Raw genomic sequence first — 57,671 nt, 5'->3', positions numbered from 1 at the left:
CTTCCACGAAAAACGAGTGGCTGTTGTTCTTCGTCGTAACCTCATTCGCCAGATGAGGCAAGCTTACCGTATACTTATGAATCCCGGGTTTTACAGCACGAATCTTCAGCACAATTCGTTGGTGCTCTTCGTCTTTTTTGATTTGTATTGTTTTACTGTCCAATTCCTGATTTCGTTCTGAAACTGCCAGCCTGAAGGTTTCTCCGGCGGTTTTATATGCATCTAAACTGACTTCAACAGTAAAGACATTGTCCAGGTAGGTGATGTCATTAGCGAGTACATCGCTGATCGCGATGTCGCGCCGGATCACAGGGTTGCCCAGCGCAATCGTATAAACGGGAGCCCGTAATTGAGACAGCTGATACTGGGGATTCCCGCCCCGGTTAAAGATGCCATCTGTGGCCAATACAATTGCGCCTACGTTGCGGTTCATTAGCCTGTCAGAAAGACCTGCAGCCATTGTTGCAGCGTCTGTTGCAGCGCCGGCTGATTTGAAATCGAATCCCGCACCGGTTTTGTCGTTAAAGTGTACGACTTCGACCATGTATTTTTCTGCGAGTCGTGTTGCAAGCGCACGGAAGTCTTTCGCATACTTCGTACTATCAAAACCGGCAGAAGGGTATTGCGTTACAGATCCTGAATTATCCTGTACAAGCACGATAAGGGGTTTTTCAAGGTCATAGCGCAGGGTCCGATAGGGTGGCAAAAACAAAAGCGAACCAATGATTGCAATGGCTGTTGTACGGAAGGCTGCCAGCAGAAGGCGATAGCGTAAGCTTAGGTTTTCCGGACGGCCGTAAAGCAACCAGGCGTAGAGTAGGCCCGCTGCAAGACTTAAAACTACAACAATAAAAGAATGCAGGGAAAACAGGTTGTTCATCGCTATTCCGTAAAGATGCTAAAATTTGCTAACTTGCTGAACAGTGCTCATTATGAAATTCGGCCCCCTCGTCACTATTCTTTTGTTCATTTTTACACAATCAATGACAGGCCAATCATCATTTAAAACCAGGCAGCTGCAATTTAATCGCGTAAGGCTGGCTTATGATCAGGTTTGGCCCGAATTGAGAAGTGGGTTGCAAAAGACCGGGGTGGACGGAGCATTTGAGATGTTTATCCGGGCTTTCAAAGCGGAGGGGAAACTCGAGTTGTGGCTAAGGTCAGCAGGACAGCAGAAGTTTAAATTGTTTCGCACATATAACTTCTGCGCTCATTCCGGTAACCCTGGACCGAAGATAAAAGAAGGTGATCTGCAAACACCCGAAGGGTTTTATTACATCAACGTTTTTAATCCTGAAAGCCTTTTTCATTTGTCGTTAGGCATCAATTACCCAAATGCTACCGATCTGAAGCGAAGTGCAGGACAGTCGCCGGGGGGCGACATCTATATTCATGGAAATTGCGTTACAGTTGGATGTATTCCGCTGACTGATGAAAAGATCCGCGAAGTGTACGTGCTGGCGGTTGAAGCAAAAGCCTGCGGACAAAATGAAATTCCCGTCTATATTTTTCCCTTCCGGATGAATGGCCCGAATTTAGAAGAATACTCAAATAAATGGCCCGCCTGGAAAAACTTCTGGAACAGCCTTGTGCCGGCGTACAGGTATTTCGAAGAACGGAGAATGCTGCTATAAGCGTATCGGCCGCTGGCACCCTATATACCGCCAAGACTTACCTCACCCGAATCTCATTACATGAAACACCCTTTCGACCGATTCGCCCATCTTATTTTGGAGGTGCTCAGTAAAAGTTGTGGCGTCTTTAACATGGAAGCCTGATTGGTGCATAAGGGCGGCGGCTTTTTCCTGGTCGTAGAGTTTGAAACCATATTGAGTAAACGGCAGTTGCGTCATAAAACTGTGATCTGCAAATCCCAGGCAGAGCGCGCCTCCCGGTTTTACGACCCGCCTGATTTCGGCCGCATATTGCAGCGGTTGTTCCCAGAAATACACTGTGTTGACTGAAAAGGCACAGTCGAATATTGAGGGACCGAATGGCAACGATAGGCCATCTGTTAGCAGAAAGGCCAACTTCGAGGCAACAGGATGTTTAGCGTTCAAACGCTGCGCTTCGTTTACCATGGTTTCAGAAATATCGACACCCGTATAACGCAGATCCTGACACGCCTGAAAGAGGTAGTCCAGATGACTGCCGTTGCCAAAACCTATTTCTAATACATGGGCACCGGGTGTGGGAGCAAGGGTATCGACAGTTTTCCGGATCATATTGGTGTTATGCTGTTCCATGCCGATAGCGGTTCTGAGACCATTTTCTCCGTCCGGACATCGTAACTGTCTGGCAAGCTCCCGGTTTGTTGATTCTTCATTGGACAGGACATTCATGTGTCAAGTTTTTCCTGAAGATCGTAAAATACATCGACAGTGAATCTCACTTCCGGATTTTTTGCACACCGCCCTATCGTTTTGAACCGTCGTCCCTGACCAGCAAGATATGATCAGACTCCAGTCCCAGGTAACCCTGATCATAACAGAAGATATACTGATGCCCCTTACGGGTAAGGTAAGTATGTGTGTGATACTGAAAATTGAAGCCTGCTTTCAACAAAACAGCCCTGTTGACAACGATTTTACCCTGCGGATTCAGCTTCTCAAGCACTTCACGATTTTTCTTCAAATGTGCATTGATCTTTCTGACAGCGGGCTGGTAGCCAGGTTTATGGCGATTGTTGTAATTACTACGGCATTGATCATCACAAAATTTTTTATCTGCCCGTCCGGTCAAAGGTTGATTACAGTCCCGACAAGTATTCATGTTAAGAAAATTTATTAAATATAGAGAAATAAATCTAAAGTTTTTGCTCTTTTATATCAGGATAATAGCCTTTGGTATCCGGGTATATCCGTTTATATCCGGATATAAACGGATATATCCGGATAAACTCCGGCTAAGGCTTTCAGGTGTTCGCACTTTTGTTCTGTCGGCAGCAGTTGCCTGCCGGTCGTTAAACATCCGTTCACTAAAAATTTTAAAAACATGGAAACTACAAAAAACAGCCTCCGCATCATGGGTCGTACAGGGTCTGACTTACAGGTTATCGAATTAGCAAACAACAAAAGGCTTGCTAAAGTCAGCCTCGCAGTCAATGATTACTTTGGTCCGACAGGGAACCAGACAAAACAGACAGACTGGTTTAATTTGCTCTTCTGGAATGACCAGGTTGCACTGGCCGAGCAGCTGATCCGGAAAGGCGCAGCCTATCAGGTGGAAGGCAGGGTGCGGGTTAACACCTATGATGGTCGGGACGGTATTAAACGGTCTTCTATAGATGTTCACGTACATGAGATAGAGGAAGTACTAAACGCTGCAAGAGAAGATTAGTGCGGGTTGGTTGTATGGGCGTCGCGGCCCTGGATGGGGCCGCGACATTTTTGCCAGCGTTGGGATAGGAGCCGGGCGCCAGGTCTGCAGCAGGTGTTTGAGCCGCGGAATTTTGCCGGGATTAGGACGAGCACCCTGAGTCGCGTCCATGTTATACATGTGCGTGCTAGGTCACCGTTCTCCCGTCTTTCCGGATTTACAATCCGGAAGCATGAGCAGCGGATTTTTAATCCGCATGTAATCACAGTTTGATTACAGCTGGGTGCTGGTGCGAGGAGCGATTAATATAAATGAGCGCTTCAAGGCGTGGCCAGCACCGGTAGGTCCGGAAAAGCAAAAAAGAAGAGAAGATATTATTTAGGTTGGTTGTATGGGCGTCGCGGCCCTGGATGGGGCCGCGACATTTTTGCCAAGGTTGGGATAAGAGCCGGACGCCAGGTCTTCAGCAGGTTTTAGAGCCGCGGCATTTTGCAGGCATTAGGACGAGCACCTTGAGTCGCGTTCATGATATACATTTGCGAACTACTCATCGGCCTCTCGTCCTTCCGGATTTACAATCCGGAAGCATTGAGCAGCGGATTTTCAATCCGCACGTAATCACAGTGTGATTACAACCGGCAACAGGTTGCTAACAGTCACTAATATAAAAGAGCATAGAAAGGCTTGGCCAGCGCCGTGAGGTGGAGGAAAAGCAGAAGAGAAGGTATTATTTAGGTTGGTTGTATGGGCGTTGCGGCCCTGGATGGGGCCCCGACATATTTGGCAGGGTTGGGATAGGATCCGGACGCCGCGTCTGCAATAGGAGTTTGGGCCGCGGCATTTGGCGAGGTAGGATGAGCACCCTGAGTCGGGTCAATGATATACGTGTGCGTGCTACGTAATCATCCTCTCGTCCTTCCGGATTTACAATCCGGAAGCATTGAGCAGCGGATTTTTAATCCGCAGGTAATCACAGTGTGATTACAACTGGCACCTGGTTGCGAACAGTCACTAATGTAAAAGAGCATAGAAAGGCTTGGCCAGCGCCGTGAGGTGGAGGAAAAGCAGAAGAGAAGATATTATTTAGGTTGGTTGTATGGGCGTCGCGGCCCTGGATGGGGCCGCGACATTTTTGCCAGAGTTGGGATAAGGTTTCGGAGCCAAATCTGCAGCAGGTGTTTGAGCCGCGGCATTTGGCGGGGTAGGATGAGCACCCTGAGTCGGGTCAATGATATACGTGTGCGTGCTACGTAATCATCCTTTCGTCCTTCCGGATTTACAATCCGGAAGCATTGAGCAGCGGATTTTTAATCCGCAGGTAATCACACCGAGATTACATCTGGTGTTTGGTCGCAGGAAGCCGCCAATGTAAAAAGCCTGAAAAGCGCGACCATGGCTTGCCCCATCAACCTAACCAGACAAAGATCAAGGTTGCGTTCGGCACTGTTCTTCTTCGCGCGCAGTGACCCTGATCAGAATTGATAAGTTAAACCTGCATAATAATTGCGTAATGCTGCGGCATTATAATACCGCTTGCCAAACGCATTTAAATCGTTGCCAAGGCTGTATTTCTGATTTAACAGATTATCAGCACCGGCAAATACATTCAGATTCATTTGGCGGATTCGTAACACCGTGCAATTTATCCGTGCCTCGACCAAATGATACCGCGCCGCAAAATCTGTATTGGCGTCATCGAGTGGAATGGCTGCTGTATAATTGTGTTGAACAAAAAAATCAGTCCGCAGCGGAAGAAGGAGATGAAGACTATTCACAACAACCCATTCAGGAACGCCTGTAAGTCTGTTACCGGAATAATCCGCACTCCCGCTTTGATAGCTGCTGAATGCAAAATCGCTATAGGTAACCGCCGTACGCCATTCCAAACCTCTGATCACCTGATGCGCATTGGGATTAACCAGCCAGCCGTTTCCTTGAAATTCTATCCCCTGTTGCCGCGTGCCGCCCGCATTGATGAAATACTCCTGGTCGTTTTCGGTCAGCCGGCGGACGATCGCCCTGTTCAACCGGTAATCAAATGCGGCAATATCAAAACGCCAGCGCTTCGACGGGCTCTGATACCGGAAACCAACCTCGTAGTTGTCGCCGGACTCTGCATCCAGCGCTGTATTGATTTGGTTATCTGATGCGCGCACTTCCGCAATTGTCGGCGTAGAATATCCGCGGGCAGCCGAAGCACGTAGAGCAAGTCCGGGCATGACCAGGTATGACAAGGCCAGCCGGGGCATAAATTTCGGATCAAACCTGCGGTTGTTTTCATTGCTGAGGGCGGGAAAATAGGTCTTATAATCGTAACCATACCGGTTCAGGCTCACACCCAGCTCAGCCTGGAGGCGTTCGCCAAATTCAGCGCGAAGATGTGCAAAGACAAACGACTGGCTTGCCCGAAGTGCGTCATCTGCCATCAATGAAGTCGCCGTTCCTTGCTCATTCTGGTAGTTTATTACGCGCGACCCTGTCACAAGGTGTTCAGCGCCGGCGTGCAGGTTCAATTTGGTCGATCCAAGTTCCTCTGCGTACGCCAGATACGTCCGGAAACCGAACGTTTGTTCTTTGCGCTGCTCATAGTTTGTAATGAATGGATTCCGGAAGTCAGATGCAGAAGCAAAAACTGCAGCTACATGTCTGAGTTTCTTACTCAGGGATGCTTCATTGCTGAGCCCGCCAAAGAAAGTCCGGTTATAGATTGCCGCACGCTGGGCCTCTGCCCCCGGGTTCGGACCGGCTGCCGGCCGCGCCGCTGCAGGATTGGCTAGGTATTGAGCGGCGGTAAGTCCGCCCGGTGTTTGATAACCCAGATCAGAAAAGACGACTAACGCTTTCAGCCGGTCATTTGCTCCGATATTCACCCACGGGGCAAGCTGCACGAACTTGCGGTCCATCGCGCTGTTATCCCGGTAACCCTCGCTCCTCTGCCAGGCCTGCCTGACCTGAACGCCCGACTTCGCCCCGGCCACATTCACATGAACGTTTTCCCGGAAAAGACCGTAGGAGCCTGCGGCAACTGAGGCAGAGAATACCGTGGGACTTTCAGCCTGAAGTGCGGGGTCAATCACGATGACCCCGCCGGAGTTAGCGCCGTATAAATCTGACTGCGGGCCTTTGAGTATTTCTATACGGTCTACTGCACTCATGTCTATGAGGTTCAGATAACTGTTTCCACCTGCATCTGTAAGCGGAAATTCGTCAAGATAAATTTTGGTGTTCCTGATTCCGAAAGGGGAGCGTAGAAGGCTGCCACGAAGCGAAAGGCGGTAACTGCCTGGCGAACGCTCTTCCATACGTACCCCGCTGATGCTGTTCATGGCACTAACGGCAGATGCTGCCGGATAATTACGCAGCTGCGCCGGATTGAGGATACCGGCCGTGGTAGCCGATTTAAGGGCAGGCTGTTTGTTCAGTCCTGAACGGATGCGCACATCTTCAAGTCGCACCGCAGTATCCTGCTGTGCCGAAACCATGGTAGCTACTCCGGTACAGGCGAGAAGAAAAAGGATAAATAATTTCATAGAATCAGAATTGCAAAATAAAAAAAAAGCGGCCGCTTCAGGGCCGCTGTATTTATTTTGCCGCTATGCGCCAGACAACGCCACTAACATCATCCGCTACAAGCAATGCGCCATTCGGTGTTTGCGCAATCCCGACCGGCCTTCCGTAGACTTCGCGTGTACCTTCATTTGCGATAAAACCCGTTAAAAAATCTTCTGCGGGTCCGCTCGGTTTTCCATTTTTGAAAGGAACAAACAACACCTTGTAACCAGAAAACGATGACCTGTTCCATGAACCGTGTTGCCCGATAAAAGCTCCGCCCTGATATTTAGCCGGGAATTTTTTCTTCGTGTAAAAGGCAAGTCCGAGCGATGCGGTATGAGATCCTACCGCCAGATCAGGAACGATCGTGTTTTTAACAAGTTGAGGATTCTGTCCCTTCAGACGCGGATCTTCATTCGGACCGAAGTAGGCAAATGGCCAGCCATAGAACCCGCCACGCTTAACACTCGTAATGTAGTCAGGCACAAGATCATCGCCTAAGCCGTCGCGTTCATTTACTGCCGTCCATAGCGTTCGCGTACCCGGAGCCCAGTCCATGCCAACAGGATTACGGAGACCGCTGCCGTAGATCTGCTCACCTGAACCATCGGGATTGAATTCCAGAATAGCTGCGCGCCGTACCTCATTTTCCATTCCATTTTCTCCTACGTTGCTGCCCGAACCGACAGATACGTAAAGTTTGGTTTTGTCGGCGTTCACAATGAGATTGCGTGTCCAGTGGTTGTTATACCCGCCTGCAGGGAGTTCAAGGACTTTTTTTCCTGCCGCTTTGATTACTGTATCGCCGGTTTTATATGGAAAGGTATAAACGCCATCTGTGTTAGCTACATAAAAGCGGTCGCCAATAATTGCCATGCCATATGGCTGGTCAAGATTGCCAAGGAAGCGCGTGGCCTTTTCGGGTACCCCATCACCATCGGCATCGCGATAAAGAACAATTGTATTTGCGCTTTTACCTGCTACCTCAGCCTGCGACTTACCGGTTGCGTCATTTTTTTCTTTCTCTTTTTTAGAGCGTTCAGAGTTCGAAAGCACAACGAAAACGTCACCGTTCGGACCGACAAGGATGTTTCTTGGGCTCTTTATGCCTGACGCAAATTTTGTTACAGTAAAACCGGAAGGTGCGACCGGCGTTTTGCCTTCAGGCCATCCGATCACTTTTGCAAATTTGTTTTTCGATGCGGTTACATCAGGAGCAGGCAGGTTAAGCGTTTGCCCTGCGCCTGTTTTTACTTGCTGTTGCGCAGAAACGCTTGCAACAGACAGAATTGTTAAGGAGATGAAACTTAGTATCGGGTTTTTCATGCGTAATATTAGTTAACGCACTTATAACGCATCCCCTGCCTTCTTGTTTGTGATCAAATGGCCTGTCAGGGCTTTGTTACTTGTATTTGTTAAGCTTGTATTGATAATTCAGTAAAAAATATTGTCTTAACACCTGATTTTCAGATAGCGTAACAGAGTTGCCGGAAGCATAACGCCAGACAGAAATATTTTGATCCAGGAGATCGTATACGGACAGTTTGATCTGCCCACGATCTTTTTTTAACATCAGCACAGAGACAGCCATGTTTAACATGTGCGCGCTTCGCTGAAAACCCTGACCTACCTGAGGATTATAATTAAAGCTGTAATTGGCATCAAAAATTACTTTTTTCGGCCACCTCAGGCTAAGATCGCCGCCCGCCGTGTGCTGATAAGTATTCACCGCCGCAAAGTTTACCTGCTCATACCTGGTCATTTGCCTTGCAAAATCGTAGCGGGCATTGATAGACAGAAGCGAGGTGTAATTGAAACTCATATTTTGGCCAATGCTGAACCGATAGCCGTTCTGTATACCTTCGTCAGCGTTCAGGAAGACAGCCCGACGATCAATGTTGCCATTCAGGTTGGTATTGATACCGACCTGCCAGTTCTGCGATTTCTTGAATTGCTTGCCGATGTTACCGCCGAAATAGCCGTTAATTCCCCCGCTCTTATTCACATAAGTAGCAGCTGTGGCTCCCGTTGCGTCTATGAGATTGCGTTGAATCACATTGTTAGATTGCATGGTGAGACTACCATAAGCATTCAGGTTTATCTGTTTTGCATAGTTATACTTGTAGATATTTGCGGACAACCTTCGGGAATGCATTGGCTGAAGGTCCGGGTTACCGGAAAATCTGTACAACTGGCTATACTGGATCGTGATTGGCTGCATCTGCGAAATATCCGGCTGACTCAAACTTTCATTGTAGTTCACAGAGAACCAGGGGCCATTTAATGACAGGGAAGGAAATACATTGTAATGATTCCGGTCTACACTCAGGCCCGTATTATAAAACTTATTAATTACCCGCTGGATGTTGCCGTTAGCACCCACACGAAGTGTATAATTTTTAGTGAGGTCAAAGCGCAGTACCGGTGTGAGGTCTTCGGTAAATGTTGTACGGCGCATGTCACTGCTTTGGTTAGCCAGAAAAAGATCATAATTCCCGGTAGTGCGGTTGCGGTCAAATAGTTCTGCCAGGTTTGCCGAGGTGCTTATGTTCACGCCGGCATAAATTTCGGCCGTTACTTTTTTCCACAGTCGCAGGTTGTAACTCATTCCCAGAACGCCGCTGCTGTTTCTCCTTCTTCCTCCATTGCGGCGGTCGAAGATTTCAGACTGGAGGTCGGCAGTATAGGAGACGAGATCGTTGTAATTGAAATTTTCCGAATCATTGGCATTAAAATTCAAAAAGTGATTAATGTTAATCGAACTGCCTTTCCGTTTCAAACGCCGGTAGAAATTGAAGCTATGGCTGAAAGATCCATTATCCTGAGCGTTTTGACCACGGCTGTTGTTGTCGCTCAGCCTGGGTTGCTGCGTATTGAAGCTTTGATTAAATCCCGAGTTATAGCTATTCGTGCTGCCTATATTTATCTTGGGCTGATACCGCAATTGCCGCATTGTGTCAGGGTTCCAGGCGATAAGTCCGCTCAGGTCGTGTTTATTCTCAAAAAGGTCCGACCGGTTACTGTAGCGGTTGCTCAAAAGCGTATTGCTGAGGGTCTGCTCCCGAAAGCCGCTGCCGACAAAGTTTCGTTCGTTATGTTTGTAGAAATACAGAAGATTCATTTTAAGCTTCTTCCCATAATTATTGTTGATATTGGCCCCACCTGCGATTACGTTTTCGAGGCCTCCGCCGCCGCTCGAGCCAAAGGTGCCGTTCCAGACCTGGTCACCGCCTGAACGGTCAAATCCGCCCATGCTGTATAACTCCTGTGTCGAAAAGCCGGTCCGGTTCAGGTTGTTTCCCATTCCGATCAGACTTATCTGTAAGGTGTCTCTGAACGTGCTCAGAATACCTCCGGCTTCATACCGGTCCCGCGTACCGCCTCCCACATACACTTTCCCAAGTGTACTCTTTCTGATCTTGCTTTTCAGCTTCAGATCGATGATCTTATTCACCTCGGTTGCGCTGAGCTTATGTTCAGGGTCATCATCACGATCGTCATAAACCTGAATTTTTGCAATCAGGTCTGCATCCAGATTTTTGGTTGCAACCTTTGGGTCATTGCCAAAGAATTCCTTTCCGTCAATCAAAAGTTTGCTGATAGGTTTTCCATTCACCAGAATGCTGCCATCCACATTAACCTGCACACCGGGCAGTTTGCGAAGTAATTCTTCCACAACCGCATTCGGCCTCGTCTTGAAGGCTTCGGCATCAAATTCTATTGTGTCTTTTTTGACGACTACGGGGCTGCCCCGCCTGATCACCACATCAGCCAGGTTAGTGCCCTGCAGCGATATCACTTTCATATCCAGGGTTTCGCCTCTGTTAAGCAACAGGTTTTTTTTGAACGACTGATACCCGGCAAACGAAATAATAAGCCGCATACTCCGGTCGGCCGGCAGGCCACTTAAGCTGAATTCTCCCTTTTTATTACTCAGGGTATACGAAATGAGACTTGAATCTTTTGCATTGACCAGAGCAACGGTGGCAAGTTCAAGCGGCGCTTTGGAAACGGTATCAGATACGGTTCCCTTAATAGCTGCTTTTTGGGCATAACTAAACAGGCTTGCAAATAGCAGCAACAGAGAGAGCGTTAATTTAGGCATGGCTGAAGGTAGGGCTTCGTTTAAGTTCTTTTTAGTGTAAGAGGATGATTTTAACAGAATTTAACCCCTGTTAACGATTTTGTTGCTAAGTTTTTAGTTCTTTTACAGCAGAGGCAGGATGTGATGTCAGGTGCTAATGATCTCCTCACTTTGATTTTACTTGCTGAGCTTGCTGAGGCGAATCCGGACGACTGAGCACTGTTGTAATCGTGGTCTTCCGTACAATTTCGTTTTCATTGGCAATAGCGGTCATGTGTGGAGGTTGTACAGATTGCGCCAGCTCAATTGAGCTCCCCCTGCCAAGCAAATACCGGACTGCCGGCCATTTCATACCGGGCTTTACGCTTTCCAGGAATGCAATATCACCAAATCGAACAAGACAGCGTTCGCCCGTGCGTATGGTAAGCGCATCAGCGCCAACCCAGTTGATATTCAGCTCGCTGTCCCGGCCAAGGTTGATATCAAGCGAATCTTTCCCCGCAAGATTTTCGACTCTGAACTTGGCATTTATTCCGGTGATGGAACGCAGTTCTTCAACTTCAATAAAAAGACTTGGATCCCAGATATTTGCTCTCCTTAAGTTACTGCTGACACGCTTTTTCTCAATACTAATGAAGAGCGAATCATTGCGAAGTATCCAGCGCAGGTTGTCTTTCAGTCCGTTGAGGATATATACCGAATTTTCTTTCCCTTGCCGGTTTGATACCAGACAGACCGGTTCCCAACTTTGCGCTTTAGACGCTGAATCGACAATCATGCTGTCTTTTCTAACGATAATGGCACCGTTTACCACAAGATGTTTAAATCTGGGTAAGCTGACCCTTGTCAGCTGATTTTTCCAGTAGTTGCTGTAGTCTGCAACGGAAACCGAAAAGTTGCCGGTTTTATATGCACCGGCCATGCGGATATTAAAAATAACGAGCGAGACAATAAACACGATGCTCGTTGCCAACAGGATCTGATTACTTTTTTTCATCTTGTTCGTTTTGAAAGTTTTTAGAAAATGATTCCCAGGCCTCGCGGATATCTTCGAAATCTATACCCATCAGGACAATTTTTCTAAGCATTACCGGAAGCTCTTCGGTGATAAATGCGTCTTTTTTTATTTTTTTTAGTTCCTGCATGGCATTGTCGGTTACAAAATAGCCCATACCGCGTTTGGTAAATATGATGTTGAGTTGCTGAAGATGTTCATAGGCCCGCATAACAGTGTTCGGGTTTACCTCGAGATTTACGGCCAGCTCCCGGACCGAGGGCACCTTGTCCCCGTCGGCCCAGCGGCCAAGTAAGATCTGGTCACTGACATAATCGGCAATCTGGAGGTAAATGGCCTGTTGATTGTTGAAATCCATTGTTGTCGGGTTAAGTAGTCGCTTCTCTGATTTTGTAAAGAATACTCAGATAAAGCGAGATGATACAAAAAATATAGAGCAGTGCCGGAATCCAGAAGATGCCCTTTGGCGCTACTACAGAAGCGCTTACGCCTGTGTAAGGGGCGTCAGGACGCTGAAGGTTAACTGACCAGTTTGTAAACGCGCTGCCACCAACGCCTGGACGGTTATAGGCGAGATGATGATCTCTCAACATTTTGGCCGTCGCGGGAGATAATTGCGGAACTTCTTTGCCCGAAAGAAGATCTATGGCCCGCTGATTTACATAGTTGATGCTAACAAACAAAGCGACCGTAAGCGCTACCGATTTAAAGAAAGCGTACTTTTTGAAAATCAGGGTGAACAACGCATTTAAGAGCATAAGCGGAAGCAACACACAGGGTAATACGACAAGCACGTTAAAGTCGGGTTCCATAAATGAGTTGATGTTGCCAATCCATTCCGTGTCTATGTAGTGGGTCAGGTATAGGGTAGGGAAGACCACCAGGCAGTAGAAAACCGGAAAAAGGACTACTCCAAATAGTATGCTCAAAAACGTTTTTTCCTGGGCGGAAGCCGGAATACTTAGTGTTTTTCTATTCTGCAGGCTGGATGTGTAGACACTAAAGACAGATGTACTGAAAATCCAGCTGGTTATAATGAGACCACCAACAAAAACCGGTGTTTGGTAATTGGGACTTAATCCATCCGGAAGCGCAAACGATGCAAATGAAAACACCACCGCCATAACTACCGGCAGGCCAAGCATGATCCAGAAATAGAACTTCCTGTTTTCGGTCCATTGAAGATTAAGCAGCAGCCAGATGCGTTTAAGCGAGAATTCCATGGTTTGTTTGATTTTGATTCAGGGCAGCCAGTATCGCTTCCTTTTCGGTTAATAATGCGTTGAAGAAAATTTCCATATCCAGTTTTGAGTCCTGTCCATTTGGATTTTTCACTACGGTTGCGTAGCCCTTTAAACCGCCCTCGGCATAAAGCAAGCCTGTTTCCTGTTGCGGGTCTACGGTGTTTTTGAAAAGCAGGCGGTTTGTAATGTGGTCTGCAGATGCACTCAGAATGATTTTTCTGTCTTTCAGCACCAGCAGATGGTCAATCAGGTTGTCAAGATCGCGTACCTGGTGTGTGCTGATCACCATAAGCTGATCGTCTTGCAGGGCCCCGGCAATCACCTTCCTGAACTGACGTTTTGAAGGGATGTCCAGGCCGTTGGTCGGCTCGTCCATCAGAATAATACGTGCGCGTGTCGCGATTGCGAAGGCAATCATTGCCTTTTTTCCCTGGCCATAACTCATCTTATCCAGCGGCTGTGCAGGATCTACATCAAACTGTTTTAGAAGAAGGGTAAAATAAGCTTTGTCGAAGGCGGGGTAAAACGATGCATATACGCCGGTGTAGCTGTTTGCAGAAAGCGATGTTGCCGGCAGCTGCTCGGGCAGGAGATAAACGGTTTGCAGGAATTTTACGCTTCGTTTTGCTGGCTCCATGCCGAGCACCGAAGCACTGCCGCTGTCTGGAAATAGCAGTCCGGCAATATGGTGCAGCAGACTGCTTTTTCCGGCGCCGTTCAGGCCAAGTAAGCCGTAAATGTGCCCCGCTTCAAGCACGAGATCCAGCTTTTCCAGAACCGGTCTTCCTTTACTGTAGGCGAAAGAGATATCAGAGAGTTTGACCATGCTAGTGTATTAGTTAAATAGTACACTGCAATTGTAGGTATATATTTTTGAATTTCAAAAAAAGAATTAAAAAAATATGATATAAAAAAACGCCCCCGTGTAAACGGGGGCGTCTTTTAATTATTTTCTCGTTTTTTACGCGAGTTTTGCCTGCAGATTCTCGTCGATAGCCGCAAGGAACTCTTCAGTATACAGGTAATCACGACCGTGTTCTACTTTGTTTCCGTGAATACAAACCGCGAGGTCTTTCGTCATTTTTCCGCTTTCTACAGTTTCAATACAAACCTGCTCAAGTGTCTGGCAGAATTTGATTAGTTCTTCGTTGCCGTCCAGTTTACCACGGAACTCAAGTCCACGGGTCCACGCGAAGATTGAAGCAATCGGATTGGTTGACGTAGGTTTACCGTTCTGGTGATCACGATAGTGGCGGGTAACCGTTCCGTGTGCAGCTTCAGCTTCCATCACTTTGCCATCCGGCGTGATCAGGGTAGAAGTCATCAGACCCAATGAACCGAAGCCTTGTGCCACGGTATCAGACTGAACATCACCGTCATAATTTTTACAAGCCCAGACAAAATTTCCATTCCATTTCAGTGCTGAAGCAACCATATCATCGATCAGGCGGTGCTCGTAAACCAGGTTATTCTCGTCGAAGGTTGCTTTGAATTCATTCTGATAAATTTCTTCAAAGATGTCTTTGAAGCGGCCGTCGTACTTTTTGAGAATGGTGTTTTTGGTTGAAAGATACAGCGGCCATTTTTTCATAAGCGCCTGGTTGAAACATGCGCGGGCAAAACCCCTGATACTTTCGTCTGTGTTGTACATAGCCAGTGCAACGCCGTCACCTTTGAAGTTATAAACTTCGAAACTTTGCGCTTCGCCGCCGTCTTCAGGTGTAAAGGTTACAGTCAGTTTACCTTTACCTTTGGTCACAAAGTCTGTAGCGCGGTACTGATCGCCGAATGCATGACGGCCAATGCAGATCGGCGCAGTCCAGTTTGGTACCAGGCGCGGTACGTTGCTCGTAACAATCGGCTCACGGAATACGGTTCCGTCCAGAATATTGCGGATGGTGCCATTCGGCGACTTCCACATTTGTTTTAGCTTAAATTCTTCCACACGTGCTTCATCAGGAGTGATGGTTGCACACTTGATACCTACACCATATTGTTTGATCGCTTCTGCCGCATCGATCGTAACCTGGTCATTGGTTTCATCCCTGTACTCGATACCAAGGTCGAAATATTTAATATCGAGCTCAAGATATGGCAGGATCAGTTTGTCTTTTATGAATTTCCAGATGATACGGGTCATTTCGTCCCCGTCCAGTTCTACAACCGGGTTGGCAACTTTGATTTTTTGTACTGACATATATGGAATTTTTAAAATTTTAGTAGTCAATCGCAAAGATATAAAAATTGAAAACATACAGGTGTTCCGGATGCCACGAATCCGTCATAAGCAAACCTTCCGCGTTTTTCGCTGTTACGTTTTAAAAATAACACCATGGAGAACGAGAATAAACAAGGACCTGCAGATGATAAACTGCATTCAATAGAAAGCGATGATCAGCGTAACCATCGTGAACTGAGATACGATGAGGAAAAGGAAAGTTATGAGCTTGATGTTCCGAGCGAGGAAAAGGATTATGACCATCCGCTGCCTTACGAGACGTCGGCTGAAGAAGGCGCAGACTTCAATTCTGACTATGATGAACAAAATCCTTACCTGGGCGATGAATATGGCACGCGCGATCAAATCAAAGAGAATGATCTTGAGGAGCTCGGCATGCACATTGACAATGGCGAAAGCGTAGAACTGTCATCAGAAGACGAGCTTCTGGCCCGTACACCTGAAGACGACCGCGACGACCTCGATGAAGAGGGTTATCCGGTTAACGACGAACCGAAAGCTTAGGTTAGCCGCGCAAGTCCGAGCCGGTCTGCGAGTGCATGCAGATCATTCGCCACCGCTACAACGAGCGGAATGCCATTTGCCCGGCGTTCTGTCTCTGCTTCGCGCTCAGGCTGTCCTGGGATAATCACTTTTTTATCCGGATCGACCGTTGTCGAACTACTGAAACGGTCGATCCAATTATCCATGTGCTGTTTATATTCGTCTACCTGACGGAAGCCATCGACTCGCATGGCGCCAAGAAAATGGCCTATGCCCGCACCGACCGGATCTGCCGGAGGTTCAAGGAAAGCGACAAACGGAGGGACCCACGGACCATAATTTGCACCCGAAAGAACGGCCGAAAAAATGTCGACCGCAGCACCAAGACCATATCCTTTGTGGCTTCCATGAGCCTTATCGCTTCCCAGCGGAAGTAAGGCACCACCCGATTTCAGCTCGTTTGGATCAGTAGAAATCCTGCCATCTTTGTCCTGCACCCAACCTTCAGGGATTTTGGTGCCGGTACGCTGGGCAATTTCCAGCTTCCCGTTTGCTGCTGCCGCCGTTGCCATATCAACCACAACCGGTGCATGTTTACCTGCCGGAAATGCATAACAAATCGGGTTGGTTCCAAGCAGCCGCTCATTGCTGTAAGTGGGTGCAACCAGCGGACTTGCATTTGTCATGCTCAGGCCAATCATATCCTGGCGCACTGCCATCAGGGAATGGTAGCCTGCAATACCAAAATGGTTGGAATTTTTTACAGAAACCCAGCCACTTCCATAAGTCCTGGCTTTCTCGATAGCCAGATTCATGGCAAACGGCGCTACAACGAGCCCCAGGCCACGGTCACCATCTATCGTTGCCGTTGTCGGCGTTTCGTGGACCACCGTGATTTGCGGCCGCGGATTAATGCGTTCTTTTTCCCAAAGCCTGACGTAACCACTCAGTCTTGCAACACCATGCGAATCAACACCCGTTAGGTCTGCCTGAAGAAGTACATCGGCAGCCAGTTCAGCATCGCCCGCAGGGCAACCCATAGCTAGAAATACCTGACGGGTAAATTCCCGCAGTGCGGTCTCAGTGTATAAATGTTCGGTCATGTTAAGGAGTAATGATGGTAAACTGCTGCCCGAGAGGCTGAAAGCGCTCGATCAGGGTAGACAGGAAATCTTCGCCATAATTCACGTACATTGGCGCCAGGTTAAGTACCCTTTCCTGGAGGCTGCCGCCGGGAAACAAGCGCGCCTTCACATTTTTTATCTGCTGGAGGGAAATTTCGTGGTTTCGCTTCTCAGCGCGAAGCAGTTTTTTTTCCAGGTTTCCCAACAGGTGAAGCGTTTTTGTTTTCGCGGCATCTGCCGATTCGGAAAGACTCTTGTCAATTTTAAAGGCCTGGAGTTTGATCCGGTCAAATAAGGCCTGGATCTCGCGGCTTTCATCTGCCAGGAATAGCTGATTACGCGTATTGTTGTGCACCCAGTTGGTTACAAGCGTTTCTTCATTTGCAAATATCTCGTCCGGGCTTATGCCCAACCTGAACAGGTTCTGTTTACTTCGCGGATCGATGAGCAAGGCGGAGTTACGCAGGATCAGCACAGGGAAATCCGTTTTGTAAAAATCAAAATTTGCCTTAAGCTGCATCCAATAGGCAATTTCTGCTCCACCACCGATATAGGCAATATTTGGGAGGACAATTTCCTGGTACAGCGGGCGCATCACAACATTGGGACTAAACCGGTCGGGATGTTCGTTGATTTCTGCGAGGAGCCCGCTTTCGCTGAAGGTGATATCGGTTTTGTTTACTTTGTAAACATTGTCTTCAAAAACAATTCGCTCCCGGAGATGATCGCGGAGATAGAAAAAATTAATCTCCCGGCCATGAACCTGAGCGCCGTAACCGCAGGAAGCCAGGGCCTCGCTGCTTGCAGCAATATGAGCGGCACTGTGCCGGTGAACGATATCATCGGCGGCAATCCCCGCGAACTGCGCTTTCAGTTCTGGCTCATCAGCATTGATAATGACCAGGCCGTATTTCTCAAAAAGGCTGTTTACAAGCTGCCTGGTCGCATCGGCCAGGTTCGAATTGCCCAGATAAGCATCTTCTACCAGGCTGCCCAGTTTTCTGCCGTTGGCACTGAGCCCAAGGTAACCTTTATAGGCTGTTACGGCAGCAGCAACCGTTTTGGTGCTCAGCCTTCCGGTAGCCCCATTGCCCTGCTGTATCCAGCTGATCAGCTCTTCCTCAACCTGAACATGGTTAATCTCTGCAAAATCATGATCTTCAGTCGCCATCCAGTATACAGGAACAAAGTTCTGCTCAGGATAAGCAATCTTCAGTTCGAGCGCCAGGTTAATCGCGGTGACGATCTTATAAATAAAGTATAGCGGTCCTGTAAACAGGTTAAGCTGATGGCCGGTGGTAACCGTAAAAGTCTCTTCGCGAAGAAGCAGCTCTATATTATTGGCTACCGCCTGATGCGTCTTAAGATTCGAATACTGGTTTTTGAGTACCTTTACGAGTGTTTGCCGGTTGCCGCCGAAGTTTCTTTTTTCGATTGTTTTCCCAAGACCTTCAAGGTCGGGGCGCTCAGCATAAAAAGCTGCTAGATCAGGTTGGCCGGCAAGGTAATCAAGAACCAGCCCTGAAAAAGCATTGGTCTGGCTGTACGGAATGTAAGTTGCCTGCATGGGGTACGAAAGTAATGTATTTTATAAAACTACGTTTTTGAGAAATAGATATTTTACACTCATAAGATACTGTAGCCTTCTGCGGAAAAAAACAGCTGTGCTGTAGCGCCCGGCATGGGGAGGGCGTTTTGTCAGGTAAAGCAAATGGCCATTTGACTTAAGAAAACAAGTTATTATTTATCCGGCGAACATAATTTGTTCCCGAACTAAACACCACAGATATGAGATTTTTAGAGCGTTTTACAACTGTTACAAAAGTTTTGATAGCGGGAGCGGCCCTGGCCAGTGTACTGACAGCCTGCAAACGCAATGATAATTATGAGGATCTTCAGGCCTCAGGCATTGCAATGATCCATGCATCTCCGGATGCGCCTTCGCTGGATTTTATTGTTGATAATACCCGCGCCAATCAGAGAGAGTTTAAGCTGGATAGCGCAATCCATTATCTGGCGGCTTATCCCGGCACAAGACGCTTCGGCGTAACCAACCGCGGTTCGAGCACATTTTTAGCGCAGAATAATTATTCGCTTACCCCGGGTAAGTTCTATTCGGCATTCGTCATTAATAAATTGAGCAACATCGACCTTCTTGTAACCGAAGACAAGCTGGTGGCGCCCGCAAGCGGTAAGGCCCGCGTGCGCTTTATTAACCTCAGTCCGGATGCTGCCGCGCTTGATCTCACCATAACAGGCAGAGAGGGCAAACTCGCTACAGCAAAAGCATTCAAAGAAATAGCAGATTTTGCCGATATTGATCCGGGTGAAGGTCTGACGCTTGAAATTGCTGAAAGCGCAAATCCAGCTGTTAAAGCCACCAGACCAACCGTTTCGCTTTCAGCCGGAAAGGTATATACGATCTGGGCTAAAGGTCTGAAAAGCAGTACTGCCGACAGCACGAAGCTTGGAATCAGTATGATGCTAAACTCAAATCAATAATTACCCGTGGATCAGGTTGTGCAGGGGTACGGAGCAATGGGAAAAGCCTTTGGCTTTTGTTTCGGTAACCTGCGCAATCTGGCTGTCGGGCTTGCATTAGATGCCGATGAGCAAAAAGAAAACCAGCGTTCGAACCACCGCACAGTGATCAAGAGAATCAAAGACCTGAGGACATTGATTGCCAGCAGTGGCAAAAATGACAGCGGTTCAAAGGAGTTTATCTATAAATCGTTCTATGGTTACCTGAAAGCCATCGTTATCAGGTATACAAGCAATGAAGATGATATCCAGGAGCTGGTGAATGATTCTTTTGTCAAAATTTTTACGCATATCCAGAGATTTCAGGCGCCCGAGACCGAGGAGGAATGTACAAAAGCGTTCAAATCCTGGATGGCAAAAATTACTTCCCGAACGGCTATTGACCACCTGCGAAGTACAAAAAAGCTGTCGCTTATGCAGGAGCTGACGGAGGCAGATGACCAGGCTGAAGAAGTTAATGTTCTGTCGGCACTGCATGTCAGGGATATTTTAAATCTTCTAAATCAATTGCCTGAGTTACACCGCTTGGTTTTTAATATGTATGAGATCGAGGGATTTTCACATGAAGAAATTGCCACGTCGCTGTCTATTCCCGAGAGCAGCTCACGGGTTTATCTGACCCGTGCCAAGAGTAAGTTGAGAAAATTGTATGCACAAAATTTAACAGGTTCCTATGAAGCGTACAAATAAAGAAATCATCAGACATATCAGGGAAGAGCTGCTTGATTATGAGGCGGAATATGATCATGGTGCGTGGGAACGTTTCAACAAGCCGCCTGCGGCACCCCTCCGGCAGAAAACCTGGCTTTGGCGCGGTATGGCCGCTGCTGCGATCATACTTATTGCCGGGTTCTTGTTTCTGCGCCAGCAGGAACCGGGGCGGTCAGAGTTTGCAAACAAGCCTGACTCATCTGCCAAAGTTATTCAAGATAATATAGCGTCGGCGCGCAGCGATTCTGGCAAGTCTGCCGGGACGGCATTTGAAGATCACAGGCTGGCAGCCGTAGCTTCATCTGAGACCGGGCTGGCTGAACAGGCTGCAGGCTTAGAAAATGACAGGTTTGCGAACGTCGCAAGATCAGCAATAGAATACGGAGCAGAGCAGCCGGCGGTTGTTGCTGCTCAGGTAACATCAGCTGCAACTGCGCAGGTACCGGCTGAATCTGCGACTGCCGGCACGCAAGCGGGAAACAGTATGCAGACAGCTAAGGGACCTGTCGGTGAGACACCAAATACAACAACCCGTCAGCCTGATCCTTTCGAGAAAATGCTGGCTGCTGCTGATGATAAAGGCCCGGGCGGCGAGCTAAAGCCTACACCGGAAAGGAGAGGTCTGCAACTGGGAATGGTGCTAGCGCCGGCCCTGGGAAATGACGAAAAGGTAAACCTTGGTTACGGAATCGCGGTAACGTATGCGCTGAATAAGAAGTTATCGCTGACATCTGGTTTAACGTATTCAGCAATGAGCACCTTCAAAGACGTAGCCTTTCAGCCCCCGGCTGTTCAGGATTTTCCAGCCGCAACAACAACCTTTAATACGCCGGAAGCTGAGTCCAGGCTCGAATCGGTAAATGCCAGTATCAGGGGACTGAGTGTGCCGCTGGAGTTGCGTTATCACATCAGTGAAAAAATCTATGCGGGAGCAGGCGTATCTGCAATGGCCATACTTAACCAGCGGCAGCAAAATAACTACCTGGTCCCCAAAATTGCACCGCAGTCTTATGCTACAGCCGGCGGACAAATGGAAACCCGGAATATGGTTGTGACCCAGCGGGAAACGCGGCAGCTTTCAGGAGAGGAGCTAAATAACAACGCCAGATATCTAGGCTTTTATAACCTCTCTGTTGGGTTCCGTCAAAAGATCAATTCGAGGAATGCGGTAGCCCTGGAGCCTTTTCTCCGGGTACCTATGAAAGATTTTTCAAAAGACAATCTGAACCTGACCGATGCGGGATTGCGGCTTCGGTTTGATTTCTAAACCAGCAGGCCTGACAATACTTCTTTGTGAGCTACGTGACCGTACAAATCAAAGTCTTCAGCACGGTCTATCTTTACCTGTACAAAACTTCCGTTTGCAGCATAACCTGAACGCGCATCTATCAGCACTTCATTATCAACTTCGGGAGAGTCGAATTCCGTCCGGCCGATAAAGAAATCACCTTCTTTTTTGTCGACAAGTACTTTGAACGTTTTGCCGACTTTTTCCTGGTTGATTTCCCAGGAAATACCCTGCTGTATTTCCATAATGCTGTCTACCCGTTCCTGCTTTACTTCATCGGGGACATCGTCTGTAAGCAAATGCGCGTGTGTTTTCTCTTCATGAGAATAAGTGAAACAACCAAGACGGTCGAAACGGGTCTCTTCAACCCAGGCCTGCATTTCTTCAAAATCGGCTTGCGTTTCTCCCGGGTAGCCGCAGATAAGCGTAGTACGCATGGCTATACCGGGAACCTTATCGCGGATGCTATTTACCAGGTCGACGGTTTTTTGTTTAGTAATACCACGACGCATTGATTTTAGCATATTGTCGGTAATATGCTGCAAAGGCATATCGAGATATTTACAGATGTTAGCCCGTTCGTTCATCACATCAAGAATTTCCATAGGAAACCCTGACGGATAAGCGTACTGCAGCCTGATCCATTCAATGCCGTTCACATCAGAGAGCCTGCGCAGCAGTTCGTCCAGATTCCGCTTCCCGTATAAATCGAGACCATAATAAGTCAGGTCTTGTGCAATCAGGATAAGCTCCCTGGTGCCGTTGGCCGCAAGAATCTTTGCCTCATTTACAAGTTCTTCCATAGGTCGGGACAGGTGTTTTCCGCGCATCAGCGGGATGGCGCAGAATGAACAGGGGCGATTGCAGCCTTCTGCTATTTTGAAGTACGCAAAATGGCTTGGCGTGGTAAGCAGGCGTTCGCCGATCAATTCGTGCTTGTAGTTGGCGCCGAGTGTCTGCAGAATACCCTGCAGATCGTTCGTTCCGAAATAAGCGTCTACATTTTTGATTTCTGATTCGAGCTCGGGTTTATAGCGCTCAGAAAGACAACCGGTCACGATCACTTTGCCCACTTTACCGGCCTCTTTCATTTCGCTGAACTGCAAAATGGTATCGATAGATTCCTGTTTGGCGTTGTCAATGAAACCGCAGGTGTTAATGACCACAATGTCATCTTTGCCTACGCGTTCAGGCTCATGAACCACGTCGAGGCTATTCCCTTTCAATTGTCCCATGAGTACCTCAGAATCATAAATGTTTTTGGAACAACCCAATGTAATCACATTGATTTTTGGTTGTTTTTGTTTTACAGCTCTGTTTACGGTCTTCGTGTTCATGTTCTCCTCCAAGCGCCCGATGCGCGTTTCTTGTGCCTGATGGCTATTTAAAAAGTGAATCGACAAAAGCTTTTTTGTCGAATAATTGCAGGTCGGTCATTTTTTCGCCAACACCTATATATTTAACCGGTATTTTAAACTGGTCTGAAATTCCGATAACTACGCCGCCTTTTGCGGTACCGTCCAGTTTGGTAATAGCAAGGGCATTGACGTCAGTTGCTTCGGTAAATTGTTTGCATTGTTCAAATGCATTTTGCCCGGTAGAACCGTCCAAAACAAGCAGGATCTCATGGGGTGCCCCCGGAACAATACGGTTCATGACATTTTTGATCTTGCTCAGCTCATTCATGAGACCGACCTTATTATGAAGGCGACCTGCTGTATCGATAATAACGACGTCTTCATTGGCGGCTACGGCCGATTGAATGGTGTCAAACGCGACAGAAGCGGGATCAGAACCCATTGCCTGTGCAACAACACGTACACCAACCCGTTCGCCCCACAATTTGATCTGGTCAACAGCGGCAGCCCGGAACGTATCCGCAGCGCCGAGAACTACTTTGAGTCCGGCATTTTTCAACTGATGGGCCAGTTTTCCGATGGTTGTGGTTTTGCCTACGCCGTTAACGCCTACAACCATAATGACATACGGCTTATGATCGCCGTATTCAAAATTTCTGAAATCGTTGCTGTTGTTTTCGGCAAGCAGTTGTTGAATTTCCTCACGCAGCAAGCCGTTCAGTTCGCTGGTCGAAAGGTATTTGTCGCGGGCCACGCGGGCCTGAATGCGGTCTATGACTTTAAGGGTAGTTGCAACGCCGACATCAGAAGTTACCAGCACTTCCTCAAGGTTGTCGAGAACATCGTCATCTACAGTAGATTTTCCGGCAACAGCCTTGGTTATCTTACTGAAGAAACCTTCTTTCGTTTTTTCGAGGCCCTTATCGAGCGCTTCCTGCTGCTCGGGCGCAGCCTCTTTTTTCTTGAAAAAATCAAATAAACCCATGGGGAAGAATTTCGGGAACTAAAATAAAAAAAGCCCTCCAGCTTATAACAGGACGGCTTTAATATCTCGCAATAATAGAATTATTGACCTTCTTGTGACGCGGCGATCGCATCTTTAATATGATCATTGTGAACAATAGACTCTTTGAAAGAGTAAGCACCAGTTTTTGGTGATTTGGTCATGGTGATCACTTTAGAATATTCTTTGCCTTTTCCTGTTTTCAGGGTTGCAACTACTTTCTTTGCCATGGTATTGTGTTTTGTGATTACACCAGCATTCTCATAAAAAGAAGCCGGCTGATCGAAACCTTAACTATTTAATTTCTTTGTGTACCGTTACTTTTTTCAGAACCGGATTGTACTTTTTAAGTTCCAGTCTTTCTGTAGTATTCTTACGGTTTTTTGTAGAGATGTATCTTGACATGCCTGGCATACCACTAGTTTTATGCTCAGTACATTCCAAAATAACCTGTACTCTGTTACCTTTTTTTGCCATTTTTTTATCTTTTATAGCTGATTAATACAGCCTGATCCTACAAATATCCTTTTTTAACAAACCGGTTGATGGCTTCGCTGATACCAACTTTATTGATGGTTTTGATAGCTGAAGTAGAAACTTTCAACGTAATCCAACGATCCTCTTCAGGAATGTAAAACTTCTGAAGCTGAAGGTTCGGGTGAAACTTGCGTTTGGTCTTAACGTTCGAGTGTGAAACGTTATGACCTTTCATTGCAGTCTTTCCGGTTAAATCACAAATTCTTGACATGACTTATATGTATTAATTAATCGCCGCTTATTTTTTTAAGAGTTTGCAAATATCTGAATAATAAATGAAAACATCAAGAACGTGCTTTTAATTTTTTTCTTGTCCGAACGGGCGGTCGTTGAAGCCGACGTTCTGCATACCGTACCTGAAGAAAATCTTATATTTGGTTAACCTTAATTCTAACAAAACACCAAATGCAGATTAATAGTATCGAAGAGTATGAGCTCGCGTACCGGAAAAGTGTGGACAATCCCGAGCAATTCTGGGGAGAAATTGCGCAAAATTTTCAGTGGCGCAAACCCTGGTTTAAAGTCTTATCCTGGAACTTCGCTGATCCGGAAATCAAGTGGTTTGAGGGTGCCAAACTTAATATTACAGAAAATTGTCTGGACAGGCACCTGGCAACCGACGCAGATAAGCCGGCTATTATCTGGGAACCGAATGATCCCGAGCAGGACAGCATCACGCTTACCTATAAAATGCTGCATGAGCGCGTTTGTCGTTTTGCAAATGTGCTGAAACGAAATGGCGCAAAAAAAGGCGACCGCATTTGTATTTACATGCCTATGGTTCCCGAACTGGCTATTGCTGTGCTCGCCTGTGCCCGGATCGGTGCTGTGCATTCGGTGGTGTTCGGTGGTTTTTCTGCCAAATCAATCGCAGACCGGATCAATGACGCAGCCTGTAAACTGGTGGTAACCGCAGACGGCGCCTACCGGGGCAGCAAAAAAATCGAGCTTAAAGAGGTGATCGACGATGCGCTGATTGGTTGCTCTACGGTTGAAAAAGTTATCGTCCTTACACACACCCGGACGCCTGTTTCAATGCTGAAAGGTCGTGATGTCTGGTGGGAAGATGAAGTGAAACATGTAAATGATGTATGCCCGGCTGAAGAGATGGACGCAGAAGATATGCTGTTTATCCTCTATACATCCGGATCTACGGGTAAACCAAAAGGCGTTGTTCACACCTGCGGGGGATATATGGTCTACGCCGGTTATACATTTAGCAATGTCTTCAACTATCAGCCCGGTGAAGTTTACTTCTGTACCGCAGATATCGGGTGGATTACCGGGCATTCTTATATTATATACGGGCCGCTTTCGCAGGGAGCCACATCAGTAATTTTTGAAGGTATCCCAACCTATCCCGATGCATCGCGTTTCTGGCAGATTGTAGACAAGCATAAGGTAAACAGCCTGTATACGGCACCGACTGCCATCCGCTCGCTGATGAGTTTTGGTGATGAGCCTTTCGCCAACGTTTCAATGGATACTTTACGTGTACTGGGTTCTGTAGGTGAGCCTATAAATGAGGAAGCATGGCATTGGTTTGATGAAAAGATAGGGAAAGGGAACTGCCCCATCGTTGATACGTGGTGGCAGACAGAAACAGGGGGGATTATGATCTCGCCGATAGCCAATGTGACACGCACAAAACCCAGCTTTGCCACATTACCCCTTCCGGGCATTCAGCCCTGCCTTGTCGATGAGAACGGTCAGGAAATTGAGGGAAATGGCGTAAGCGGAAACCTGTGTATCAAATTTCCATGGCCCGGTATCCTTAGAACTACATATGGTGACCATGAGCGCTGCCGGCAGACCTATTTCTCTGCTTATCCGAACATGTATTTCACCGGCGATGGCTGTCTCCGCGATGATGAAGGTTATTACCGTATCACCGGCAGGGTAGATGATGTAATTAACGTTTCTGGTCACCGGATTGGCACGGCTGAAGTGGAAAATGCCATCAACATGCATTCTGGTGTGGTGGAAAGTGCGGTGGTTGGTTTTCCGCATGAGGTAAAGGGGCAGGGGATTTACGCTTTCGTTATCTATCCTGAACATCATAGTGATGAGGAACTGACACGGAAAGATATCCTGCAAACCGTAACAAGAATGATCGGAGCAATTGCCAAACCAGATAAGATCATGTTTGTATCCGGATTGCCAAAAACGCGCTCCGGGAAAATCATGCGCCGTATTTTGCGCAAGATTGCAGAAGGAGAGGTTTCAAATCTGGGCGATACGTCGACCCTGCTTGATCCGGCTGTTGTGACCGAAATCATTGAAAAGGCACAAACGAAATAATAACAAGGGCAGGCTGATCTGCCCTTTGTTTTTTAAATCAGTTTGAGTTTGAGAATGAAAGCGACACATTATCTGCAGGTTCCTTGAAATGGGCGGTATACCAGCTTTTCATTTGTTCTGACTTAAACCTGCCGCTTTCATTAATCTCTTTGATTACTTCTTTTGAAGATCGGGTGGCATCTTTGCCTGAACGGGCCTGGTACAGCACATAATCTGCAAGCACCTTACTGTTTGTGTTGGGCGCTTTGTATCCCAGTATAGTTCCATCGGCCCCGATAATCAGAACATGAGGTACGTTGCCCAGCCCTTTCCATGGCTCAGCATCGCGGTCGGTAAGCCGGTAGGCCTCATGGCCGCCGCGGTTTTTTTTGCTGAACTCGCGCCAGTACTGCTCATTGTCTCCATTGTAAACGGATATGAATTGTACATCTTTATATGGTTTGAAACGGTTCTGCATTTCTGCGTAACGGGTTGAATCTCCGGGATGAGGATGGTTAAGGGGGCTGCTGTAAACCACAGCATAGACCGTTTTGCCGGAGAAAGATTGATTTATGGTCGCCGTTCTGCCATCTGCACCGAGCAGGGTCTGTGAAGAAATATTGGTATCGGCGTAATCATCATAGTCATTAACGATGCCTTTTGCAAGTGATTTGACCATGACTATGCAGGACTGCTGAAGCAGAATGGCCGGCAGCAGAAGCAGGATGAGGATTAATTTTTTCATGCGTGTTTAATTAAGGTTCATTTAGAGAGACGACTGCAATGCAGCGATGGTTGCATGCATGAAGTATTAATTCTGAAAAGGCAGGTCTGTTCGAAGCAAACAAAAATCTTGTCGGGCTGTTGATTAAGAAACTTATACTAAATTACTTACTATGGACAAGCTGGAAATAAAAGGCAAGTGGAATGAGATAAAAGGAAAGGTTAAACAAGCCTATGGAGACCTTACAGAAGACGACCTGACACATGAAGAAGGGAAAGATGATGAACTGTTGGGTAAACTTCAGCAAAAAACCGGCAAAGGCCGGGACGAGCTTGTAAAGTGGATCAATTCGCTTTAGGTGCGCTTTACAAAAAGAAGCGGCTTCCTTTCCGGGAAGCCGCTTTTTTTATGCCTTATTTTTAATAACCGAAAACCTGCTCAAGGTTAAGTTTCGTAACTGAGCCGAATTTTTCCAGGTCTGCCATACTGATCTTTTTCTCTGAGGCCACGATGCAGTAACTGTATGGTTTTCCTGCTATCTGTTCTTTATGGAACTGCGCTATGTCTGTAAAGTTCAGCGGTTTTAGCTGCTGATACAAATCAATACGCGAATCGTGGTCATAACCAAGTTTCTGATCGTTGAGATAAGAATAAATGATGGCGTCTTTTGTAATCCGTCCGGTTTCAAGTGCGTTAAGTGCGTTATCTTTCGAAGCTGTAAAGGCTTTATCTGACTCGGGTAACACGGTGAGCAGTTCATTCATCGCTGCAACCGCATCGTTCATTTTATCTGCCTGTGTTCCCACATAGGCCATCATATAATATTCCTTGTCACGTTTGTCGGGGTTTGCATACAGGGCATATGATGAGTAGGCGAGCGCTTTGGATTCGCGGATGGTCTGAAATACGACCGAGCCCATGCCGCCGCCAAAGTAACTGTTGAAGAGGTCGATTTTTCCGGCGTTCGCTGGATCATACATTCCGTTGTTGCGCACCCACCTGATCTCAGCCTGGACCATATCATAATCAGCGAAATAAACCTTATTGTTTTCAGGATGCTGGTATGTGAAGGTTTTTGCCGCTGCCGCCGGTGTAAAGGCTGTGGGAAGCTGATGAACTTTGGTGATATCTGATGTAAAAGCCGCAAGGTCTTTGGGTCCGTAATAAATAATGTCGTGCTTGTAATTGCGGATATTGTGCAGGATATACACCAGTTGTTCTGCTGTCATGGCTTTCACCTCATCATTGCTTAAGCCGTAATTGAAAGGATTGTCCTGTCCGTATTGAGCATAATTCATAATGCCCGAAAGGATCGCCGTCTTATTCAGCTTATTGTTTTCACGCTGTTTCAGAATCCGGCTTTTTAATTCAGCGAGGGCCGGTTCATTTGGTTTGCAATTCGCAAATACGTGCTCGACCAGGCTCACCGCTTTTTCAAAATTTTCCTGCAAGCCGGTAATGGTGATCGTGGCCACATCGTTTCCAACGTTAAAGCTGTAGTTGCAGGCAATGTTATAGAATTGTCTGCTGATCTCCTCTGCCGTATATTTATCAGTACTTAAAAAGGTAAGGTACTGTGCGGCATACGGCTGAAGTTTGTAGTTGTAGGCTCCCATATCAAAGCGATAGCTCAACCTGAAGATGCTGTTCTCCTTGTTCTGAACACTCAGGATATCAGCAATCCCGCTTTTACCGTATGCGATGTCTTTTTTGTAATCAAGAAACACGGGCTGAATCGGTTTGACAGGAGCTTCAAGTACGTTTTTTGCAAATGCAGAAACTTCATTCGCGTTCGTAGCAACAGGAGTAATGGCAGGTTTATCTACCTTCTGGCTGTTCTTGTCCGTGCCTTTATGTTTCAGAACGACAACATAGTTGTCTTTAAAAAAGGTGTTTGCAAAATCTACGATATCTTTTTTGGTTATTTTGGCCATTTCATCGGGGGCGCCGAGCGATTTGTTCCAGTTTGCGCCGCGGTTAAGAATAAACTCGTTTGTTGTCGCTTCAGCCCTGAAGTTATTGTTGTCAAAAGACTGGAGCAATGAAAGTTTGCTGTTGGCGACGGTAGCTTTGATCAGGCTTTCATCAAATTCTCCCTTTTTGAGCAGTTCAATCTGACCAAGCAGCAGTGCTTTGGCCTGGTCAAGGGTCTGTCCCTGTTTTGGCGCAGCGCTGAGAATGAACAAGCCGTAATCTTTCATCTGCTGGGTACCTGCGCTGGCGCGCAATACTTTTTGCTGCTTGTTAAGATTGATATCGATCAGTCCTGCTTTTCCGTTCGACAGGATGCTGCCTGCGAGGTCCAGCAGCATGCTCTGCCGCGTGCTTTCAGGATATCCGCGGTAGCCGATCATCAGGTTTTCTGCGTTTGGCCCGTAGATGTCGATGGTACGGATGCCGGTTAAGGGTTTTTCCGCCGCAGGCTGATAGAGCTGAACAGGTTTGCTGACCATATAAGCAAAGGTTTTGTCAATCTTTCTGATCAGTTCATCCGGGTTGAAATCGCCGGCCATTACTACGGCCATGTTGTTTGGCACATAGTACTTCTGGTAATATTTTTTTATCTCGACCAGCGAGGGGTTTTTAAGGTGCTCAATTGTGCCGATCGTTGTTTGCTGACCATAATTATGCGTGGGGAAAACTGCGGCGAAAAGTGCTTCAGCAGCTTTGCTTCCATCATTATCAAGCGAGCGGTTTTTCTCTTCGTACACTGCTTCCAGTTCGGTATGGAAAATCCTGAAGATCGGATTCCGAAAGCGCTCACCCTGCAGACTTAAAAACTTGTCTACAGAATTTGAGGGGAAATCCTCATTATATACCGTCTCTTCGTACCAGGTATGGGCATTGGAGCTTTGACCGCCTATGCCCTTCATCATTTTGTCGTACTCATTGGCGATAGAGAACTTTGAGGCCTCGCCCGAGGTTTTGTCGATTTCCCTGTAGATCTCTTTACGCTTTTCGGGATCAGTTGTCTTATTATATGTTTCATACAAGGCATCAATCTTATCAAGCAGCGGTTTTTCCTTTTGCCAGTTTAACGTTCCGAATTTGTCGGTTCCTTTAAAAAGCAAATGTTCCAGGTAATGGGCAAGGCCGGTGGCGGTTCTCGGGTCGGTGTTACTGCCAGCCCTGACGGCCATTCGGAATTCGATATTCGGCTCTTTCGCATTTGGGGAAAGGATCACTGTCAGGCCGTTTTTCAGGGTGTAGAACCTGGACCGGGTAGGGTCATTTGTGACATACTTGTACGTGTACCCGCCCGACGAAGCGGTTTTCCATTGATAGGTGTTTTGCGCCATAGACGACACGCCGACCAAAAGAAAACATGCAATGGTAAATAGTTTGTGTTTCATTGAGAATAAGTTAACGGATCAAATATAAATTTTAACCGCATCAAAGAGCTGCCCCGACGCTTAAAAAAAATAAAAGGGAAAGCCGCTTATAAGGCGGCAGAAATCGAATACATAATCTGTATTTTTGAAACATGACAAAACACGATAAGCAACCCAATATCCTGGTTGTTAATGATGATGGCATAACTGCTCCCGGCATCAGGCATCTTATTGAAGTTGCACAGGAGCTGGGCAGGGTAGTTGTAGTGGCACCTGATGGTCCGCAATCGGGCATGGGGCACGCCATAACAATAGGTAAACCGCTTCGGTTTGACAAGGTTGACCTTTACGAAGGGGTAGAAATGTACAAGTGTTCGGGGACGCCTGTAGACTGTGTAAAACTTGCCGTAAACAAGATTTTCAAAGGGAAGAAGCCAGACCTTTGTGTTTCAGGTATCAACCACGGGTTAAACAGTTCGATCAATGTCATTTATTCAGGCACTATGTCTGCAGCCGTTGAAGGGGGAATCGAATCTATACCTTCGGTAGGATTTTCACTTGATGACTTTACGCAGCAGGCAGATTTTAGTCATTGTCGCAAGTTTGTTAAATTGGTTTGTGAACAGGTCCTTGAGCACGGTCTGCCTGAGAGGACATTACTGAATGTGAACTTTCCAAAGGGAGCAGGGATAAAGGGACTCAAGGTCTGCCGGCAGGCGAATGCCAAATGGGCCGAAGAATTTGATGAGAGGAAAGACCCTTATGAGCGGCCATACTATTGGCTCACGGGTGTTTTTCAAAATCTCGATAAAGGTGAGGACACTGATGTCTGGGCGCTGGATCACGGATTTGCATCAGTTGTGCCTGTGCAGTTTGATCTGACTGCCCATCACGCTATTCCGATACTTAACTCATGGAACTTTAGCTAAGCGCATGAAATACTACCTGGTAGCCGGTGAAGCATCGGGCGACCTGCACGGCGCAAACCTGATGCAGGCGCTTAAAACCAAGGATGCCCATGCTCAATTTCGTTTTTTTGGCGGCGAAAAGATGGAGGCCCAGGGAGGCCTGCTCGTGAAACATTACCGGGATATGGCTTTCATGGGCTTTATCGAAGTCTTGTTTAACCTTCGCAGCATTTTGAAAAACATGGCTGCCTGTAAGGCCGATATTCTGGCTTACCAGCCGGATGTTCTGGTGCTGATCGATTTTCCCGGGTTTAACCTTAAAATCGCCGAATTTGCAAAAAAACAGGGCATCCGGGTCTGTTACTATATATCTCCAAAAGTCTGGGCCTGGAACCAGAAGCGGGTACTGAAAATTAAAAAGGTCGTGGACCAGATGTTCTGTATCCTGCCTTTTGAGGTAGACTTTTATAAGAGCTGGGGGATGGATGTGACCTATGTCGGGAATCCGCTGCTCGACGCTATAGCAGATTTTAATTCGCGGCCCGACTTCGCCGCAACGCTTGGCGTACAAGATGCACAGGTCGTTGCGCTGCTGCCCGGTAGCCGCAAACAGGAAATCGAGCGTTTACTGCCTGATATGCTGGCCATGGCCGACCGGTTTCCAGCTTATAAGTTCGTTGTTGCCGGCGCGCCAAACTTTGACCAAAGTTATTACGAAAAGGTTGCAGACAGGCGAAGTCTGAATATCGTTTACAACCAAACGTACGACCTGCTCAATATCGCGCAAGCGGCCATTGTAGCCTCGGGAACAGCTACCCTTGAAACAGCCATCTTCAGAGTGCCGCAGGTTGTCGTTTATAAAGGATCGGCCATTTCGGTTGCGATTGCGCGCAGACTTGTAAAAATACGGTTCATATCACTTGTTAATTTAATTGCCGGCAAGGCTGTTGTGCCCGAATTAATCCAGGAAGATTGTAATGCTGCCAGGATAACCGAAGAACTTTCTAGGATTCTCGAAGGGATAGGACGTGAAGCTCAACTGAGCGGATATAATGAGCTTTCGAAAAAATTAGGTAAACCGGGAGCATCTGAACGGGCAGCGGCGGGGATTGTGGAAGAATCTGGCATGAGGTAATATGCCTAAATGCTCTATTATTGTATTGTAACGTATTCGTTACAATTTATTGCGCTGCATTTCTGGTTTGTATCAAAGAAATTTCATAAAATCGTACAATAAATCGTTTTAACGAGCCAAGCATAACCAAAACAAACGATCAGATGAAATTTCATTTAACCGCTGGAAGCAGCTAATTGCTGTTTGTCCCGGTATAACTTATCAGGACGTCTTGAAAATCTCCCCATTGTGACTAGAATTTCGTTTTCTGAAACATAAAACGATTTAACTGCCAATTAAAACCATAAATAATATCTCAATGAAAGTAAATTTACTTAAGATTTCGGGGTTGTGTTCACTTCTGGTGTTCAGTTCTCCGTTGTATGCTGATGCTTCGGGAGCAGCCCGCGGTCATTGGCTTACCTGGAAGCCTGTGGGTATTCAGGTTCAAAAAGTGGTTACCGGAACTGTAACGGACGAGGCTGATGCGCCGCTGCCGGGGGTTAGCGTGAGAAACACGAAATCCGGTCAAACTACAGTTACAGATGCGAACGGAAAGTACCGGATCGAAGTGGCTGGAGATGACACGCTTGTTTTTTCTTACATCGGCTATACCCAGGTCACAACTACAGTTGGTGGTCGTACAACCATCAGTTTTGCGATGCAGCCAGCTCTTGATAACAAGCTGGATGAAGTCGTGGTAGTAGGTTACGGTACACAGACCGTAAGAGAGGTGACGGCGGCAATTACAAAAGTTGATACCTCACAATTCAGACAAAGCGGATCACGTAATGCACTTGACCTGCTTGTTGGTAAGGTTGCGGGTCTTCAGCTTACACGTACTTCAGGTACCAACCCCAATTCTGGTGTGGCCGTGCAATTGCGTGGTGTTACGTCTCTAACCGGAAGCCAATCGCCGCTGATCATTATTGACGGAATTCCGGGTGGTAATCTTGACCTTCTTCAGCAGGATGACATTGAGTCTTTCAGTGTCCTGAAAGATGGTTCCGGTGCGGCAATTTATGGCACGCGGGCAAACGCAGGTGTAATCCTGGTGACAACAAAGAAAGGTAAAGCCGGTCCTGCAAGATTTGATTATAACTCTTACGTACGTCATGAGTCTTTGTATAAAAGACCTGATTTTATGAACGCGACACAATTCCGCGAGCGTCTTGCAAGCAAGGAATATGTTGCACAGGATTTTGGCGGAGATTTCGATTATTTTTATGATCTGATCAATAAAAACAATCTTTCCACAAACCATAACTTTGCGGCATCAGGTGGTGGTGCAAACGGAACTTACCGTGCCAGTGTCAACTACCGCGATCTGCAGGGTTTTGCACGCGAAAACTCGCGCCGGGAATACGGCCTACGGTTAAGTATTAACCAGAGAGGTTTTCAGGACAAATTGACCGCGCAGTTTAACGTGGCCACAAATTTTAATAATGCAAACCTTCTGGGCGGCGGTGGCTGGGAAACAGTTTTAACCAGAAATCCGACGGAATCTTACTATAACCCTGACGGAAGTTTCGCGTTTACCCGTAACATTACAAACGAAGTTGCTCGTTTGGAACAGGAAAAAAACCGTCGTCAGCAACAAACCAGTTCTGTTGATGGTAAGCTAGATTATGAGATCATACCCGGGCTGAAAGCTTCGATCTTTGGCGCCGTTCAGCGTAACTCCGTTCTCGATGGCGAGTACCGTCTGCGCGCAAGCCAAAACTCGCTTGACAATGGTGCAGCTCCCGGAGGTGGATATGCCGGAAGATCGACTGCTCTCGACCAGAATTTCAGTGTTGAGCCTACAGTTGAATACAACCGTATATTTAATGAAAAACATAAGGTAACAGCGCTTGCTGGCTTCATGTACCGGTATGAATCGTCAGAAGGCTTTAACGCTAATAACCGCGGTTATGTGAACGATGTGTTTGAAGAAAATAACCTGGGTAGTGTACCTGTGGCATTGAACCGTATCGGAATCGGTAGTTATAAAAACGACAATACGCTGGCAGCCTATTTCGGACGGCTGACTTACTCATTTAATGATAAGTACTTTCTTAATGCGACGTTCCGCCGGGAGGGATCATCCAAATTCGGAGCAAACAATAAATATGGTAGCTTCCCGGCAATTTCCGGAGGCTGGGACATTGCTCAGGAAAATTTCATGAAAGACATCAAATGGGTGAACTTCCTGAAACTGCGTGTTGGTTATGGTGAAACTGGTAACTCAGGTATACCAAACTATATGTCGCTGGTAACATTAGGCGGGGGCGGCATTTACCGTTTCCCTACCGGAGAATACCAGCAGACTTACGGACCTAACAGAAATCCTAATCCGAACCTGCGTTGGGAGAGGAAAAAAGAGACCAATATCGGCGTTGAGTTCACGATCCTGAACAACCGTTTATCTGGTACAATTGATTTGTACAAACGTGTAGTGCAGGATCTGCTTGATAACTACACGTCTCCACAGCCGCCATTTATTCAGTCGAGTATCTATACAAACGTAGGTACGATCTCGGCGAAAGGTATTGAACTATCTTTGAGCTACGCCGCAGTGAAGACTAAAGACTTCAAATGGGATATTGACTTTGTAGGTAGTACAACAGACAACCGCCTGGATTCTTACTCAAACGATGAGTACAAGAGAGATATGCGGACGTTTGGTGGAATCGGTGGTTTCGGCGCTTTGGGCGATGCAATCAGGACTTATGAAGGGCGCAAGTTGGGTGAATTCTGGGGCAAACGGTTTGCCGGTTTCACACCTGATGGAAAATGGACCTTCTTTAACCGCAATGGTGGTGTCGTTTCTAATGCACAAATCAATACTTCGGTATTCCGTGATCAAACTGACTTCGCCGTTATCGGTAATGCTATTCCAAAATACTATTTATCGTTGCAGAACAACTTCCAGTATAAAGGCTTTGACCTGCGCTTGTTCCTACGAAGCAAGTTGGATTACGATATCTTGAATACCCTTGCCATTTCTTACGGCAACAAAAACGGAACACAAGGTAACCTGCTGAACAGTGCTTTCACGAAATATGCGGAGATCAAAGACACTTACATGTATTCAGATTATTATGTAGAGCGCGGTAGTTTTGTGAAGCTTGATGAGGCAACCCTGGGTTACCGTTTCAAGATCGCTAACAAAGCCATCCGTGACCTGCGTCTTTATGTGACCGGACAGAACCTGGCCCTCATTACAGCATATACAGGAAATGACCCTGATTTTGTTAATGATACCGGACTCGGCCCTGGTATTGATTCAAGAAGTCCGTACCCGTCAACAAGACAGTTCCTATTCGGTGCTCAGTTCAGCTTTTAATACATCACAGACATGAAAATCGCAAATAAATTACTTATATCTTCCGTTGTGCTGGGGTTAACCGTGCTTTCAAACGGATGTGTCAAACTGGAGGAAAATATCTATGACCAGTTGGCGACAGATAACTTTTATAATAACAAGAACGAAGTACTCTCAGCTGTGCTGCGGCCGTATACCCATGCAAATGCCTGGGTTACGCCTTCAGGGCAGGACGGTTGGTGGCGCCCGGCAGAATTGTCAGCCGATCAGCTCGCGTGGCCTACAAAAGGTCGTCACGGCGAAGACGGTGGCAAGTGGAAAAGACTCCACTATCACACCTGGCTGGTGGACGACGGCCCATTGAACAATGCCTGGTCACTGATGTACTGGGGTATGGGCCTTTGTAACGATCCGATTCAAAATCTTGAAACCCGTTCGTTATCGCAAATGGGTATTACGCAGGCTGAAAAGGATTCATACATCGCTGAGCTTAAATTACTCCGTGCGTTTCACTACTTGAAATTGATGGATCTTTTTGGTAATATTCCTGTAGTTACGCAGGTTGGTATACCGGCAAAACCAGAAACCCGTCCGCGGGCAGAGGTATTTGCCTTCATCGAAAAGGAAATCAAAGATAACATCGACAAAGCGCCTTTACATTCGGCTAACATGACCGGCCGTATGTCTCAGGCAGGTGGTTATGCAATGTTGGTCGAACTGTACCTGAATGCGCAAGCCTGGACAGGAACACCACGCTGGGACGATTGTATCGCGGCAGCGGACAAATTGATCTCGGGTGCTGCGGGCGGCCAGAATGGTGCCATGGCGCTTGATCCAAACATCACAGATCAGTTTAAAAACACGAACGACCAGTCAAAAGAGGCGATCTTCTCAATTGCTTATGAATTTGCCAGAGCTACATTTGAGCCATCATGGGTTGGTGAATTTTATCACTTCCAACAAGGTCTTATTTACGGCGGTAACCGTAACGGCAACGACGGTGTGGTACTGATTCCTGGTGTTTATACCAAGTATGATGATGCAGACTTGCGTAAGCGGACCTGGCTGCTTCAGGGCCCTCAGGTGCGGTTTGATAACGGCGAACCTGCGTTAGCTGCCGGTGGTAACGAATACAGTGGTCAGCAGATCGTTTTTGTTGACAACATCAGAAAAAACAGAGTTGCCGCGCAGAATGGTACTGATCCGAATCTATTGCCCTCAAATATGAGCGAAGGAGAGGAAAATAGCGGTGTACGCTTCAATAAGTATAAACTTGGTAATCAAAACCCTGGTACCGGTGGTGTAAAAGGTGGCACATTAATTCCTGCTGATGCTAATTACAATAACACCGACTGGAACATCTATCGTTTAACCTGGGTGTACTTTGCAAAAGCTGAGGCTCTTATGCGCAAAAATGGCGGTACTGCAACACAGGAAGCTTGTAACCTGATTAATGAATGTAAAAGACGTGCTTTCAGCGCTGCCGATTGGGCCACGCGCGCGTACACGCCTGCAACATTAACACTGGATGAGCTTCTTGATGAACGCGGTCGTGAGTTTATCTTCGAAGGGTTCAGAAGAAATGACCTGATCCGCTTCGGGAAGTTTACAACTGCTCAATGGTGGGATCACCAGCCTTCTCAGCCGTTCCGTAACTTGTTCCCGATTCCTCAGGTACAACGTACATTGAATGGTAATTTAACTCAAAATACCGGCTACTAGAAAGCCGTATTTAAACATCAAAAAAGGCCGTTTCCGCAAGGAACGGCCTTTTGTTTTGATACGACGCCCCTTCACGCGATTGCTGCCTCTCCCAAGAGTACCTGGGTTATATCCCTCTTTGAAAAAATCGTTCCGAGCAATACTGTGTATTATAGTGTAACACAATTGTTTCGTCTTCTACACACAAGAGATTTCCAATGCTTTCGGAATTTTCTTATCATTGATATACTAAAACGATTTATTCCTGATAGTGATCCTGTTTCGACCAAAGACACCGTCATTCCAGTAATAAACTGTTTCTAAATTCTCTCGCTCTCCATATAACCTAAGCTAAACATCCAGAACCAAATATGAGAGAACCAATCACCCTTCAGAACGCATAAAGCGTACATCCAACCCAACCTTGGTTAGTTTATCCACGATTCCGGTTTCAGTACCGGCAGGGATCACTTTTTCTAAATTTTGAACCAATAGAAACTTATGAGCATTTTAACCAAACAACTCACACGGAGGCTGTGCCTCCGGGCCGGCGTTTTCATGGGCATCCTGCCCGCGCTTGCAGTAGCCAATCCGCCTGATCGAACAACAATGTTGCCCGCAATGACCCTCGCACAGCAGGACATTGAAGTAAAAGGCCAGATAAAAGACGAACAGGGAGAGCCCATACCCGGTGCTGTTGTCAAAGTACAGGGAACAAATACCGTGGCAACAACCACACCAAACGGGACCTTCAGCATCCGTGTTCCGGGAGCGCAGTCAGTACTTGTTGTCAGTTACATCGGCTATCAGAACCTCGAAGTGACGGTTGGTGCACAACGCCAGCTGTCGCTCATTATGAAATCGACCACAACTAATCTTGATGAGGTTGCTGTTGTCGGCTTTGGTACACAACGTAAGGTCTCGCTGATCGGCGCTCAGTCTACAGTAAGTCCGAAAGAACTTAAACAACCCGTGGCGAGCATTACCCAATCGCTGGCAGGAAGAATTGCCGGTGTGGTTGGCGTACAGCGCAGCGGTGAGCCCGGCCGCAGTACGGCCGATATCTGGATCAGGGGTATCGCCACATTTGGGGGCAACTCAAGTGCACCATTGATTCTCGTTGATGGTGTTGAACGCAGCATTTCCAACATAGACCCGGAGGATATCGAATCTTTTACCGTGCTGAAAGACGCTTCAGGCACTGCAGTATATGGCGTTCGTGGCGCAAACGGTGTGGTTATTGTAAAAACCCGGCGCGGGCAGGTGGGCAAACCGTCCATCAACTTCGACTACAATGAAGGGATCAGCACCTTTACGCGACGGCCAGAGCTTGCAGACGGTGTTACCTATATGAACCTGGCAAATGAGGCCAGCGTTGGCAGGGGACTTAGCGAAAAATATGCGCCCGAATATATCGCCAATACGGCTTCAGGCAGAGACCCGCTGCTCTATCCGAATGTAAACTGGATGGATGAGCTTTTCAATAACACCAGCAGAAACCGCCGGGCCAATCTGAATGCAAGCGGCGGTGTGGCCAATGCACAATACTACGTTTCTTTAGCCTATTACAATGAAACCGGCTTTTTGAAAACAGATGATCTTGCACAATATAATTCGGCCCTGAATTTCAAGCGGTACAATTTTACCAGCAACCTGAATGTCAACCTGACCGGAACAACCAAACTTGATTTAGGTATCCAGGGCTTTGCAACAGATGGAAATTATCCGAGCGAAGGGACCGAGTCGATCTTTTCCTCTGCGCTCGACGTTTCCCCGGTCGAATACCCGGTGATGTACCCCGGCAACTTCATCCCCGGAAGATCTTCAAACGGTGGTTTTAGAAATCCATATGCAGATCTGACCCGGCGCGGTTATCGAACGGAGTTCAAAAACCAACTTTATACAAACCTGCGCTTAACGCAGGATCTGGATGCCCTTGTACAGGGGCTGAGCGCCACAGCTATGATCTCGTTTGACGTTCGGAACGACAATACCATAAACCGTGGTAAGCGGGAAAGTACTTATTTTATCGAAAACGTACCGGGTACCAATTCTCCCTACAGGGCTGACGGCACGCTTAATTTGCGCCAGACGTATACCAGCAATGGCAATTATCTGAGCTTTAACGCGAGTCGTGAAGGCGACCGCAAGTTGTATTCTGAAGCGGCCCTGAACTACGACCGCGCGTTTGGAAAACACCGTGTTGGTGCACTCGCTTTGGGCTATACCCAGGATTTTACCAATCCTTTCGCGGGCGACTTTACTTCATCAATCCCCGAAAGACAGGTAGGCCTTGCACTGCGCACTACCTATTCGTATGACGACCGCTATTTTGCCGAGTTTAATTTTGGCTACAACGGTTCCGAATTATTTGCGCCGGCCAACCGGTACGGTTCTTTCCCTGCATTTGGTGTAGGCTGGATACCGTCTAATGAAAAATTCTGGGAGCCTTTGAAAGGCGCCATCTCCTTTCTCAAATTCCGGTATTCTGACGGTATTACGGGCATCGGCAAACTGCTGGGGCGCCGCTTTGCTTATCTTACACTTGTATCTGACGGCGCTGCCGGATACCAGCTTGGTAAAAACTTTTCAAACAGCGGGGGCATTAATGTTTCTGATTATGGTATTGATATCCGCTGGGCAGAATCGCGCAAGCAGGACCTGGGTGTGGAAATTCGCACGCTCAAAGACAACCTGTACCTTATTTTCGATATTTTCAAAGAGTACCGCACGGGTATCTTTTTACAGCGTCAATCTATTCCCGGTTACATCGGCCTGGTGTCACAGCCATGGGGAAATCTTGGTGTAGTAGACAACCGGGGCTTTGATGCAACACTTGAGTATAATTTTAAGGTGGGGCAGGTCGATATAGGCCTTCGCGGTAATGTGACTTACAACCGTGATAAGCTGATTGAAGATGATCGTCCGGTGCAGCCTTACCCATGGATGAGCTATATAGGCAACAATATCCTATCTAATTACGGTTATGTAGCTGAAAAATTATTTGACAACCAGGCTGAAATTGACAGGAGCCCGACACCGGGATCAAAGGCATTGGTCAGGCCTGGCGACATTAAATACACCGACCTGAACGGCGACGGCCTGATTAATGATTACGACAAGACGCGTATAGGAAGGGGAGATGTTCCCAGCACTATCTATGGTTTTGGGTTTTCTGCATCATGGAAGGGCTTTGCTATCTCAACATTATTTCAGGGCACTTCAAATGCCGACCGGTACCTGAGCGGTTCTGGGATTTATCCATTTAACGGCGGCGGTGGTTTAAGTAATGCTTTTGCGAATGTGGTTGACCGCTGGACGCCTGAGAATCCGAGACAGGATGTGTTTTATCCGCGACTGGCTTACGGGGAAGATCAGAATTTCAACAACACACAGCCGAGCAGCTGGTGGATAGAAGATGTCAGTTTCCTGCGTCTGAAATCTGCCCAGCTCAGCTATAATCTGCCGAAACGGCTCTCACAGCGGCTTCATCTGCAGAATACGGCGGTTTATCTGATCGGGTCAAACCTGCTCAACTTTAGCAAATTCAAACTCTGGGATCCTGAGCTGAACACCTCGAACGGGTCAAAATATCCGCTCATTACCACGGTATCGCTGGGTCTTAATGTAAAATTCTAACCTCGAAGAAAATGAAAAAATATATCTATGGCGCACTGATCGCATCTCTGGCCTTAAGCAGTTCCTGCAAAAAGGGTTTTTTAGATCAGGTACCGAATGACCGGCTTACGCTGGAAGAGACCTTTACAAACCGGGCAACGGCTGAAAAATTTCTAAACAATGTTTATTCATGGATCCCGGACGAATTCGGGCAACGGAGTCCGGCGAACGACCGGAATGCCGGCATGTGGACGGGCGGGTCTGATGAAGCCGAATTTGTCTGGGGTTTTGTTCAGACCAACAGCATGAACATTGGCAACTGGGATGCGAATTCAGATTTTGTAAATAATTACTGGAACAATTTTTACCGGGGTATCCGCTCGGCCAGCTTTTTCATGGCTAACATTGATAAGGTAACGCAGGATATCACGCCGCAGCTTATTACGCAATACAAGGCAGAAGCGCGGGCGCTGCGTGCCATGTATTATTTCTACCTGGTCAGACTTTATGGTCCGGTGGTGCTGATCGGCGATAATGTGATCGAACCGGATGCACCCGCAGAGGCCATCAGGCTTCCCCGCAGCAGTTTTGATGAGTGCATCAACTACATCACAACAGAACTGGAGGCGGCCGCGGCGGTACTTCCTGTTACAGCATCTAACGATGCCAATTATGGACGTATAACCAAGGGTATGGCGCTTGCTTATCGTGCCCAGGCGTTTCTGCTGGCAGCAAGTCCGCTTTATAACGGGAATCCCGACCTGGCGTCGCTGCGGAACAAAAACGGCAAGCAACTGATCAGCCAGACTGCAGACGCGGCCAAATGGAAACGTGCTTCAGACGCATACAAAGCTTTCATTACCCAGTTTGTGCCCGGAACGTATAGCCTCTACAGAAAGAATAATGCGGAGGGCGCCTTTGATCCGTACCTTTCCTGCAGAGATGTTTTCCTGGATAACTTTAATAATGAAATCATTATGTCGCGGATCGAATCGTCTTTGGGCTCAAGGCAATATGAAATGACGCCTTATCACGCAGGGAAGAACTCAGAATCGAAAGGCTCAGGGGGGCTTGGTGCAACACAAAATCAGGTGAATGCGTTCTTTACGGCTAATGGCCGGAAAATTGACGATCCGTTATCCGCGTATGTAAGTACCGGGTTTACCGACTACAAAGCACCGGGAAGTCCCATTGCTACCAGCACCTACAACCAATGGGTAAACCGTGAGCCCAGGTTTTATGTGAACATTACCTATCACAATAGTGTCTGGCTGAACAGGAACAATGGCGATATCATCACTGAATTTAATAACAACGGAAATTCCGGAAAGGCCACCGGTGGTAACGACTACACGGTTACCGGATACGTGGTACGAAAAGCGATGGGCCTTGGTAAGTGGGATGTAGGCAATCGCCCGGTCATTCTTTATCGTCTGGCTAACGTTTATCTCGATTACGCAGAAGCCCTGAACGAGTCAACGCCCGGCGACCCGGATATTCTTCGTTACCTGAACCTCATCCGCGAACGTGCGGGTATCCCGCAGTACGGCTCTGCAGATCTTCCGGCACCTTCTGGCCAGGATGCCGTGCGCCAGGCTATTCGCGATGAGCGCCGGGTTGAACTGGCATTTGAAAATGTTCGTTTTTTTGATACGCGCCGCTGGAAGATTGCTGAACAAACCGATAACGGACCGGTCTACGGTCTTAACATAGCGCGCAACCTGCCCGAATTTTTAACGGTTGTACCTTTTGAAACCAGGGTCTTCACGAAAAGACACTACCTGTTTCCAATACCGTCAAAAGACGTAAATTCGGACGATCTGATGGTGCAAAATCCGGGCTGGTAAGCTCAAATTTGAACGGGACCGCATCAGATCGCTGCGGTCCTTTCATTTTTTTTCCGGGTAATGAATGGTTCATGATTTTCCCGCTTAACCTGAAGACACTTGTCTGATCAAACAACCTATTTTAAGATGAAAAAAAGATTACTTCTTGTTTTGTTGCTGCCTGCCTTTGCAAGTGCAAGGCAGCGTGACCTTGTTAGTTATGTGAACACCCTTCAGGGTACCAATTCAAAACACGAGTTAACTCGGGGAAATACCTACCCGACTACAGCGCTTCCGTTCGGCATGCATACCTGGACACCACAAACCGGAAAAAATGGCGATGGCTGGAAGTATCAGTATTTTCTTGACCGCATTAGGGGCTTTCAGCAGGCACACCAATGTAGCTCCTGGACCCGCGACTATGCCGTATTTTCTATGATGCCTGTTCTCGACAGCCTGGTGGTAGATGAAGAAAAGCGGGCGGCACGGTTCAGTCATAAGAATGAAGTCGGCAAGCCCAATCATTACCGGGTTATTTTTGATAACGGAATCGCAACAGACATTGCGCCATCAGAACGTGGCGCACATCTTCGTTTTTCGTTTCCAAAAGGGCGGAAGGGATTCCTGGTACTGGATGGATATACCGGCCTCAGCCAGGTCAGTATTGATGTGAAGGCACGGAAGATTACCGGCTATGTAAACAATGGCGCGGGGTTTAAACGGGGCTGGAAGAGTTTTTTTGTCCTGTATTTCGACAAGCCGTTCAAGGCCTTTGGAACATGGGAAAACCAGAAGAACACGCTTCAGCCGGGTAATGACAACGCTTCCGGCCGGGGCCGCGGCGCCTATCTGGAGTTCGCCCCCGGGCAGCAGGTACAGGTAAGAACCGCATCTTCATACATCAGTCCGGAGCAGGCTGAGCTGAATCTCAAACGCGAGCTTGGTACAGATAAACGCATCGAGCAAACCATTGCACGGGCGGCCATGGTCTGGAACAAACAGCTGGGGCAGGTGCTTGCCGAAGGCGGCAGTAAAGAAGATCTGGAAACTTTTTACTCATGTTTTTTCCGCGCCAGCCTTTTCTCACGGAAATTTTATGAGATCGATGCTGCGGGCAAACCTGTTTATTTCAGCCCCTACGACGGGCAGGTACACCCGGGATATATGTTTACAGATACCGGTTTATGGGATACCTTCAGGGCGCAGTTCCCGCTCAACGCATTGCTGCACCCAACCATGCACGGCCGCTATATGCAGGCCATGCTCGATGCCTGGAAACAATGTGGCTGGCTGCCGTCATGGTCGTTTCCGAGCGAAGCGGGCAGCATGATCGGGAACCATGCCATTTCTCTGTTTGCTGATGCCTGGGCAAAGGGCATCAGGACATTTGACCCGGCAGAAGCCCTGAAAGCTTACGCGCACGAATCGGAAAATAAAGGGCCGTGGGGACCTGCCAATGGGCGTGATGGTTATAAAGAATATGAAAGTCTCGGTTATGTTCCCTATCCACAGGTGCGGGAAGCGACAGCTAAAACGCTCGAATATGCTTATGATGATTTCTGCGGGTATCAGCTTGCACGTATGACGGGCAATAAGGCCTATCAGGACCGTTTTGGTGCGCGGATGTTCCGTTATAAAAATGTTTATGACCCGGCAACACGTTTTATGCGCGGAAAAGATAAAAACGGAAAATGGAACAGCAACTTTGACCCGGCCGAATGGGGCGGGGCCTTCACCGAAGGAAATGCCTGGCACTGGCAATGGTCCGTTTTTCATGACATTAACGGTCTGATCGATCTGATGGCTGGAGAAAAGAACTTTACCGCGAAACTCGATTCTGTTTTTACTGAACCAAACCGGGTAAACGTGGGCAGCTATGGCGGAATGATACATGAAATGACCGAAATGGTTATGGCCAACATGGGCCAATACGCGCATGGCAATCAGCCTATTCAGCATATGGTCTATCTGTATAATTACGGTGGGCAGCCCTGGAAAGCACAATATCATGCCCGGGAGGTCATGCGTAAGCTTTATAATGCTACTGAAAACGGGTATCCCGGCGATGAAGACCAGGGGCAGACAAGTTCCTGGTATGTACTGAGTGCGCTGGGCATGTACAGCGTGTGTCCGGGTACAGATGAGTATGTTCTGGGCAGCCCGGCATTTAAGAAAATCACCATCAGTCTGGAAAACGGGAAAAAGTTTATTATCAATGCGCCGGCAAATAATGAGAAAAACGTTTATATACGGCAGGCGAAGTTAAATGGAAAAGTTTTGGAGAGGAATTTTCTCAGGCATTCAGAACTTATCAGCGGTGGTGTTCTTACTTTAGATATGGATGAGAAACCAAATACTGGCAGGGGAGTCGCGGTTGCTACGAGGCCATTCTCTGTATCCACTTTTACGCCTTAGCGGAGGATAGAGAGGATAAGCAAACAACAAGTCTCTACTTAAGACGACGGCCCTGCAGAATACCGCAGGGCCGTTTTTATTTAATGTGAAATGGACCTGGCCGGTCTTTCTGATTTTACCCGGCGCGCAGGATCACCGCCGGACATCTCCAGAAACAGAAAGCAATAAAATGCAAGAAAAAGGTTGTTGGCGTGAAATTTTCCGGGCATTCACGCGTTTAAATCTATTGATTGTCGACTATGGATAATCGATTTAGCAACAAAATACAAACAATCTATTTTCTAACTTAATATGAGCCAATAGTTTACATCTCCACACGCCTCTACACAACTACCAATAATCAATTGCCAATGAAAAACTATCTACCTAGAATTGCAGGGCTTGCCGTCCTGTGCAGTGTCTGTTTGTCTGCTGACGCTGCCGGCAAGAGCATGATGGCCCGGGGTCATCTTACTGCAAATGTCAATCATTTTCAACAACAGGATACCGTAAAGCGAGCGGGAACGGTCGTACAGGATACGACGAAAAGAAACGCTGATACCGCCCGTACTTCTCAGGCACAAGACACAACGAAGAGAACGACAACAACTCAGCCCGGCGCGCCGGCTGCATCTGCTCAGAAGGCAGTGACAGGTGTCGTTGTTGATGAGAAAGGAGAAGCCATGCCTGGCGTTAATGTTAAACGTCAGACCAATAATCAAGGCACAGTAACCGATGCCAGCGGTAAGTTTTCAATTAACGTTTCTGGTCCGAATGAGATCCTTGTATTCAGCTTTATTGGCTATACACCCACGACCAGACCTGCGGGTGCCGGGCTTGCGCCGTTGAGCATCCGCTTGCAGCCATCTGAAGGAAATAATCTCAATGATGTAGTGGTGGTTGGTTACGGCACGCTCAGGCAAAAAGAAGTGACATCTTCAGTTGCTCACCTTGATACCGCCCAGTTCCGTCAAAGTGGGGCGCGAAGCCCGCTCGACCTGATTCAGGGAAAAGTAGCCGGTCTTCAGATCACCCGTACAAGCGGATCAAACCCCAACTCGGGCACCAGTGTTCAGCTACGCGGCGTCGTGTCGGTCAAGGGGAGCGCCAGTCCGCTATTTGTAATTGATGGGATACCGGGTGGTAATCCTGACTTGTTGCAGCAGGACGACATTCTTTCTGTCGATGTGCTGAAAGATGGCTCGGGTGCCGCCATTTACGGTACCAGTGCAAACGCCGGGGTAATTCTCATTACAACCAAAAAAGGGAAACCTGGCAAGCCAACAGTTAATTACTCATCTTATGTGCGCAAAGAGTTTGTTTACAACCGTCCGGATTTTCTTTCTGCCGATGAATTTCGCCAGAAAATCGCCGAAGGCCAGATCAGGCAACAGGATTTTGGCAACACTACCGATTTCTTCGATGAACTGGTTAACCACAACAACTTCTCTCAAAATCACAACATCGCACTATCGGGAGGAACAGATAAGACCAACTACCGGGCAAGCGTAAACTACCGCGATTTGCAGGGGATAGCGCTTGAGAACGGGCGGAACGAATACACCCTTCGTCTGAACGTTAATCAAAAAGCATTTGACGATAAAGTGAATGTTCAGCTTAACCTGGTAACAAATACGAACCGTGCCAATCTTCTTGGCGGTGGTGGCTGGGAAGAGGATGCCACAAAAAATCCCACGCTTTCAAACTTCAATGCCGATGGAAGTTACAGGTTCGATACACAAAGTACCAACCAGTATGCACGGTTATTTCAGGAGACCAATGGCCGTAAACAACAGACAAGTTCTGCCGACGCAAAAGTTGACATAGACATCTTTAAGGGTCTGAAGGGCTCTGTTTTTGGATCGATTCAGCGCGACAGTTACATCGATGCAAGCTACCGGCTGCTGGCGAGTGAAGATTCGCAGGAAAACTCTGACTATCCGGGCGGGGGATATGCATCGAAAGGTACCGCGCTGTTTCAGGATTATGCTTTCGAGCCAACATTGCAGTATAACGGAAGCGTTGGCGAAGCGCACACTTTTTCTGCGGTTGCGGGTTACAGCTACCGGTACCATGTTGAAGAAGGACAGTCTATGGACAACCGCGGTTTTCTCAATGATCAGTTCGAAGAAAATAACCTGAGCGACGGTACTGCCCTGATAGATGGCAAGGCAAACATGAGCAGTTTCAAAAACGACAATACGCTCATTGCCTTTTTCGGTCGCGTTAACTATACGCTTATGGGCAAATACCTGGCACAGGTGATTCTGCGTCGGGAAGGTTCTTCACGTTTTGGAGCAAATAACAAGTGGGGCAATTTTCCGGCGGTTTCGGTTGGCTGGAACATTAGCCAGGAAGATTTTATGAAAAACGTTAAGTGGGTCAACTTCCTGAAATTGCGTGCCGGATATGGTGTAACGGGTAACTCGGGTTTTGCTAACAACGCCTCGAGGCTTACACTCGGCCGCGGTGGAAAATATCTTTATCCTGATGGCAGTTACCGCGAAACTTACGGACCCGATCGTAATCCCAACCCTGATCTGCGTTTTGAAAAAAAGAAAGAGACCAACATCGGGCTTGATTTTACCTTATTGAATAGCAGGTTAAGCGGTTCGATCGATGTGTTTAACCGTACAACAAGCGATCTGCTGGATACCTACACGACGCCGCAGCCGCCGTACATCAGGTCTGAAATTTATACAAATGTAGGGCAGATCTCCTCACGGGGTATTGAACTGGCCCTGAGTTATGCGGCAATTAAACGCAAAGATTTCTCATGGAGTATCGATGCGACGGCAAGTACACTTGATAATACGCTCGATTCGTATTCAAATTCACTTTATACACGGGAGTATATTGAGTTTGGCGGTATTGGTGGAGCAGGTGCGCTCGGAAATGCCATCACAACTTTTGAGGGCGGCAAACTTGGCGAGTTCTATGGTAAACGTTTTGCTGGCTTTACACCTGAAGGCAAATGGCTGTTCTGGAACCGCAATGGCGAGGCAGTTACCAACGATCGCATTAATCCGTCAAGAGACAGGAACCTAACAGACCTTGCGCCGATCGGTAATGCAATTCCTAAGTACTATGCGTCGTTAACAAATAATTTTACGTACAAAAATTTTGACCTGCGTGTATTTCTGCGCGGCAAGTTTGCATACGATATCCTGAATACAACTGCGATGACCTATGGGAACCGTACCTGGAGCGGTAACCTGCTGCGCAATACCTTTACCAAATATGCCGGTATTGATGATACATACATGTACTCAGACTACTATCTGGAAAGCGGTAGTCATGTGAAAATTGATGAGGTGACGGTTGGTTACAGGTTTAAAATTAAGCCAAATAAATACATCAACAGCGTACGGTTGTATGCAACCGGACAGAACCTTGCTACCATTACCGGCTACACCGGAAACGATCCTGATTTTATTCAGGACACAGGCCTTGGTCCCGGTATTGACAGCCGCGGGCCGTACCCAACAACCCGTTCGTTCCTCTTTGGTGTAAATGTCGGATTCTAAACTCTACTGAAATGAAAAAAATATCTATATATCTCGCGGCAACAGCAGTATTGAGCCTGGCAGGGTCTTGTACAAAACTTGACGAAAATGCCTATGATCAGCTACTCAGCGAGAAATTTTATAATAATAAAAACGAAGTGTTGTCTGCCGTCTTGCGGCCCTATACCCATGCGAATGCCTGGGTAACTCCTGCTGATCAGCGAAACTGGTGGGAGATGAGCGAACTTTCTGCCGATCAGTTAGCCTGGCCAACCAAAGGCCGGCATGGTGAAGATGGTGGTAAATGGAAACGCCTGCATTATCATACCTGGACGGTTGATGACGATTTTATTAACAATGCCTGGGGATTGATGTACTGGGGAATGGGACTTTGCAATGATCCGATTGATAATATCAGTAAACGTGATATTGGACAGATGGGCATTACCGCAGCCGAAAAGGAGGCCTATGTAGCAGAACTCAAACTGCTTCGCGCTTTTCACTATCTGAAACTGATGGATCTGTTCGGAAACATTCCGATCGTTACGAGCGTTCCGGCCAGTAGCAATGAGGAATTACCTGAAAGTGTTGCCCGCAAAGATGTCTTCGCATTTATCGAAAAGGAAATTAAAGACAACATAGAAAAGACGCCAAAGCTTTCCCGCGGTATGTTGGGTAGAATGAGCCAGGCAAGTGGTTATGCGATGCTTGTTGAATTGTATCTGAATGCTGAAGTATGGACAGGAACTGCGCGATGGGATGATTGTATTGCGGCAGCCGACAAACTGATATCTGGCAGTGCTGGTGGCCAGAACGGAGCCCTTCAACTCGATCCGAATATTACAGATACCTACAAACCTGATAATGATCTTTCAAAAGAAGTTATCTTTTCCATAGCGTACGACTATGCAAAGGCTAAATTTGAACCAGGGTGGCCAAACGAATTCTATCACTTCAAACAGCGTGAGATCTATGGCGGCGGCAGAAATGGAAATGACGCCGTTGTTGTCGTACCGGGAAATTACACGAAATATGATGATGCAGACCTCCGCAAAACAACCTGGCTCTCTGTCGGGCCGCAGGTTAAGTTTGCAGACGGCACGCCTGTAACAGGATCGGAAGAGTACAACGGGCAGCAACTTGTGTTTGTCGATAACATCCGCCGGAATAAAGCGGGCTCAACAGTTTCAACCATGAGTGAAGGTGAAGAAAACAGTGGTGTACGGTTTAATAAATACCGTCTTGGCAATTCACTTCCGGGCGTGGTAAACGGTGTAAAGATGGACCCTAATCCCAACTACAACAACACCGACTGGAATGTGTACAGACTTACCTGGATCTACTTTGCAAAAGCAGAAGCGTTGATGCGCAGAAATGGTGGAACGGCTACCGCAGAAGCCGTTCAGCTTATAAACGACTGCAAGAAGCGGGCATTCTCCGATGCCGACTGGGCCACCCGCGCGTATACCACTACAACGCTCACAATGGATGAGTTGCTGAATGAGCGTGGGCGCGAGTTTATTTTTGAGGGTTTCAGACGCGATGATCTGATCCGCTTTGGTAAATTTGAAACGGCAAGCTGGTGGGATCATCAGCCAACTTCTGCCACGAGAAAACTTTTCCCAATTCCACAGCAACAACGATCGCTCAATCCGAAACTCCCTCAAAACGTCGGATATTAATGTATAAGAGATACAATATAAAGGGCGCCTTCGGGCGCCTTTTTTGTTGATACGGCTCAAGATTGCTAAGTTTAATTGCGGTCAGTTAACTGTGTGAGCTTAATAACCTCAGCAATGGGCTGCAATCTGTTGCAGAAAAGAAGTGACCAACTAGTTGGAAGACGGAAATTCCTGTAAAAAAACGGGGATAAATCGTTTTTATATACAGCACTTTTTCTATTTTTAACGTATGATACGAAGAACCTTTATAAAACACACTGGTGTATTGGGTGCCGGCCTGATGGCCAGTAAGCTGTCTTTCGCAGCGGCTCCGCAGTTCCCGGTTGTCAGGGTCAGCCCTGCCAAGCGCCATTTCAGAAGCAAGTCTGTAGACGCGGCCATCAAAACGTTTCAGTCTAAAGTGAAAAATCCGGAATTGGCGTGGCTGTTTGAAAACTGTTTTCCAAACACGCTCGATACAACCGTTTATCATAAGCAGGTTGACGGCCGGCCTGATACCTACGTAATTACCGGCGATATCGATGCGATGTGGCTACGCGACAGTTCGGCGCAGGTATGGCCCTACCTTCAGTTTGTAAATAAGGACAAGGAGCTTAAGGCATTAATTGCAGGTGTGATTATACACCAGACCAAATGTGTTCTGAAAGATCCGTATGCGAACGCGTTTTATGGCGATCCGAACAAACAAGGTGAGTGGAAAACCGATATTACAGATATGAAGCCCGGCATCCATGAGCGCAAATGGGAGATTGATTCACTTTGTTACCCGATCCGTCTGGCCTACCACTACTGGAAAGAAACCGGCGATACAACACCTTTCGATGCCACCTGGAAAAAAGGTATCGAAGCCACGCTGAAAACGTTCATTGAACAGCAGCGCAAAACGAGCCTTGGTCCGTACAAATTCCAGCGGAACACATCCTGGGCAACTGATGGAATTCCGATGAATGGTTACGGGTATCCGGTTAAACCGGTGGGCCTGATCTGCTCCATGTTCCGTCCAAGCGACGATGCCACCATCTACCCGTATCTTATTCCGTCAAATTTCTTTGCGGTAACCAGTCTTAAGCAGGCAACCGAAATGGTTACAGCAATTTCGAAAGATCAGGATCTCGCTTCGAGACTACAGGCTCTTGCTACCGAGGTTGAAAATGCGCTGAAAGAACATGCTACTACAACGCATCCTAAATACGGTAAGATTTATGCCTTTGAGGTAAATGGATTTGGCAGTTTCAACCTGATGGATGATGCCAATGTACCGAGCCTGTTGTCTTTGCCTTACCTTGGCGGGGTGCCGGCAAATGATCCCGTATATCTGAACACCCGCAAATACGTTTTGTCAGAAGACAATCCATTCTTTTTTAAAGGGTCGGCAGGCGAGGGTATCGGTGGTCCGCACATTGGCCTGGATATGATCTGGCCAATGAGTATCACCATGCGTGCGCTTACCTCAAACGATCCGGAGGAAATCAAAAAATGCATCCAGACTTTACAGAAAACGCATGGCGACACCGGTTTTATGCATGAATCTTTCCACAAAGACAACCCGAAGAAATTCACCCGTTCCTGGTTTGCATGGTCGAATACACTTTTCGGCGAGTTGTTATGGAAAACTTATCAGCAAAATCCGAACTTGCTGGTCTAACCAACTTGAGATGTTTAAACCAACCAAGCTGAAAAAACTGGGCGTACTGGCTATGCTGGTCGCCCTTTTTTCCGATCCGCTGAATGCTCAGCAGGTATCACCGATCAATTACGTCGATCCCACCATTGGTGGTGTTGGCCTGATCCTGGAACCGACAAGACCAGCCGTGCATCAGCCGAACAGCATGGTAAGGGTGTTTCCTGCAAGAAAGGATCAGCTGGATGACCAGATTGCTTACTTTCCGCTTAGCATTTCATCGCACAGACAGCCCTGGCTGTTCAGATTTATGCCCGTTTCCGGAAAGCTGAATGCGGCCTCCGCCGGAAAATTTACCAGTGCGAACGAAACAATCAGTCCATCGTACTACCAGGTAAATCTTATCGAAACGGGAATCAGGCTTGCGTTTAGTCCGGGGCAACGCAGTGGAATCTTTAAAATTGAGTTCACCGGGACCGAAAACTTCCTTAGGCTCGGGAATGAGACGAGAGGATCCATAGGTGCAGAAGGTAAAAATGCGCTTTCAGGCATCGAGGAGTTCAACGGAATGAAGGCCTATTTTTACGCCGAGGCGAACACAGAACTTACGCGGCATCAATCCCCCGAGGGCGATAAATCCAGCTATTTCAAGGTTACGAATAACGCTAAAACGATTTTATGGAAATATGGCATATCTTTTATCAGCGTAGAGCAGGCCAAAGCTAACCTGAAACGTGAAATCCCTGCCTGGGATTTCGACGGATTAAGGAAACAGGCAACAGACGTGTGGAACAAAAAACTCGGGCAGATGCAGGTTCAGGGTGGTACAGATGCGCAGAAGCGTGTCTTCTATACATCTTTGTACCGCAGTTATGAGCGCATGGTCGATATCAATGAATATGGTCGGTATTATAGTGCGTACGATCATCAGGTTCATGTTTCAGACAAACCGTTTTTTGTAGATAACTGGCTTTGGGATACGTATATAGCGCTCGAGCCGCTTCAGACTATTCTCAACCCTAAAATGCAGGGGCAGAAAATAGATTCTTATGTTGAAATGTACAAACAGGGAGGCTGGATGCCATCATTTGCACTGGTTTTCGGAGACAACCCCTGTATGACCGGAAATCATGCTGCAAGCTGGATTCTGGATGCCCGTATAAAGGGCGTTACAAACTTTGATATGGACAAAGCCTATGAAGGAATACGTAAGAATTCGCTGGAGGGAACTTTGCTGCCCTGGAGAAACGGTGCGGCAACATCACTGGATTCTTTTTATACCAGAAAAGGTTACATGCCGGCCCTTGCCCCGGGCGAAAAAGAAACCGTAAAGGAGGTGCATGGTTTTGAAAAGCGGCAGTCTGTATCGGTCACTCTGGAAAACAGTTATGACGACTGGTGTATTGCACAGCTTGCTGACCTGCGCAAAAACGGCGCTGATTACAAACTTTTCATGCAGCGCGCCGGGAACTATAGAAATGTTTTCAGGAAAGACAAGGGATTTGTCTGGCCAAAGGATAAAAACGGGAACTGGATTGAACCTTTTGATCCGAAGTTTTCTGGCGGACAGGGTGGTCGTGAGTACTTTACCGAGAACAATGCCTATACCTATAACTGGGATGTAAAACATGACTTTACCGGCTTGTTTGAGTTGATGGGCGGGCAGAAACATGCTGAGGACAAGCTTGACAACCTGTTCAGGGAAAGCCTGGGCCGGAGCAAATACCAGCTTTGGTATACCTTTCCCGATGCCACCGGCCTGGTTGGCCAATTTGTAATGGGCAACGAACCAAGCTTTCACATTCCCTATCTGTACAACCACCTTGGCAGTCCGTGGAAAACACAGAAGCGGATCAGAATGCTGCTTGACACCTGGTATACAGATAACCTGTTTGGTATTCCCGGCGACGAAGACGGGGGCGGAATGACAGCTTTTGTTGTATTTTCGATGGCCGGATTTTTCCCTGTCACACCCGGTATTCCGGTGTACAGCATCGGCAGTCCCACATTCTCAGACATCAGCATCAAACTGGATAATGGTAGGACATTCCGGGTAACAGCCGAAAATAACAGTAAACTGAACGTATATATTCAACAGGCCAGACTAAACGGAAAGCCGTTAGACCGCTCGTGGTTTACCCACGATGAACTGCTTAACGGCGGGCAGCTGGAACTTGTTATGGGACCGCTGCCTAACACTGCATGGGGCACAAAAGACCTGCCCCGGGCAGCAATAAATTACAAGCCTTTTTCAAATAACCAGACAAAATGAATAAATTAATTGCCGGTGCATGCATTGCACTAGCTGGACTTTCCCTGACCGCACATGGGCAGGAAGTGATCAGCAAAAAAGGTTATACCTTAACCTACAGCAGCAACGATGCTGCATTTTCGCCTGAGACCAAGGAGAAATTAATCTCAACATTCTTTAAAGTCTATCCGAAGCTTGCAAAAGAATATAACCCAAAAACACTCAGGAAAGTAGAGTTCATTGTTGACACTGCTTATAAGGGCGTTGCCGCCACGCATAACGGCAAGGTCGTTTACAGCCCGGTGTGGCTTAAACAGCACCCAGGAGATATCGATGTTGTTACGCATGAGGTGATGCACATTGTGCAGGATTACGGCCGTAGTGTAGGACCGGGTTGGCTCACAGAAGGTATCGCCGATTATGTACGCTGGAAATTTGGCGTGGACAATGCTGCAGCAAATTGGAAACTGCCTGAACTAAAGCCTGAACATTCATATAAAAACAGCTATCGCATTACAGCGCGTTTTCTTGCATGGATTGAAAGTAAGGTAAAGAAGGGTACTGTTCAGCGCCTTGATGCAGCCTTACGCGATCATTCCTATACAGCTGCACTCTGGAAAGAGCAAACCGGTTCACATCTTGATGAACTTTGGACAAATTATGTAAAAAATCCGCAAATTTAGGGGCTGTTGAAAAGCGCAAACGAACCAATAAAACACACTAACACCACAAATATGATTAAGAAAAGTTTACTAACGGCTTTCGGCCTGGCCTGTGCGCAGCTGCTCGCAGCGCAGATGGTTACGAAAGTGAGCGACCCGGTCGAGTGGATCAATCCCCTAATGGGAACGATGTCCAAACCGGATCTCTCGAACGGAAATACCTATCCGGCGGTAGCCGTGCCATGGGGAATGAACTTCTGGACCCCGCAAACCGGTAAAATGGGCGACGGATGGGCATACCGCTACGATGCTGATAAGATTCGCGGTTTCAAGCAAACGCACCAGCCTTCGCCGTGGATGAATGATTACGGACAGTTTGCAATTATGCCTGTCACAGGAAAACTTCGTTTTGAACAGGACGAGCGTGCAAGCTGGTTTTCGCACAAGGCTGAAGTTTCAAAGCCATATTACTACAGTGTTTATCTTGCCGACCACAATGTAACTACCGAGCTGGTACCGACAGAGCGCGCCGCTCAGTTCAGGTTTACCTTCCCAAAAAGCGATAGTTCTTATGTGGTAATCGATGCGTTAGACAGAGGATCTTACGTAAAGATTTTCCCGGAACAGAAGAAGATCATCGGCTATACCAAAAAGTATGCGCGCGGGCCGCTGCCAAAAAACTTTAAGAACTACTTTGTTATTTATTTCGACAAGCCGTTCGTACTGGGCAAGACCTGGGAAAAAAATAAGCTGAAAGACGGACTTGAACTTGAAAGCGACCATTCAGGCGCTGTAGTGGGTTTCAAAACAGCTAACGGAGAGAAAGTGAACATGAAAGTAGCATCATCTTTCATCAGCTTTGAGCAGGCCGAACTGAACCTGAAGCGTGAAGTAGGCAATGACAGCTTTGAAGCTACAAAAGCGAAAGCGAAGGCTACCTGGAATAAAACCCTTAGCCGGATCTCTGTTGAAGGCGGAACGATTGATCAGATGCGGACTTTCTATTCATGTCTGTACCGCACCCTGTTTTTCCCGAACAAACTGTACGAGATCGATGCTAACAACAAAATTATGCACTGGAGCCCGTACAATGGAGAAATACTACCGGGCTATATGTTCGCCGGTACCGGTTTCTGGGATACTTTCCGTGCGTTATATCCGTTCCTGAACCTGGTTTATCCGTCGATTAACAAGGAGATGCAGGAAGGCCTGATCAATGACTACAAAGAGGGTGGCTGGCTGCCCGAGTGGAGCAGCCCTGGTTATGCGAACATTATGATCGGAAACAACTCTGCATCGGTAGTAGCAGATGCCTACATCAAAGGTCTGCGTGGTTATGATATCGAGACCCTTTGGAAAGCCCTGAAAAACGGAGCAAACAACGAAGGTCCTATTGCTGCGGTCGGCCGTAACGGTGTAAAATATTACAACGAACTCGGTTATGTTCCTTTTGATGTAAGGGTGAACGAAAACGCTGCAAAAACACTCGAGTATGCTTATGACGATTTTACGATTTACCAGCTTGGAAAAGCCCTGGGTAAACCGGAAAGTGAGATCGGCATCTACGCGAAACGTGCTATGAACTACAAAAACCTGTTTGATCCGTCAAGCGGCCTGATGCGCGCAAAAAACAAAGACGGCTCATGGCAAACGCCATTTAGTCCGTTTAAGTGGGGCGGAGCTTTTACAGAAGGCAATAGCTGGCACTACACCTGGTCGGTATTTCAGGATGTTGCAGGACTGGCAAAGCTGATGGGTGGAAACGAAAAATTCGTTCAGAAGCTTGACTCTGTATTTACTATGCCGCCAGTGTTTGATGAGAGCGCTTATGGCGGTGTGATTCATGAGATTCGTGAAATGCAGATTGCTAACATGGGACAATATGCGCACGGTAATCAGCCGATCCAGCATATGATCTACCTGTACAACTATGGCGGTGCGCCGTGGAAAGCCCAGTACTGGGTGCGTGAAACGATGGATCGGATGTACAAAGCAACACCTGACGGTTATTGTGGCGACGAAGACAATGGTCAGACCTCTGCATGGTATGTGTTCTCGGCAATGGGCTTTTACCCGGTAACTCCGGCAACCGACCAGTACGTAATTGGCGCCCCACTATTTAAGAAGGTGACGCTTACGCTTGAAAACGGCAAGAAAGTCGTGATCAATGCACCATCAAACAGCGACGCAAACAGGTATGTGAATGCATTAAAATACAATGCAAAACCGCATACGAAAAACTGGCTGA

41 protein-coding genes (2 of these 41 running past the window's edge) are annotated in these 57,671 nt (G+C 47.3%); 21 read left to right on the top strand and 20 right to left on the bottom strand.

The features are described from left to right. A protein-coding gene (locus EJV45_RS18070; protein WP_129717980.1) for a hypothetical protein crosses the window boundary here: on the bottom strand, positions 1-880 show its 5' portion. Its footprint begins 1,205 nt before the window's first position; the window shows 880 of its 2,085 coding nt (coding positions 1-880); it begins with the start codon at positions 878-880; the stop codon falls past the left edge of the window. 103 nt (positions 881-983) lie between these two features. Here EJV45_RS18070 and EJV45_RS18065 point away from each other — a divergent pair, with 103 nt between their 5' ends. Beyond that, positions 984-1,634 (top strand): murein L,D-transpeptidase family protein, encoded by a 651-nt coding sequence (locus EJV45_RS18065; RefSeq protein WP_129718106.1) that lies wholly within the window; start codon positions 984-986, stop codon positions 1,632-1,634. 42 nt (positions 1,635-1,676) lie between these two features. Here EJV45_RS18065 and EJV45_RS18060 read toward each other — a convergent pair whose 3' ends face one another. Together EJV45_RS18060 and EJV45_RS19680 are read right to left on the bottom strand one after the other, a co-directional pair. After that, entirely contained in the window at positions 1,677-2,342 is a 666-nt protein-coding gene (locus EJV45_RS18060; protein WP_129717978.1) for a class I SAM-dependent methyltransferase, read from the bottom strand. 73 nt (positions 2,343-2,415) lie between these two features. Further along, positions 2,416-2,634: a hypothetical protein gene (locus EJV45_RS19680; protein ID WP_240755340.1), complete on the bottom strand. Its 219-nt coding sequence runs from the start codon at positions 2,632-2,634 to the stop codon at positions 2,416-2,418. A gap of 360 nt (positions 2,635-2,994) precedes the next feature. Between EJV45_RS19680 and EJV45_RS18050 the strand changes: the two genes are divergently transcribed. After that, positions 2,995-3,339 carry a single-stranded DNA-binding protein gene (locus tag EJV45_RS18050; protein WP_129717974.1) on the top strand — a complete coding sequence of 115 codons (345 nt, stop codon included), beginning with the start codon at positions 2,995-2,997 and terminating at the stop codon, positions 3,337-3,339. Positions 3,340-4,790: 1,451 nt separating this feature from the next. Here EJV45_RS18050 and EJV45_RS18045 read toward each other — a convergent pair. The 8 genes from EJV45_RS18045 to EJV45_RS18010 all read right to left on the bottom strand — a co-directional run bounded on the left by EJV45_RS18045 (position 4,791) and on the right by EJV45_RS18010 (position 15,410). Continuing rightward, complete coding sequence (locus EJV45_RS18045) at positions 4,791-6,848, bottom strand: TonB-dependent receptor (RefSeq protein ID WP_240755339.1); 2,058 nt, start codon at positions 6,846-6,848, stop codon at positions 4,791-4,793. A 52-nt stretch (positions 6,849-6,900) separates the two neighbouring features. Further along, positions 6,901-8,196, bottom strand: a complete 1,296-nt coding sequence (locus tag EJV45_RS18040) for a sorbosone dehydrogenase family protein (protein ID WP_129717972.1) — start codon at positions 8,194-8,196, stop codon at positions 6,901-6,903. Between the two features lie 76 nt (positions 8,197-8,272). Then, on the bottom strand, positions 8,273-10,975 hold the full coding sequence (locus EJV45_RS18035) for an outer membrane beta-barrel protein (protein ID WP_129717970.1): 2,703 nt from the start codon (positions 10,973-10,975) through the stop codon (positions 8,273-8,275). Between the two features lie 145 nt (positions 10,976-11,120). Then, the gene (locus tag EJV45_RS18030) at positions 11,121-11,951 is read right to left on the bottom strand and encodes a hypothetical protein (protein WP_129717968.1); all 831 of its coding nucleotides are present in this window, start codon (positions 11,949-11,951) and stop codon (positions 11,121-11,123) included. Then, positions 11,938-12,327 carry a GntR family transcriptional regulator gene (locus EJV45_RS18025; protein WP_129717966.1) on the bottom strand — a complete coding sequence of 130 codons (390 nt, stop codon included), beginning with the start codon at positions 12,325-12,327 and terminating at the stop codon, positions 11,938-11,940. The genes EJV45_RS18030 and EJV45_RS18025 overlap by 14 nt, the downstream gene beginning before the upstream one ends. Positions 12,328-12,337: 10 nt before the next feature. Beyond that, positions 12,338-13,192, bottom strand: a complete 855-nt coding sequence (locus EJV45_RS18020) for a hypothetical protein (protein WP_129717964.1) — start codon at positions 13,190-13,192, stop codon at positions 12,338-12,340. Continuing rightward, positions 13,176-14,039 (bottom strand): ABC transporter ATP-binding protein, encoded by an 864-nt coding sequence (locus tag EJV45_RS18015; protein ID WP_129717962.1) that lies wholly within the window; start codon positions 14,037-14,039, stop codon positions 13,176-13,178. The genes EJV45_RS18020 and EJV45_RS18015 overlap by 17 nt, the downstream gene beginning before the upstream one ends. Positions 14,040-14,174: 135 nt before the next feature. Next, on the bottom strand, positions 14,175-15,410 hold the full coding sequence (locus EJV45_RS18010) for an NADP-dependent isocitrate dehydrogenase (RefSeq protein WP_129717960.1): 1,236 nt from the start codon (positions 15,408-15,410) through the stop codon (positions 14,175-14,177). A gap of 135 nt (positions 15,411-15,545) precedes the next feature. On the opposite strand from EJV45_RS18010, the gene EJV45_RS18005 reads away from it, so the two are divergent. Then, positions 15,546-15,956, top strand: coding sequence for a hypothetical protein (locus EJV45_RS18005; protein WP_129717958.1), 411 nt, complete (start codon positions 15,546-15,548; stop codon positions 15,954-15,956). Here the strand turns inward: EJV45_RS18005 and EJV45_RS18000 are convergent. Then, positions 15,953-17,038: an Ldh family oxidoreductase gene (locus tag EJV45_RS18000; RefSeq protein ID WP_129717956.1), complete on the bottom strand. Its 1,086-nt coding sequence runs from the start codon at positions 17,036-17,038 to the stop codon at positions 15,953-15,955. The two genes, EJV45_RS18005 and EJV45_RS18000, sit on opposite strands and share 4 nt — an antisense overlap. A 1-nt stretch (position 17,039) precedes the next feature. Further along, positions 17,040-18,626: a bacillithiol biosynthesis cysteine-adding enzyme BshC gene (gene bshC, locus EJV45_RS17995; protein ID WP_129717954.1), complete on the bottom strand. Its 1,587-nt coding sequence runs from the start codon at positions 18,624-18,626 to the stop codon at positions 17,040-17,042. 221 nt (positions 18,627-18,847) lie between these two features. Here bshC and EJV45_RS17990 point away from each other — a divergent pair, with 221 nt between their 5' ends. Genes EJV45_RS17990 through EJV45_RS17980 form a run of 3 tightly spaced genes read left to right on the top strand, consistent with a single transcriptional unit; the run spans position 18,848 to position 21,578 of the window. Further along, positions 18,848-19,561, top strand: a complete 714-nt coding sequence (locus EJV45_RS17990; protein WP_129717952.1) for a DUF4397 domain-containing protein — start codon at positions 18,848-18,850, stop codon at positions 19,559-19,561. A 6-nt stretch (positions 19,562-19,567) separates the two neighbouring features. Further along, positions 19,568-20,290 (top strand): RNA polymerase sigma factor, encoded by a 723-nt coding sequence (locus tag EJV45_RS17985; protein ID WP_240755338.1) that lies wholly within the window; start codon positions 19,568-19,570, stop codon positions 20,288-20,290. Then, positions 20,274-21,578, top strand: coding sequence for a hypothetical protein (locus tag EJV45_RS17980; protein ID WP_129717950.1), 1,305 nt, complete (start codon positions 20,274-20,276; stop codon positions 21,576-21,578). Before EJV45_RS17985 ends, EJV45_RS17980 begins: the two co-directional genes overlap by 17 nt. Here the strand turns inward: EJV45_RS17980 and rimO are convergent. From rimO to rpmB, 5 genes are all read right to left on the bottom strand, one after another. Then, positions 21,575-22,936: a 30S ribosomal protein S12 methylthiotransferase RimO gene (rimO, locus tag EJV45_RS17975; RefSeq protein WP_129717948.1), complete on the bottom strand. Its 1,362-nt coding sequence runs from the start codon at positions 22,934-22,936 to the stop codon at positions 21,575-21,577. The two genes, EJV45_RS17980 and rimO, sit on opposite strands and share 4 nt — an antisense overlap. 43 nt (positions 22,937-22,979) lie before the next feature. After that, on the bottom strand, positions 22,980-23,942 hold the full coding sequence (gene ftsY / locus EJV45_RS17970) for a signal recognition particle-docking protein FtsY (protein WP_129717946.1): 963 nt from the start codon (positions 23,940-23,942) through the stop codon (positions 22,980-22,982). An 80-nt stretch (positions 23,943-24,022) separates the two neighbouring features. Further along, positions 24,023-24,190 carry a DUF4295 domain-containing protein gene (locus EJV45_RS17965; RefSeq protein WP_107216620.1) on the bottom strand — a complete coding sequence of 56 codons (168 nt, stop codon included), beginning with the start codon at positions 24,188-24,190 and terminating at the stop codon, positions 24,023-24,025. 64 nt (positions 24,191-24,254) lie between these two features. Then, complete coding sequence (gene rpmG, locus EJV45_RS17960) at positions 24,255-24,437, bottom strand: 50S ribosomal protein L33 (RefSeq protein ID WP_107216618.1); 183 nt, start codon at positions 24,435-24,437, stop codon at positions 24,255-24,257. A 37-nt stretch (positions 24,438-24,474) separates the two neighbouring features. Further along, complete coding sequence (gene rpmB, locus EJV45_RS17955; RefSeq protein ID WP_107216617.1) at positions 24,475-24,708, bottom strand: 50S ribosomal protein L28; 234 nt, start codon at positions 24,706-24,708, stop codon at positions 24,475-24,477. A 194-nt stretch (positions 24,709-24,902) separates the two neighbouring features. Between rpmB and acs the strand changes: the two genes are divergently transcribed. Further along, complete coding sequence (gene acs, locus EJV45_RS17950) at positions 24,903-26,798, top strand: acetate--CoA ligase (RefSeq protein WP_129717944.1); 1,896 nt, start codon at positions 24,903-24,905, stop codon at positions 26,796-26,798. 37 nt (positions 26,799-26,835) lie between these two features. Here acs and EJV45_RS17945 read toward each other — a convergent pair whose 3' ends face one another. Then, on the bottom strand, positions 26,836-27,522 hold the full coding sequence (locus EJV45_RS17945; protein ID WP_129717942.1) for a hypothetical protein: 687 nt from the start codon (positions 27,520-27,522) through the stop codon (positions 26,836-26,838). Positions 27,523-27,673: 151 nt separating this feature from the next. On the opposite strand from EJV45_RS17945, the gene EJV45_RS17940 reads away from it, so the two are divergent. Then, positions 27,674-27,859 (top strand): CsbD family protein, encoded by a 186-nt coding sequence (locus EJV45_RS17940; protein WP_008505035.1) that lies wholly within the window; start codon positions 27,674-27,676, stop codon positions 27,857-27,859. 61 nt (positions 27,860-27,920) lie between these two features. Here the strand turns inward: EJV45_RS17940 and EJV45_RS17935 are convergent, their stop codons facing one another. Next, positions 27,921-30,854: a pitrilysin family protein gene (locus EJV45_RS17935; protein WP_129717940.1), complete on the bottom strand. Its 2,934-nt coding sequence runs from the start codon at positions 30,852-30,854 to the stop codon at positions 27,921-27,923. A gap of 131 nt (positions 30,855-30,985) precedes the next feature. Between EJV45_RS17935 and surE the strand changes: the two genes are divergently transcribed. From surE to EJV45_RS17870, 13 genes are all read left to right on the top strand, one after another. Beyond that, positions 30,986-31,762 (top strand): 5'/3'-nucleotidase SurE, encoded by a 777-nt coding sequence (gene surE, locus EJV45_RS17930; RefSeq protein WP_129717938.1) that lies wholly within the window; start codon positions 30,986-30,988, stop codon positions 31,760-31,762. A 4-nt stretch (positions 31,763-31,766) separates the two neighbouring features. Next, positions 31,767-32,876 (top strand): lipid-A-disaccharide synthase, encoded by a 1,110-nt coding sequence (gene lpxB / locus EJV45_RS17925; protein ID WP_129717936.1) that lies wholly within the window; start codon positions 31,767-31,769, stop codon positions 32,874-32,876. 298 nt (positions 32,877-33,174) lie between these two features. Then, the gene (locus EJV45_RS17920; protein WP_129717934.1) at positions 33,175-36,183 is read left to right on the top strand and encodes a SusC/RagA family TonB-linked outer membrane protein; all 3,009 of its coding nucleotides are present in this window, start codon (positions 33,175-33,177) and stop codon (positions 36,181-36,183) included. Positions 36,184-36,195: 12 nt separating this feature from the next. Then, on the top strand, positions 36,196-37,884 hold the full coding sequence (locus tag EJV45_RS17915) for a RagB/SusD family nutrient uptake outer membrane protein (RefSeq protein ID WP_129717932.1): 1,689 nt from the start codon (positions 36,196-36,198) through the stop codon (positions 37,882-37,884). 480 nt (positions 37,885-38,364) lie between these two features. Continuing rightward, entirely contained in the window at positions 38,365-41,502 is a 3,138-nt protein-coding gene (locus tag EJV45_RS17910) for a TonB-dependent receptor (protein ID WP_129717930.1), read from the top strand. Positions 41,503-41,513: 11 nt separating this feature from the next. After that, complete coding sequence (locus EJV45_RS17905; protein WP_129717928.1) at positions 41,514-43,328, top strand: RagB/SusD family nutrient uptake outer membrane protein; 1,815 nt, start codon at positions 41,514-41,516, stop codon at positions 43,326-43,328. Between the two features lie 126 nt (positions 43,329-43,454). Continuing rightward, positions 43,455-45,722, top strand: coding sequence for a GH92 family glycosyl hydrolase (locus EJV45_RS17900; protein ID WP_129717926.1), 2,268 nt, complete (start codon positions 43,455-43,457; stop codon positions 45,720-45,722). Positions 45,723-46,072: 350 nt separating this feature from the next. Next, on the top strand, positions 46,073-49,228 hold the full coding sequence (locus EJV45_RS17895) for a SusC/RagA family TonB-linked outer membrane protein (RefSeq protein ID WP_240755337.1): 3,156 nt from the start codon (positions 46,073-46,075) through the stop codon (positions 49,226-49,228). A gap of 11 nt (positions 49,229-49,239) precedes the next feature. Beyond that, entirely contained in the window at positions 49,240-50,889 is a 1,650-nt protein-coding gene (locus tag EJV45_RS17890) for a RagB/SusD family nutrient uptake outer membrane protein (protein ID WP_129717924.1), read from the top strand. A 229-nt stretch (positions 50,890-51,118) separates the two neighbouring features. Further along, positions 51,119-52,534 carry a glycoside hydrolase family 125 protein gene (locus tag EJV45_RS17885; RefSeq protein ID WP_129717922.1) on the top strand — a complete coding sequence of 472 codons (1,416 nt, stop codon included), beginning with the start codon at positions 51,119-51,121 and terminating at the stop codon, positions 52,532-52,534. 10 nt (positions 52,535-52,544) lie between these two features. Continuing rightward, entirely contained in the window at positions 52,545-54,782 is a 2,238-nt protein-coding gene (locus EJV45_RS17880) for a GH92 family glycosyl hydrolase (RefSeq protein ID WP_240755336.1), read from the top strand. After that, positions 54,779-55,444, top strand: a complete 666-nt coding sequence (locus EJV45_RS17875; protein WP_129717920.1) for a basic secretory protein-like protein — start codon at positions 54,779-54,781, stop codon at positions 55,442-55,444. Before EJV45_RS17880 ends, EJV45_RS17875 begins: the two co-directional genes overlap by 4 nt. Positions 55,445-55,495: 51 nt before the next feature. Next, positions 55,496-57,671, top strand: partial view of a GH92 family glycosyl hydrolase gene (locus EJV45_RS17870; protein ID WP_129717917.1) — the 5' portion only. Its footprint extends 116 nt past the window's final position; 2,176 of the gene's 2,292 nt are visible here — the first part of the coding sequence; its start codon is at positions 55,496-55,498; the stop codon falls past the right edge of the window.

The sequence above is a fragment of the Pedobacter sp. SYP-B3415 genome (assembly GCF_004138205.1).
In the GTDB taxonomy this organism is placed as follows: Bacteria; Bacteroidota; Bacteroidia; order Sphingobacteriales; family Sphingobacteriaceae; genus Pedobacter.
The sequence above is the reverse complement of the archived record's forward strand: the minus strand, read 5'-3'. Positions and strand labels throughout refer to the sequence as shown.

What these genes read in the sequence shown, in the direction of transcription:
- EJV45_RS17905 (WP_129717928.1), top strand. Translation starts at nt 41,514, where the DNA reads ATGAAAAAATATATCTATGGCGCACTGATCGCATCTCTGGCCTTAAGC.
- EJV45_RS17915 (WP_129717932.1), top strand. Translation starts at nt 36,196, where the DNA reads ATGAAAATCGCAAATAAATTACTTATATCTTCCGTTGTGCTGGGGTTA.
- EJV45_RS18065 (WP_129718106.1), top strand. Translation starts at nt 984, where the DNA reads ATGACAGGCCAATCATCATTTAAAACCAGGCAGCTGCAATTTAATCGC.
- EJV45_RS18050 (WP_129717974.1), top strand. Translation starts at nt 2,995, where the DNA reads ATGGAAACTACAAAAAACAGCCTCCGCATCATGGGTCGTACAGGGTCT.
- EJV45_RS18000 (WP_129717956.1), bottom strand. Translation starts at nt 17,038, where the DNA reads ATGACCGAACATTTATACACTGAGACCGCACTGCGGGAATTTACCCGT.
- EJV45_RS17895 (WP_240755337.1), top strand. Translation starts at nt 46,073, where the DNA reads ATGAAAAACTATCTACCTAGAATTGCAGGGCTTGCCGTCCTGTGCAGT.
- surE (WP_129717938.1), top strand. Translation starts at nt 30,986, where the DNA reads ATGACAAAACACGATAAGCAACCCAATATCCTGGTTGTTAATGATGAT.
- EJV45_RS18005 (WP_129717958.1), top strand. Translation starts at nt 15,546, where the DNA reads ATGGAGAACGAGAATAAACAAGGACCTGCAGATGATAAACTGCATTCA.
- rimO (WP_129717948.1), bottom strand. Translation starts at nt 22,936, where the DNA reads ATGAACACGAAGACCGTAAACAGAGCTGTAAAACAAAAACAACCAAAA.
- EJV45_RS17920 (WP_129717934.1), top strand. Translation starts at nt 33,175, where the DNA reads ATGAAAGTAAATTTACTTAAGATTTCGGGGTTGTGTTCACTTCTGGTG.
- bshC (WP_129717954.1), bottom strand. Translation starts at nt 18,626, where the DNA reads ATGCAGGCAACTTACATTCCGTACAGCCAGACCAATGCTTTTTCAGGG.
- EJV45_RS18020 (WP_129717964.1), bottom strand. Translation starts at nt 13,192, where the DNA reads ATGGAATTCTCGCTTAAACGCATCTGGCTGCTGCTTAATCTTCAATGG.
- rpmB (WP_107216617.1), bottom strand. Translation starts at nt 24,708, where the DNA reads ATGTCAAGAATTTGTGATTTAACCGGAAAGACTGCAATGAAAGGTCAT.
- EJV45_RS17945 (WP_129717942.1), bottom strand. Translation starts at nt 27,522, where the DNA reads ATGAAAAAATTAATCCTCATCCTGCTTCTGCTGCCGGCCATTCTGCTT.
- EJV45_RS17875 (WP_129717920.1), top strand. Translation starts at nt 54,779, where the DNA reads ATGAATAAATTAATTGCCGGTGCATGCATTGCACTAGCTGGACTTTCC.
- EJV45_RS18015 (WP_129717962.1), bottom strand. Translation starts at nt 14,039, where the DNA reads ATGGTCAAACTCTCTGATATCTCTTTCGCCTACAGTAAAGGAAGACCG.
- EJV45_RS18045 (WP_240755339.1), bottom strand. Translation starts at nt 6,848, where the DNA reads ATGAAATTATTTATCCTTTTTCTTCTCGCCTGTACCGGAGTAGCTACC.
- EJV45_RS17880 (WP_240755336.1), top strand. Translation starts at nt 52,545, where the DNA reads ATGTTTAAACCAACCAAGCTGAAAAAACTGGGCGTACTGGCTATGCTG.
- lpxB (WP_129717936.1), top strand. Translation starts at nt 31,767, where the DNA reads ATGAAATACTACCTGGTAGCCGGTGAAGCATCGGGCGACCTGCACGGC.
- EJV45_RS17890 (WP_129717924.1), top strand. Translation starts at nt 49,240, where the DNA reads ATGAAAAAAATATCTATATATCTCGCGGCAACAGCAGTATTGAGCCTG.
- EJV45_RS17885 (WP_129717922.1), top strand. Translation starts at nt 51,119, where the DNA reads ATGATACGAAGAACCTTTATAAAACACACTGGTGTATTGGGTGCCGGC.
- EJV45_RS18060 (WP_129717978.1), bottom strand. Translation starts at nt 2,342, where the DNA reads ATGAATGTCCTGTCCAATGAAGAATCAACAAACCGGGAGCTTGCCAGA.
- EJV45_RS17900 (WP_129717926.1), top strand. Translation starts at nt 43,455, where the DNA reads ATGAAAAAAAGATTACTTCTTGTTTTGTTGCTGCCTGCCTTTGCAAGT.
- rpmG (WP_107216618.1), bottom strand. Translation starts at nt 24,437, where the DNA reads ATGGCAAAAAAAGGTAACAGAGTACAGGTTATTTTGGAATGTACTGAG.
- EJV45_RS17935 (WP_129717940.1), bottom strand. Translation starts at nt 30,854, where the DNA reads ATGAAACACAAACTATTTACCATTGCATGTTTTCTTTTGGTCGGCGTG.
- EJV45_RS18030 (WP_129717968.1), bottom strand. Translation starts at nt 11,951, where the DNA reads ATGAAAAAAAGTAATCAGATCCTGTTGGCAACGAGCATCGTGTTTATT.
- EJV45_RS17965 (WP_107216620.1), bottom strand. Translation starts at nt 24,190, where the DNA reads ATGGCAAAGAAAGTAGTTGCAACCCTGAAAACAGGAAAAGGCAAAGAA.
- ftsY (WP_129717946.1), bottom strand. Translation starts at nt 23,942, where the DNA reads ATGGGTTTATTTGATTTTTTCAAGAAAAAAGAGGCTGCGCCCGAGCAG.
- EJV45_RS17940 (WP_008505035.1), top strand. Translation starts at nt 27,674, where the DNA reads ATGGACAAGCTGGAAATAAAAGGCAAGTGGAATGAGATAAAAGGAAAG.
- EJV45_RS17980 (WP_129717950.1), top strand. Translation starts at nt 20,274, where the DNA reads ATGAAGCGTACAAATAAAGAAATCATCAGACATATCAGGGAAGAGCTG.
- EJV45_RS18035 (WP_129717970.1), bottom strand. Translation starts at nt 10,975, where the DNA reads ATGCCTAAATTAACGCTCTCTCTGTTGCTGCTATTTGCAAGCCTGTTT.
- EJV45_RS18010 (WP_129717960.1), bottom strand. Translation starts at nt 15,410, where the DNA reads ATGTCAGTACAAAAAATCAAAGTTGCCAACCCGGTTGTAGAACTGGAC.
- EJV45_RS18040 (WP_129717972.1), bottom strand. Translation starts at nt 8,196, where the DNA reads ATGAAAAACCCGATACTAAGTTTCATCTCCTTAACAATTCTGTCTGTT.
- EJV45_RS17910 (WP_129717930.1), top strand. Translation starts at nt 38,365, where the DNA reads ATGAGCATTTTAACCAAACAACTCACACGGAGGCTGTGCCTCCGGGCC.
- EJV45_RS18025 (WP_129717966.1), bottom strand. Translation starts at nt 12,327, where the DNA reads ATGGATTTCAACAATCAACAGGCCATTTACCTCCAGATTGCCGATTAT.
- acs (WP_129717944.1), top strand. Translation starts at nt 24,903, where the DNA reads ATGCAGATTAATAGTATCGAAGAGTATGAGCTCGCGTACCGGAAAAGT.
- EJV45_RS17990 (WP_129717952.1), top strand. Translation starts at nt 18,848, where the DNA reads ATGAGATTTTTAGAGCGTTTTACAACTGTTACAAAAGTTTTGATAGCG.